44 protein-coding genes and 1 rRNA gene (1 of these 45 running past the window's edge) are annotated in these 57,671 nt (G+C 73.0%); 16 read left to right on the top strand and 29 right to left on the bottom strand.

What is annotated here, in order from left to right; all coding sequences use genetic code 11:
* The 4 genes in view from ACIQF6_RS32240 to ACIQF6_RS32225 are tightly spaced (at most 6 nt apart) and all read right to left on the bottom strand, a layout consistent with a single transcriptional unit that may run on beyond the window.
* Nucleotides 1–95, bottom strand: the beginning of a protein-coding gene (locus ACIQF6_RS32240; RefSeq protein WP_400901420.1) for an IucA/IucC family protein. It extends 1,681 nt beyond the left edge of the window; the window shows 95 of its 1,776 coding nt (coding positions 1–95); its start codon is at nt 93–95; its stop codon lies beyond the left edge, outside the window.
* Nucleotides 76–1,458, bottom strand: coding sequence for a lysine N(6)-hydroxylase/L-ornithine N(5)-oxygenase family protein (locus ACIQF6_RS32235; RefSeq protein WP_400901418.1), 1,383 nt, complete (start codon nt 1,456–1,458; stop codon nt 76–78). Before ACIQF6_RS32235 ends, ACIQF6_RS32240 begins: the two co-directional genes overlap by 20 nt.
* A 6-nt stretch (nt 1,459–1,464) precedes the next feature.
* Entirely contained in the window at nt 1,465–2,145 is a 681-nt protein-coding gene (locus ACIQF6_RS32230) for a GNAT family N-acetyltransferase (RefSeq protein WP_400901542.1), read from the bottom strand.
* Nucleotides 2,037–3,797, bottom strand: a complete 1,761-nt coding sequence (locus tag ACIQF6_RS32225) for an IucA/IucC family protein (RefSeq protein ID WP_400901416.1) — start codon at nt 3,795–3,797, stop codon at nt 2,037–2,039. Before ACIQF6_RS32225 ends, ACIQF6_RS32230 begins: the two co-directional genes overlap by 109 nt.
* A gap of 253 nt (nt 3,798–4,050) precedes the next feature.
* Here ACIQF6_RS32225 and ACIQF6_RS32220 point away from each other — a divergent pair, with 253 nt between their 5' ends.
* Entirely contained in the window at nt 4,051–5,190 is a 1,140-nt protein-coding gene (locus tag ACIQF6_RS32220) for a trypsin-like serine peptidase (RefSeq protein ID WP_400901414.1), read from the top strand.
* 58 nt (nt 5,191–5,248) lie between these two features.
* Nucleotides 5,249–6,397, top strand: coding sequence for a trypsin-like serine peptidase (locus tag ACIQF6_RS32215; RefSeq protein WP_400901412.1), 1,149 nt, complete (start codon nt 5,249–5,251; stop codon nt 6,395–6,397).
* Nucleotides 6,398–6,470: 73 nt separating this feature from the next.
* On the opposite strand, the gene hflX is transcribed toward ACIQF6_RS32215, so the two are convergent.
* The 5 genes from hflX to miaA all read right to left on the bottom strand — a co-directional run bounded on the left by hflX (nt 6,471) and on the right by miaA (nt 13,119).
* Nucleotides 6,471–7,970 carry a GTPase HflX gene (gene hflX, locus ACIQF6_RS32210; RefSeq protein ID WP_400901410.1) on the bottom strand — a complete coding sequence of 500 codons (1,500 nt, stop codon included), beginning with the start codon at nt 7,968–7,970 and terminating at the stop codon, nt 6,471–6,473.
* A gap of 1 nt (nt 7,971) precedes the next feature.
* Complete coding sequence (locus ACIQF6_RS32205; RefSeq protein ID WP_400901408.1) at nt 7,972–10,269, bottom strand: RelA/SpoT family protein; 2,298 nt, start codon at nt 10,267–10,269, stop codon at nt 7,972–7,974.
* 176 nt (nt 10,270–10,445) lie between these two features.
* Complete coding sequence (gene dapF / locus ACIQF6_RS32200; protein WP_400901406.1) at nt 10,446–11,324, bottom strand: diaminopimelate epimerase; 879 nt, start codon at nt 11,322–11,324, stop codon at nt 10,446–10,448.
* An 87-nt stretch (nt 11,325–11,411) separates the two neighbouring features.
* Nucleotides 11,412–11,897, bottom strand: coding sequence for a hypothetical protein (locus ACIQF6_RS32195; protein ID WP_400901404.1), 486 nt, complete (start codon nt 11,895–11,897; stop codon nt 11,412–11,414).
* Nucleotides 11,898–12,150: 253 nt separating this feature from the next.
* A complete protein-coding gene (gene miaA / locus ACIQF6_RS32190) occupies nt 12,151–13,119 on the bottom strand; it encodes a tRNA (adenosine(37)-N6)-dimethylallyltransferase MiaA (RefSeq protein WP_400901402.1) in 969 nt (322 codons plus the stop codon).
* A 108-nt stretch (nt 13,120–13,227) separates the two neighbouring features.
* On the opposite strand from miaA, the gene ACIQF6_RS32185 reads away from it, so the two are divergent.
* The gene (locus ACIQF6_RS32185) at nt 13,228–13,467 is read left to right on the top strand and encodes an antitoxin (RefSeq protein WP_400901400.1); all 240 of its coding nucleotides are present in this window, start codon (nt 13,228–13,230) and stop codon (nt 13,465–13,467) included.
* A 33-nt stretch (nt 13,468–13,500) separates the two neighbouring features.
* Here the strand turns inward: ACIQF6_RS32185 and ACIQF6_RS32180 are convergent, their stop codons facing one another.
* Complete coding sequence (locus ACIQF6_RS32180) at nt 13,501–14,193, bottom strand: hypothetical protein (protein WP_400901398.1); 693 nt, start codon at nt 14,191–14,193, stop codon at nt 13,501–13,503.
* A 199-nt stretch (nt 14,194–14,392) separates the two neighbouring features.
* Nucleotides 14,393–15,889 carry a tRNA (N6-isopentenyl adenosine(37)-C2)-methylthiotransferase MiaB gene (gene miaB, locus ACIQF6_RS32175; protein WP_400901396.1) on the bottom strand — a complete coding sequence of 499 codons (1,497 nt, stop codon included), beginning with the start codon at nt 15,887–15,889 and terminating at the stop codon, nt 14,393–14,395.
* A 74-nt stretch (nt 15,890–15,963) separates the two neighbouring features.
* On the opposite strand from miaB, the gene ACIQF6_RS32170 reads away from it, so the two are divergent.
* On the top strand, nt 15,964–16,989 hold the full coding sequence (locus ACIQF6_RS32170) for a TAXI family TRAP transporter solute-binding subunit (protein WP_400901394.1): 1,026 nt from the start codon (nt 15,964–15,966) through the stop codon (nt 16,987–16,989).
* A 7-nt stretch (nt 16,990–16,996) separates the two neighbouring features.
* Here ACIQF6_RS32170 and ACIQF6_RS32165 read toward each other — a convergent pair whose 3' ends face one another.
* Both ACIQF6_RS32165 and ACIQF6_RS32160 read right to left on the bottom strand, forming a co-directional pair.
* Nucleotides 16,997–18,427 carry a sensor histidine kinase gene (locus tag ACIQF6_RS32165; RefSeq protein ID WP_400901392.1) on the bottom strand — a complete coding sequence of 477 codons (1,431 nt, stop codon included), beginning with the start codon at nt 18,425–18,427 and terminating at the stop codon, nt 16,997–16,999.
* 6 nt (nt 18,428–18,433) lie between these two features.
* Complete coding sequence (locus ACIQF6_RS32160; RefSeq protein WP_400901390.1) at nt 18,434–19,165, bottom strand: response regulator transcription factor; 732 nt, start codon at nt 19,163–19,165, stop codon at nt 18,434–18,436.
* A 423-nt stretch (nt 19,166–19,588) separates the two neighbouring features.
* On the opposite strand from ACIQF6_RS32160, the gene ACIQF6_RS32155 reads away from it, so the two are divergent.
* The 5 genes from ACIQF6_RS32155 to ACIQF6_RS32135 all read left to right on the top strand — a co-directional run bounded on the left by ACIQF6_RS32155 (nt 19,589) and on the right by ACIQF6_RS32135 (nt 24,652).
* Nucleotides 19,589–20,317 (top strand): amino acid ABC transporter ATP-binding protein, encoded by a 729-nt coding sequence (locus ACIQF6_RS32155; protein ID WP_400901540.1) that lies wholly within the window; start codon nt 19,589–19,591, stop codon nt 20,315–20,317.
* A gap of 84 nt (nt 20,318–20,401) precedes the next feature.
* Nucleotides 20,402–21,316: a glutamate ABC transporter substrate-binding protein gene (locus ACIQF6_RS32150; RefSeq protein WP_400901388.1), complete on the top strand. Its 915-nt coding sequence runs from the start codon at nt 20,402–20,404 to the stop codon at nt 21,314–21,316.
* A gap of 41 nt (nt 21,317–21,357) precedes the next feature.
* Nucleotides 21,358–22,008 carry an amino acid ABC transporter permease gene (locus ACIQF6_RS32145; protein ID WP_400901386.1) on the top strand — a complete coding sequence of 217 codons (651 nt, stop codon included), beginning with the start codon at nt 21,358–21,360 and terminating at the stop codon, nt 22,006–22,008.
* Nucleotides 22,005–22,832 (top strand): amino acid ABC transporter permease, encoded by an 828-nt coding sequence (locus ACIQF6_RS32140; RefSeq protein ID WP_400901384.1) that lies wholly within the window; start codon nt 22,005–22,007, stop codon nt 22,830–22,832. The genes ACIQF6_RS32145 and ACIQF6_RS32140 overlap by 4 nt, the downstream gene beginning before the upstream one ends.
* A 107-nt stretch (nt 22,833–22,939) precedes the next feature.
* On the top strand, nt 22,940–24,652 hold the full coding sequence (locus tag ACIQF6_RS32135) for an FAD-dependent monooxygenase (protein ID WP_400901382.1): 1,713 nt from the start codon (nt 22,940–22,942) through the stop codon (nt 24,650–24,652).
* A gap of 48 nt (nt 24,653–24,700) precedes the next feature.
* On the opposite strand, the gene rny is transcribed toward ACIQF6_RS32135, so the two are convergent.
* The 6 genes from rny to ACIQF6_RS32105 form a co-directional block, all read right to left on the bottom strand.
* The gene (gene rny, locus ACIQF6_RS32130; RefSeq protein WP_400901380.1) at nt 24,701–26,104 is read right to left on the bottom strand and encodes a ribonuclease Y; all 1,404 of its coding nucleotides are present in this window, start codon (nt 26,102–26,104) and stop codon (nt 24,701–24,703) included.
* Between the two features lie 155 nt (nt 26,105–26,259).
* Nucleotides 26,260–27,222, bottom strand: coding sequence for a RecX family transcriptional regulator (locus tag ACIQF6_RS32125; RefSeq protein WP_400901379.1), 963 nt, complete (start codon nt 27,220–27,222; stop codon nt 26,260–26,262).
* 4 nt (nt 27,223–27,226) lie between these two features.
* Complete coding sequence (gene recA, locus ACIQF6_RS32120; protein WP_400901377.1) at nt 27,227–28,324, bottom strand: recombinase RecA; 1,098 nt, start codon at nt 28,322–28,324, stop codon at nt 27,227–27,229.
* Nucleotides 28,325–28,493: 169 nt separating this feature from the next.
* The gene (locus ACIQF6_RS32115; protein WP_400901375.1) at nt 28,494–29,789 is read right to left on the bottom strand and encodes an AI-2E family transporter; all 1,296 of its coding nucleotides are present in this window, start codon (nt 29,787–29,789) and stop codon (nt 28,494–28,496) included.
* Between the two features lie 34 nt (nt 29,790–29,823).
* Nucleotides 29,824–30,018: a DUF3046 domain-containing protein gene (locus ACIQF6_RS32110; RefSeq protein WP_400306668.1), complete on the bottom strand. Its 195-nt coding sequence runs from the start codon at nt 30,016–30,018 to the stop codon at nt 29,824–29,826.
* Nucleotides 30,019–30,043: 25 nt separating this feature from the next.
* The gene (locus ACIQF6_RS32105; protein ID WP_400901372.1) at nt 30,044–31,570 is read right to left on the bottom strand and encodes a S8 family peptidase; all 1,527 of its coding nucleotides are present in this window, start codon (nt 31,568–31,570) and stop codon (nt 30,044–30,046) included.
* Nucleotides 31,571–31,718: 148 nt separating this feature from the next.
* Between ACIQF6_RS32105 and ACIQF6_RS32100 the strand changes: the two genes are divergently transcribed.
* Nucleotides 31,719–36,398, top strand: coding sequence for an ATP-dependent helicase (locus tag ACIQF6_RS32100; RefSeq protein WP_400901370.1), 4,680 nt, complete (start codon nt 31,719–31,721; stop codon nt 36,396–36,398).
* Between the two features lie 290 nt (nt 36,399–36,688).
* Here ACIQF6_RS32100 and ACIQF6_RS32095 read toward each other — a convergent pair whose 3' ends face one another.
* The 8 genes from ACIQF6_RS32095 to ACIQF6_RS32060 form a co-directional block, all read right to left on the bottom strand.
* Nucleotides 36,689–37,057 carry a helix-turn-helix domain-containing protein gene (locus ACIQF6_RS32095; protein WP_030457965.1) on the bottom strand — a complete coding sequence of 123 codons (369 nt, stop codon included), beginning with the start codon at nt 37,055–37,057 and terminating at the stop codon, nt 36,689–36,691.
* 316 nt (nt 37,058–37,373) lie between these two features.
* The gene (locus tag ACIQF6_RS32090; RefSeq protein ID WP_400901368.1) at nt 37,374–37,859 is read right to left on the bottom strand and encodes a CinA family protein; all 486 of its coding nucleotides are present in this window, start codon (nt 37,857–37,859) and stop codon (nt 37,374–37,376) included.
* Nucleotides 37,852–38,484: a CDP-diacylglycerol--glycerol-3-phosphate 3-phosphatidyltransferase gene (pgsA, locus tag ACIQF6_RS32085; RefSeq protein ID WP_400901366.1), complete on the bottom strand. Its 633-nt coding sequence runs from the start codon at nt 38,482–38,484 to the stop codon at nt 37,852–37,854. Before pgsA ends, ACIQF6_RS32090 begins: the two co-directional genes overlap by 8 nt.
* Entirely contained in the window at nt 38,481–39,935 is a 1,455-nt protein-coding gene (gene rimO / locus ACIQF6_RS32080; RefSeq protein WP_400901364.1) for a 30S ribosomal protein S12 methylthiotransferase RimO, read from the bottom strand. The genes pgsA and rimO overlap by 4 nt, the downstream gene beginning before the upstream one ends.
* A gap of 72 nt (nt 39,936–40,007) precedes the next feature.
* Nucleotides 40,008–40,880 (bottom strand): helix-turn-helix domain-containing protein, encoded by an 873-nt coding sequence (locus tag ACIQF6_RS32075; protein WP_400901362.1) that lies wholly within the window; start codon nt 40,878–40,880, stop codon nt 40,008–40,010.
* A 157-nt stretch (nt 40,881–41,037) separates the two neighbouring features.
* Nucleotides 41,038–43,707: a DNA translocase FtsK gene (locus tag ACIQF6_RS32070; RefSeq protein ID WP_400901360.1), complete on the bottom strand. Its 2,670-nt coding sequence runs from the start codon at nt 43,705–43,707 to the stop codon at nt 41,038–41,040.
* Nucleotides 43,708–43,828: 121 nt separating this feature from the next.
* Complete coding sequence (locus tag ACIQF6_RS32065; protein ID WP_400901538.1) at nt 43,829–44,467, bottom strand: two-component system response regulator; 639 nt, start codon at nt 44,465–44,467, stop codon at nt 43,829–43,831.
* Between the two features lie 201 nt (nt 44,468–44,668).
* Nucleotides 44,669–49,144, bottom strand: coding sequence for a HAMP domain-containing protein (locus ACIQF6_RS32060; RefSeq protein WP_400901536.1), 4,476 nt, complete (start codon nt 49,142–49,144; stop codon nt 44,669–44,671).
* Between the two features lie 514 nt (nt 49,145–49,658).
* Between ACIQF6_RS32060 and ACIQF6_RS32055 the strand changes: the two genes are divergently transcribed.
* From ACIQF6_RS32055 to ACIQF6_RS32030, 6 genes are all read left to right on the top strand, one after another.
* Complete coding sequence (locus ACIQF6_RS32055) at nt 49,659–52,220, top strand: SpoIIE family protein phosphatase (protein ID WP_400901358.1); 2,562 nt, start codon at nt 49,659–49,661, stop codon at nt 52,218–52,220.
* A gap of 262 nt (nt 52,221–52,482) precedes the next feature.
* Complete coding sequence (locus ACIQF6_RS32050) at nt 52,483–53,037, top strand: acetate uptake transporter (RefSeq protein WP_400901356.1); 555 nt, start codon at nt 52,483–52,485, stop codon at nt 53,035–53,037.
* Nucleotides 53,038–53,199: 162 nt separating this feature from the next.
* Nucleotides 53,200–53,589: a GntR family transcriptional regulator gene (locus ACIQF6_RS32045; protein WP_400901354.1), complete on the top strand. Its 390-nt coding sequence runs from the start codon at nt 53,200–53,202 to the stop codon at nt 53,587–53,589.
* A complete protein-coding gene (locus ACIQF6_RS32040; RefSeq protein ID WP_400901352.1) occupies nt 53,586–54,476 on the top strand; it encodes an ABC transporter ATP-binding protein in 891 nt (296 codons plus the stop codon). Before ACIQF6_RS32045 ends, ACIQF6_RS32040 begins: the two co-directional genes overlap by 4 nt.
* Nucleotides 54,473–55,480, top strand: a complete 1,008-nt coding sequence (locus ACIQF6_RS32035) for an ABC transporter permease subunit (RefSeq protein ID WP_400901350.1) — start codon at nt 54,473–54,475, stop codon at nt 55,478–55,480. Before ACIQF6_RS32040 ends, ACIQF6_RS32035 begins: the two co-directional genes overlap by 4 nt.
* 225 nt (nt 55,481–55,705) lie before the next feature.
* Nucleotides 55,706–56,575: a transcriptional regulator gene (locus ACIQF6_RS32030; protein ID WP_400901348.1), complete on the top strand. Its 870-nt coding sequence runs from the start codon at nt 55,706–55,708 to the stop codon at nt 56,573–56,575.
* A 16-nt stretch (nt 56,576–56,591) separates the two neighbouring features.
* On the opposite strand, the gene ACIQF6_RS32025 is transcribed toward ACIQF6_RS32030, so the two are convergent.
* Together ACIQF6_RS32025 and rrf are read right to left on the bottom strand one after the other, a co-directional pair.
* Entirely contained in the window at nt 56,592–57,482 is an 891-nt protein-coding gene (locus ACIQF6_RS32025) for a phosphatase PAP2 family protein (RefSeq protein WP_400901346.1), read from the bottom strand.
* A gap of 106 nt (nt 57,483–57,588) precedes the next feature.
* A 5S ribosomal RNA gene (rrf, locus tag ACIQF6_RS32020) occupies nt 57,589–57,671 on the bottom strand; the annotation flags it as partial.

The raw sequence follows: 57,671 nt of genomic DNA, 5'->3' as shown, positions 1-57,671 counted from the left end.
AGCTTGGCCAGCATGGCGCGTGCGGCGGCCCGCCAGTGCCCGGTGGTGAGCTGGGGCGGCAGGTGGAGTGCGGAGTCAACGGCCGGCTGCGGCACGCTCGTTCCCTTCCTGGGGTCGCGGAAGCACCTGGGCCGGGGCGGGCTCGGGTGCGAAGGTGGTCCAGGCGGTGCGGTGGGGCAGCGGGTGCAGGGTCTTGCCCGCGACGGCGTTCAGGATCACGGCGGCGCGGTGCGCGCCGAGCCCGAGGTCCGGGGTGCCGACTCCGTGAGTGTGCAACTCGGCGTTCTGGACGTACAGCCCCCCGGTGAGTTCCGGCCGGGTGGCGACGCGGTGGTCGAGGTCGACCCGGTAGCGGCCCTGCGCGTCCCAGTCGATCAGCCCGGCGATCGGGTCGATCAGCGCGGGGCGGACCGCCCGGTAGCCGGTGGCCAGCACCACGGCGTCGGTGCGGACCAGGTGGCGGCGGCCGGAGTCGGTGTGCCGGCAGCGCAGTTCGAGCCCGCCCCGGGGGCCCGGTCCGGCTTCGGTGACGGCGGTGCCGGGGAGGATCTCGACCGGTTCGGCGTCGATCGGGCGGCCCACGGTGCGCTCGTACAGGTGGTCGTGGATCTCGGCGAGGGTCTCCGCGCTGGCCGCCTTGTGCAGTTGCCACTGGGCGGGCACCAGGGCGTCCCGGACCGGCTCGGGCAGGCCGTGGAAGTAGCGGGTGTAGTCGGGGGTGAACTGCTCCAGGCCGAGCTTGGAGTACTCCATCGGGGCGAGCGCCCTGGTCCGGGTGAGCCAGCGCACCCGGGTGCCGACGCCGGCGTGCCGGCGCAGCAGGTCGAGGAACACCTCGGCGCCGGACTGGCCGGAGCCGACCACGGTGATGTCCCGCGCCCCGCGCAGCCGTTGGCGTTCGGTCAGGTAGTCGGCGGAGTGCAGCACGGCGGGGTGGTGGCGCAGCGCCGCGAACGCCTCCGGGCGGACCGGTTCGGTGCCGACGCCGAGCACCAGGTTCCGGGCCAGGTGCACCCGGCCGGCCGCGTGCACCCGGTAGCACTGCCGAGCGGCGTCCCACTGGACGGCGTCGACGGGGCTGTCGAAGCGGCAGTTGGGGAGCCGGTCGGCGGCCCAGCGGCAGTAGTGCTCGTACTCGCGGCGCGGGAGCTGGAAGCGTTCGCTGAAGTAGAAGGGGAACAGCCGCTGCTGCTCGCGCAGGTAGTTCAGGAACGACCACGGGTTGGTGGGGTCGACCAGGGAGACCAGGTCGGCGAGGAACGGGACCTGCATCCGGGCGCCGTCCACGAGCATGCCGGGGTGCCAGCGGAACTCGGATCGGGCGTCGAGGAACAGCGCGCTGACGGTGTCGGCCCGGTCGGCGAGTGCGGCCAGCGAGAGGTTGAACGGGCCGATGCCGACGCCGATCAGGTCGTACGGCTCGGGCTGCCGGCCGGTCGTGTCGTCGTGGGAAGTCATGTCGTCCTAGGGCTCGGGCCGCGGTCGGATCATCAGGGCGGCGCGCTTGTCGGGGAGGTCGAGGTCGGCGGCGCGGGTGAATCCGGCGGCGGTGAACGCCCGGACGGAGGGCGTGTTGCGGACGTCGGGTTCGGCGAGCACCCGGGTGCAGCGGGGTTCGTCCCGCAGCAGCCGGGCGGCGATCGCGTCGAGCAGCAGGGTGCCCAGCCCCCGGCCGCGGGCGGCGGGGGCGAGCAGCAGGTGCACGCCGAGGTCGTGCGGGCGGGCGGGGTAGTGCGCGGCCAGCGGGTCGAGGTCGGCGCGGTACAGCTCGAAGTAGCCGGTGGGTTCGCCGTCGAGCAGGGCGAGGACGGGGCGGCTGCGGCCGTCGCCGTCGAGCTGCGCGGCGAGGTGCGCGGCGGTGGTCTCCGGCGGGCCCGCGAGGGCCCACCAGCGGTCGGTCTCCGGGTCGTTCATCCACTCGGTGAGCAGGCCCAGGTCGGTGCTCACCCGCACGGTACGCAGGACGAGTTCACCGGCCGGCGTGGGGATCCGCAGGTCGGGTTCACCGGCCGGTGCGGGGGTGCGGAGGTCGGGTGTCACGCCCCGGCCACCGGGTTGGCGATCTCCACGTACACCGACTGGGTCTCCACCGGGCCGACCAGTTCGTCCAGGCCGTGCAGCCGGGTCAGCAGGTTGGCCTTGCAGCGCAGGGTGGGGGCGTCCAGCAGGTGGGCGGCCAGCGCGGAGCCGGTGGCGGTGACGGCGGGGCCGGCCAGGAAGCGGCGCAGGGCGGCCAGCAGCAGCTGTTCGTCGGCGAGTTGCTGGGAGCCGAGGGCGCCGATCAGGCCGAGCACGTGGTTGATGCCGAGGTAGTAGGCGAAGCGTTCGTCGGCGACCGCGTCGGGGACGAAGGTGTCGCTGTGCGCGCCGAGTCCGGGCAGCAGGCGGTGCAGCCGGTCGGCGTGCGAGGTGCGGAAGTAGTAGCCCTGGTTGTCGCGGTAGCGGCCGCCGGTGGGCCAGCCCTGCGGGTCGAGCAGCACCAGGCTGTTCTGCTGGTGGGCCTCCAGCGCGATGCCGGCCTGCCCGTCCAGCCAGAGGATCGGCAGCACCACGGCGTCCAGGTAGCGCAGGAACCACTCGGTGGCGACGGTCGCCCCGGGGCGGCCGGTGCGGGCGGCGAGTTCGCCGATCAGCTGGGCGAGTTGCGAGCCGGCCCCGTCGACGGGCTGTTCGGCGACCAGGCCGGCCACGCACAGCGCCCGGTCGGCGGGGCCGAACGGCAGCTGCCGGAGCACGGTGTCCAGGCCGTTCGGGTCGCCCAGTTCGGGGTGGTCGACGCCGATCCAGGCCGGGTCGCGGACGATGTCGAAGCCGGGGTGGGCGGCCCGCCACTGCCGGGCCAGGCCGGCCTCCAGCAGGCGGTGCACCTCGACGCCGCGGTGGAGCTCCTTGCGCAGGTTCTCCCGGCGGGAGTTGGTGATCCGCAGGCCCAGCGACAGTTTGAGCATCCACGGGGTGCCGGGCCGGCAGACGGTGCGCACCGAGCTTGTGGGGTGCCAGGGCTCGCCGTGCTGGCCGAGGTCGGTGAGCAGGCCGCGCTCCAGCAGCTCGGCGACGGCCGGCCGGAGCGTCAACTCGCGGGCCTGCCAGGGGTGCAGCGGCAGCGCGGCGGCCCCGTCGGGCAGCGGGCGGCCGTACAGCTCGGCGGTGATCCGGTCGGCGGGGGTTCCGGTGGCGGAGTCCGCGCCGAGCAGGCTGCGGTCGACGGCCCACCAGTGCATCCGGAACGAGCCGTGCAGCTCGGGCGAGTAGGCGGCGGACTGGGCGGGACCGAGGCCGTCGCGGCTCTTCGGGGTGGGGTGCATCGGGTGGCCGAGCAGCAGCGACTGTTCGGCGCGCAGGAACGGGTCGGTGGGGGCGGCGGGGGTCCGGCGGCGGTGCGCGAGGATCTCCGCGGTCCGGCCGACCGAGTCGGCCACCCGGGAGGTGAGGTCGGCGAGTTGGCCGGGTTCGGGGCGGCCGGTGGCGCCGGCCACCAGGGCGGCGACGGTGACGGCGTCCACCGGGTGCTCGGCGGCGCCGGTGGAGACGGTGGCGGGGCCGAACCGGTGCCAGCCGCAGGCCGACCAGTGGCGGACCGGCGCGGACAGTTGGGCGGCGCCGCCGAGCACCGGGATGCGCAGCAGGTCGCCGGCCGGGCGTTCGGCGGCGGTCTCCCGGGCCCAGCACCGCAACAGGCTCTCGGTGGCGGCGTGTTCGGCGGCGACGGCCGGATCGGGGTGGAGCAGCGGGTCCGTGCTGTGGTGTCCGGCCGACGGCCGGGCGACCGGGAGAACGTCGGTGAGGATGGTGGCCAAATCCGCTCCTTGAGCCGCGCGATTGCCTTCGGGTAAGGGTTACCTATCCCCGTGGGTCGGACACAAGATCGGCTCACTCGTTCCGGTGAGCTTCCGTCGATCGCCCCCGCACCGAGTGCCCCGGTGGGACCCTGACGGACCGTCACCATCACGGTTCGATGTCCGGACGCCAACAGGAGCGCACCGCCCGTCGGCGGCCCGCGCCCGGATGAAAGACTGTCCCGGGGGAACGGACTGCTTCAGGGGGTTGAGAGTGAGGGCACGGGGGGTGCCGGCCGCGCTGGCTGCGGCCGCGCTGCTGCTGGGAGTGGCCGCCTGCGGCTCGGGCCGCGGGTCCGACGGGGGCGGCGGGGGCGGGAATCCGCGCAGCTTCGCCGAGTTGAAGCACTGGGGGTTCGCCGAGTGGGACCGCTGGGCGAAGCGGCACGAGTTCCACAACCCCGCGGTGGCGGGCGTGTGGAACCCCGAGACGATGGACCAGGCGCCACCGCAGCAGCCCGCGCCGGCTCCCGAGTCGCCGGCGCCGTCGTCACCGGCCGCACCGTCACCGGCCGCGCCGTCGTCGGCCGGGCCGTCCGCCCCGGCCGCGGGGGGCGAGCCGCCCGTCGGCAGCTCGCCGCCCGCGGTCGCCGCGCAGCCGGTGCCGCGGCCGTACACCAGCTATCCGGCGTCCGGGAAGGTCTTCCTGACCGCCCCGAACGGCGGTACCGGCCAGTGCTCGGCCACCGTGGTCGCCGATCCGGCGAACCCGGGCCACAGCAACCTGGTGTGGACGGCCGCGCACTGCGTCCACGAGGGCAAGGGCGGTGACTGGTACAAGAACCTGATCTTCGTGCCCGCGTACAACAGCTCGGGCGCGGCCGGCGACCACCACCGGGCGTCGCTCGCCGAGGTCGCCCCGCTCGGCCAGTGGTGGGCGGACCGGGTGATCACCTCGCCGCTGTGGACCACGGAGGGCACCAGGGGCGGCGACGCCGCCAACCAGTACGACTTCGCGGTGATCAAGGTGCGCGGCCCGGAGGGGGAGAGCCGCTCGCTGGAGGAGGTGATCGGCACCGCCGTGCCGGTGTGGTTCGACGCGCCGCGCGAGCAGCTGGCGATCCAGGCCTGGGGCTATCCGGCCGTCGCGCCGTTCGACGGGCAGGAGTTGGAGCGCTGCGACTCCGGCCGTCCGGGCTCCCGCAGCTTCGACGCGGCCCGCCCGGCGATGCTGGTGATCGGCTGCACCATGACGGCCGGCGCCTCCGGCGGCGGCTGGTTCGCGGACGGCCCGGACGGCCGGCAGCGGCTGGTCAGCAACACCTCCATCGGCACCTCCGCCCACACCGCCCTGAACGGGCCCTACCTGGAGGGCGTGGCCCGCCAGGCCCTCGACTACATCTCGCGGAAGTGACCGCCCGTCGCCTCCGCGCGACCTCGACGACCGAACGACGACTACGGGGGGAACACCCATGACCGATCAGCACCGTGCGATGCGCCGCGTCCGGAACGTGTCGGCGGCCGCCCTGGTGACGGTGCTCGCCGTCACCACCGCCGCCTGTCAGGGCAAGAGCACGAGCACGAGCGCGGCGCCGCCGGCCAGCACCAGTTCCGGGCAGCCGGGCATCGACGTGAAGGACATCCAGGGCGCCCTCGCCAAGGTCTCCAGCTGGAACGCCTCCGACTGGGCGGACTGGGCCTCCAAGAACGGCTTCAAGCCGGAGGACCTGGAGGCGATCAAGTCCTTCTGGGACAAGCAGAAGGTCTCCGGTGCGAAGGGCGTCACCACCGACCGGCCGAACATCCAGCAGTACCCGACCCTGCAGAACGTGACCTTCCCGAAGACCATCCCGGCCAAGGCGCAGCCGCACCCGTACACCGCGGACACCGCGGTGCTCGGCAAGATCTTCTTCCAGGCCCCGGAGGGCACCATGGTGTGCTCGGGCACCGTGGTGTCCGACCCGAGCCACCCCGGCAAGAGCAACCTGGTGTGGACGGCCGCGCACTGCGTGCACGGGGGCAAGGGCGGCGACTACTACAAGAAGCTGATGTTCGTCCCCTCCTACAACAAGACGGGCGCGACCAGCAACGGCAAGGCCGCGAACGCCACCCGCGAGCAGATGGCCCCGCTGGGCATCTGGGCGGCCCGCGCGATGTACGTGATGCCGCAGTGGACCCAGCGGGTGGGCCACTCCGGCGGCCCGGACAGCCAGTTCGACTTCGCGGTGATCCGGGTGGCCGCGGAGGACGGCTCCACCCGTTCGCTGGAGGAGACCGTGGGCGGCTCGATGCCGATCTGGTTCGGTGCTCAGCCGAACGAGATCGCCTCGCCGTCCTCCTACGGCTACCCGGCCGGGGAGCCCTTCGACGGCGAGGAGCTGGAGCACTGCGACTCCGCCCCGAAGCCGACCCCGTTCGTGTTCGACGCCTCCCGCCCGCCGATGCTCGCCATCGGCTGCAACATGACCGGCGGCTCCTCCGGCGGCGGCTGGTTCACCAAGCACGACGGCAGGACGATGCTGTTCTCCAACAACTCCATCGGTGACGACAGCTGGATGGCCGGCCCCAACCTCGGCCCGGACGCCAAGCGGATGTTCGACGCCTTCGTCCAGAACAAGTAGCGGGCAGCGGCCGGACATGCGGACGGCCCGGGGAGGGGTTCCTCCCCGGGCCGTCCGGCGTTCTGCGCGGGGCCTACGCGGCGACGACCGCGTACTGCTCCAGCTCGGCCGCCAGCATCGCCGCCACCTTGGCGTGCAGCAGCGTGCCCTCCGCAGTGTGCTCGGCGGAGATCAGCTCGCCCTCCGCGTGCACCCGGGAGACCAGGTCGCCGCGGGTGTAGGGCACCAGGGCCCGGACCTCCGCCGCGGGGCGGGGCAGCTCCTCGTCGATCAGGGCGAGCAGCTCCTCGATGCCCTGGCCGCTGCGGGCGGAGACCACGATGGCGTGCGGCTCGCGGCGCAGCAGCCGCTGGAGCACCGCCGGGTCGGCCGCGTCCGCCTTGTTGATCACCACGATCTCGGGCACGTTCTGCGCCTCGACCGAGACGATCACCTCGCGGACCGCGGCGAGCTGCGTCTCCGGCTCCGGGTGGGAGCCGTCCACCACGTGCAGGATGAGGTCGGCGTCGGCGACCTCCTCCATGGTGGAGCGGAACGCCTCGACCAGGTGGTGCGGCAGGTGCCGGACGAAGCCGACGGTGTCGGCCAGCGTGTACAGCCGGCCGCTCGGGGTCTGCGCCCGGCGGACCGTCGGGTCCAGGGTGGCGAACAGGGCGTTCTCCACCAGGACGCCGGCGCCGGTGAGCCGGTTGAGCAGCGAGGACTTGCCGGCGTTGGTGTACCCGGCGATGGCCACCGAGGGCACCTGGTGGCGCCGCCGCTCCTGCCGCTTGGTGTCGCGGCCCTTCTTCATCTCGGCGATCTCCTTGCGGAGCTTCGCCATCTTCTCGCGGATCCGCCGCCGGTCGGTCTCGATCTTGGTCTCACCGGGACCACGGGTGGCCATGCCGCCGCCCGAGGTGCCGGAGCCACCGCCACCCATCTGCCGGGACAGCGACTGACCCCAACCGCGCAGCCGGGGCAGCATGTACTGCATCTGCGCGAGCGAGACCTGCGCCTTGCCCTCCCGGGACTTGGCGTGCTGGGCGAAGATGTCCAGGATCAGCGCGGTGCGGTCGACGACCTTGACCTTCACCACGTCTTCCAGGTGGATCAGCTGACCGGGCGTCAGCTCACCGTCGCAGACCACGGTGTCGGCGCCGGAGGAGGCGACCAGGTCGCGCAGCTCCTTGGCCTTGCCGGAGCCGATGTAGGTGGCCGCGTCGGGCTTGTCTCGGCGCTGGATCACGCCGTCCAGGACCTCGGAGCCGGCCGTCTCGGCGAGCGCGGCGAGCTCGGCCATCGAGTTCTCCGCCTCCTCCAGCGTGCCGTCCGTCCACACGCCGACGAGCACCACGCGCTCCAGCCGGAGCTGGCGGTACTCGACTTCGGTGACGTCCTGGAGTTCGGTGGAGAGACCGGCCACGCGTCGGAGCGCGGCGCGCTCGGAGCGGTCGTACTGGTCTCCGTCGTAGTTGCCGAGGCCCTCGTCGATCGCCGCGAGGTCCTCGTCCATCAGGGCTTCCGCCTTGAGGTCGGCGAGGCGGCTGGCCGACTCGCTCGATCGGGTGCGGCTGTCGAACGTGGAGGTCATTTCATCCTTGGATTGATCGGGTGGTGCTCTCGGACAACACGGCGGAGCCGCCGTGAATTCCCCACGATGGTCGCACGCCCGCTGTGCCCGAGTCATCCCTTTTACCAGCCGCCGCGGCGGCCTCCGACACCGGCCCCGGCACGGCCGGCTCCGCCCCGGCCGGGGGCGTCGCGGGCCGGCCCGGCAACTCCTCGGGCCCGCCCGGCCGGTAGACGTCGTACACGCCGGAGACCCGGAGCATCGCCCGCATCACCGCGGGCAGCGCGGCGGCGTCGACGAGTTCCAGGGTGTAGCTGTGCCGCACCCGCAGTTGGCGGGGCGGCTCGACGTCGGCGGAGAAGATCGACACGCCCTCGCCGGAGATCGCCTCGGTCAGGTCGGCCAGCAGCCGGGGCCGGTTCAGCGCCTCGGCGTGCAGGGTGGCCCGGTAGCCCCACTGCGGGGTGCCGCCGGGCAGCCAGCGGACCGCGACCGCCCGGCGGCCGCCGTGCAGCATCCGGGCGCCGGTCGGACAGGCCGTCCGGTGCACCGCGACGGCCTCGCCGCGCAGCACGATGCCGATCACCCGGTCGGGCGGCACCGGCGTGCAGCAGCGGGCCAACCGGACGGCGGCGCCCGGCAGTTCGGGGGCGTCGGCGGGCGCGGCGGCGGGTGGCGCGGGCGGCGCGGCGGGCACCGGGGCGCCGACCGCGGGCGGCCGTTCGGCGGCGGGCGCGGGCAGCGGGCCGGCCGCCAGCCGGCGTTCGATGGCGAGCCGGGCGGCGGGGGTGCGGACGTACTCCAGCCACTCCGGGTCGGGGCCGCTGACCTCCCCGACGGGGGCGGTGAGCAGGCCGAGCACGTCGCCGTCGCGCAGTTCGGTGGAGAGTGCGGTGAGCCTGCCGTTGATCCGGGCGCCGATGCAGCGGTGGCCGGTCTCCTCGCCGATCAGGTAGGCGGCGTCCAGGCAGCCGGCCCCGGCGGGCAGGTGCAGGGTGGTGCCGTCCTCGGTGATGGCGGTGATCTCGCGGTCGTCGCGCAGGTCGGCGGTGAGCGCGGACCAGAAGGCGTCCGGGTCGGGGGTGTCCTGCTGCCACTCCAGCAGCCGGGCCAGCCAGCCGGGGCGGGCCGGGTCGGTGCGGTCCTCCGGGTCCTCGGCGGCGCCCTGCCGGTCGGTGCGCGGGTCGCCGAGCGCGACCACGCCGGTCTCGGCCACCTCGTGCATCCGCCGGGTGCGCACCAGGACCTCGATCACCTCGCCGCCCGGCAGCGCCACCGCGGTGTGCAGCGACTGGTACAGGTTGAACTTGGGGGCGGCCACGAAGTCCTTGAACTCGCCGGGCAGCGGCGTCCAGCAGGTGTGCAGTTCGCCCAGCACCGCGTAGCAGTCGGCGTTCTCCTCGACCACCACCAGCAGCCGGCCGAAGTCGGCGGGCCGCAGCCCCGCGCCGTCCGGGCCCGCCCCGCGCTTGATCATCACCCGGTGCAGCGAGACCAGGTGCCGGGGGCGGACGGTGACGGCGGAGGAGATCCCGGCCTCGGCGAGCTGGCGGCCGAGCTCGGCGGCGAACGGGGCGAGCACGCCGTCCGTCCGGCCGCCGGCCACCGCACCGGTGCGCTCGTACTCCTCGGGGTGCAGGGTGGCGAAGACGATGTCCTCCAGCTCCGCCTTCACCACCTGGATGCCGAGCCGTTCGGCGAGCGGGATCAGCACGTCCCGGGTGACGTTGGCGATCCGCACCTGGCTGGCCGGCTTCATGTGCCGGATGGTGCGCATGTTGTGCAGCCGGTCGGCGAGCTTGATCACCATCACCCGGACGTCGTCGCCGGTGGCGACCAGCATCTTCCGGAAGGTCTCGGGTTCGGCCGCCGCCCCGAAGTCGACCTTCTCCAGCTTGGTGACGCCGTCCACCAGGTACGCGACCTCCGGGCCGAAGTCCTCGGCGACCTGATCGAGCGTCACTTCGGTGTCCTCGACGGTGTCGTGCAGCAGCGAGGAGACCAGCGTGGTGGTGTCCGCGCCGAGCTGGGCGAGGATCATGGTGACCGCGAGCGGGTGGGTGATGTACGGCTCGCCGCTCTTGCGGGTCTGCCCGCGGTGGCTCTCCTCGGCGACCCGGTAGGCCCTGGCCAGCAGCGCCAGGTCGGCCTGCGGGTGATGCACCCGGTGCGCCTGCACGATCGGCTCGATGGCGTCGGGGACGGGCGTCCGCCCGGTGGCGAGCAGCGCCGCCCGGCCGGCCCGGCCGAGCGCCGCACGGCTGAAGCGGCTCGCCTGCTGCTTGGACGGCGAGCCCGCCAACTCGGAGCGGATGGTCATCTGCACCTCCGGCAGCAACACCGGAGCGACGGCCGACCCGGTGGTCCATGCTACCGAGCACAGCACGTTCGGCGAGCCCCCGCTTCGGCTCTGCCACCGCCATCACCCGAACGGGGGGATTAGCCGGACAGCGGCTTGGGAAGCGGGAGCTGACGATTCGTCGGGCTGACCAGCCGTTACACCAGCACGCCCTCGGCGACGATCACGGCGGGGCCGGTCATCTCGATCCGGCCGTCGGGGAACTCCTCGATCACCAGCCGCCCGCCGGGCAGGTCCACCGTCCAGCTGACGGCCCGTCCGGTCTGCGCCGGGTCCAGTCCGGCCCGCCGGATCGCGGCCACCGCGACCGCGCAGGCGCCCGTCCCGCACGAGCGGGTCTCGCCGGAGCCGCGCTCGTGCACCCGCATCGCCACCTGGCGCTCGCCCCGGTCCACCACGAACTCCACGTTGACGCCCTGCGGGTACGTGCCCGCCGGCGCGGTGGCCGGCGCGTCGTACAGGCGCCCGGCGTGCGCGAGGTCCTCGACGAACGCGACCGCGTGCGGGTTGCCCATGTTGACGTTCAGCGCGGGCCAGCTGCGGTCGTCGACGGTGACGGTGACGTCGTCCGGGCCGGGCAGCAGCGCGCGGCCCATGTCCACGGTGATCTCGCCCGGGGTGCCGTCGGCGGCGTCCTCGGCGATCCGCACCCGCTTCACCCCGGCCCGGGTGGCGACCGCCAGCTCGCCCGGCTTCACGTGCCCGGCGTGCACCAGGTAACGGGCGAACACCCGCACGCCGTTGCCGCACATCTCGGCGATCGAGCCGTCCGCGTTGCGGTAGTCCATGAACCACTCGGCCTGCTCGGCCATCCCCGCCGCCACCGGGTCGGCCGCCGAACGCACCACTCGCAGCACCCCGTCCGCGCCGATCCCGGCCCGTCGGTCGCACAGCGCGGCGACGGTGGCCGCCGACAGCTCCAGCCCACCGTCCGGGTCCGGGACGATCACGAAGTCGTTCTGGGTGCCGTGCCCCTTGAGGAAGGCCGTTCCGCTGATTCCGCTGCGCTCGCTCACACCGCCGATGGTAACGGCCGGGGAGAGCTGGCCGCGCAGGTGGACGACCCGCCGGACGGCCGGCGCCGGGGAGACGGCCGGGGAGAGCTAGCCGCGCAGGTGGACGACCCGCCAGACGGCCAGCGCCAGGGCGACGGCCACCAGCAGGGTGTAGATCACGATGGCCTTCCAGCCGGCCCGCTCGGAGCTGCCCCGGCGCGGCACGCCCGGCCACTTGTAGCCGGCCCGGCGGGCGGCCATCGCGCCCCAGCCGACCGAGGCGGCGGTGATCAGCAGGCCGAGCATCCCGATCATCGCGGTCGCGCCCTCGCTGCCGAAGGCCAGCGGGAAGGCGAACATCAGCGAGCCGAACATCACCGTTCCGGCGATCGGCAGGATCTGCCACCAGCGCAACCGGCGGCGCGGCCGGATGTCCCGCTCGTGCACCACGCCGGGTGCGGCGGCCAGATCGTCGATCGCGGGCAGGGCCACCGCGTACGAGGTGGTGGGGACGGCCAGTTCGGGCAGCGTCTCGGAACCGTCGGACGCGTTGCCCAGCAGCTCATCGGTTTCGGGGCCGGTACCCGTTGACACGCGGCCTCCCCTGATGGCTCGACGCGGGCTCGGGAGCTCGCGGGCGGTGAGGCCGGCCCGCGTGCCGGGCCTCGGTGCTACCGATGATGGCACGTGGCAAGACCCGGACAGGGCGTCCACCCGGTTGATCGGGTGATCCGATGCCAGGACGTGATCCGGCCGTGACCGCCGGTGCCTTCTGCACCTGCGTCTGCCTGTGCAGCTGCCCGGGCAGTTGGCCGGATCACGCCGCCCGGCAGCCGAAATCCGCCGGTCAGCCGTGGTCGCCGGGACGTTCCGGGCGATCGATCAGTTCCAGTGCGCGGCCCAGGAGTTCGACCGGATCGGCCCCCTCCGGACGGTCCAGCCAGTGGATCCGGTCGTCCCGCCGGAACCACGACTCCTGACGCCGGGCGAACCGCCGGGTGGCGCGCACGGTCTCCGCCCGCGCCTCGTCCTCGGTGCACTCGCCGGCGAAGAACGCCAGCACCTGCTGGTAGCCCAGCGCCCGGCTCGCGGTCAGCCCCTCGCGCAGCCCGACCCGCTCCAGCGCCCGGACCTCGTCCAGCAGGCCGGCCTCCCACATCCGGTCCACCCGCAGCTCGATCCGCCGGTCCAGCTCCGGGCGCGGCACCTGCACGCCGATCTGCACCGCCTCGTACACCGCGCGCTGCGTCGGCAGGTTCGCGGTGAACGGCTGCCCGGTGATCTCGATGACCTCCAGCGCGCGGACGATCCGCCGCCCGTTGCTGGTCAGGATCGCCTCCGCGGCCGCCGGGTCCAGCTCGGCCAGCCGCCGGTGCAGCGCACCCGGGCCGACCCGCTCCAGCTCCTCCTCCAGCCGGGCCCGCACCTCGGGGTCCGTGCCGGGGAACTCCATCTCGTCGATCGCCGCCCGCACGTACAGCCCCGAGCCGCCCACCAGCACCGGCACCCGGCCGGCCGCCAGCAGCCGGTCCATCTCGGCCCGGGCCAGCCGCTGGTACTCGGCCACCGAGGCGGTCTCCGTCACCTCCCAGATGTCCATCAGGTGGTGCGGGATGCCGCCGCGCTCGGCCTCGGTCAGTTTGGCGGTGCCGATGTCCATGCCCTTGTACAGCTGCATCGAGTCGGTGTTCACCACCTCCCCGCCGAGCTCACGGGCGATCGCCACCGCCAGATCGGACTTGCCGGCCGCCGTCGAACCGACCACCGACACCACCCGGTGCGGACGTGCAGAAGAAGAAGAGGAGGAACCGCTCACCCCACCAGTCTCGCAAAACCCGGGCACCTCTCGTGTCGCGGCCTCGTTGACCGGGGAAGATCAGCTATGTCTGGTACCGATCTGACTCGAAACGCGAGGAATGCACCCATGAGCCTGCTGGACAACCTCAAGGGCAAGGCCGAGGAACTCAAGGACAAGGCCAGCGAGCTGGCCGGAAAGCACGGCGACAAGATCGACAACCTGGTGGACAAGGCCGGCGAGACCATCGACAACGTCACCAAGCACAAGTACAGCGACAAGATCGAGAAGGGCACCTCGGCCGCCAAGCACGCCCGCGACGACTTCGCCGCGAAGCCGGAGGACGACACGAAGCCGCAGAACGACTGACCGCGGCTCCGGACCGGTGGCCTGCTGGGGCGCTCAGCGCCAGGAGGCCACCAGGTAGCCCACGCCGTACGGGGCGTCCTCGTACCGCAGCTCGCCGCCGAGGGTCGCGCCGTCCGCCGCACCCGCGAGCACCTGCCAGGGGGCGCGGCCGTCCGCCAGCAGTTCCGCCGAGAGGTCCGCGTCCAGCGCGGCCAGCACCGACGCGTCCGCGGCGGCCAGCGCCGCCGCCACCGCGCGGTCGTAGCCCTCGGCCCGCCCGTCCAGGTACCCGGGGGCCTTCACCGAGCGCCGGGCACTGCCGTCGCCCATCACCAACAGGCCCACCCGGTCCGCGAGTTCGGCCAGCCCCCGGCCCAGCCCCAGCAGCCGCTCAGCGGCCGTGTCCGGCCGCACCGCGACGGCATGCGTCGGGACCCGGACGCCCGCCTCCTCCAGCAGCCACGCCCCCACCGTCAGCGCCGGCGAGAGCTCCGGGCCGTCCACTCCGCCCAGCGGCAGCTTCACGGCCTTCGGCACCCCGTACCGGCGGAACGACCCCGCCCCGCCCTCCGTCCACACCCCGGCGCGTTCACCCGTCCCCACCACGACGACGAGATCCACGTCCGCGAGCCCGCGCACCGCGTCCAGGCACGCCCCCCGCAACGCCTCGGTCTCCCCCGCGGCCCCGGTCGCGACCTCGGGCACGAGCAACGGCGGACAGGGGCACACGGCGGCGGCAACAAGCATGTCGATCACTCTACGGTGCGCGGGCAGGTGGCAAACCGGGGGCGCGGGGAACTGCGCGACAAGCGCAAGTCACGTCCGCAAGGTCGCGATCGAGTGCAGGTCATTCTCCTGCGTCGCGATCTTGCGATTGGATGCCTTCCGCTGCGCGCAGTTCCCCGCGCCCCCGGTTGCGCTCTCCCAGGTTGTGCGCCCGCCCGCTTCAGCCGCAGCCGCCCCCGGTTTCGCACCCCGACGCCGCCACCGGCAGCGGGGCCGGAGCACCGATCGACGGGAGGCCGAGCATGACGCCGGCCGGCTTCGCGGGGGCGGCGTTGCGCTTCTCCCAGGCGTCGCCCGCCCGGGTGCGGCGGACGCCGAGGGCGGGGCCCTCCGCCAGGAGGTGGTGCGGGGCGGCGTAGGTGATCTCGACGGTCACCATGTCGCCGGGGCGCACACCGCCTTCCGGGCGGGTGAAGTGCACGAGGCGGTTGTCGGGGGCGCGGCCGGAGAGGCGGTCCGTGCGGTCGTCCTTCTTGCCTTCGCCCTCGGCGACCAGGATTTCCAGCTTGCGGCCGACCTGCTTCTTGTTCTCCTCCCAGGAGATCTCCTCCTGGAGGGCGATCAGCCGGTCGTAGCGCTCCTGCACCACGGCCTTGGGGATCTGGTTCTCCATCTCCGCGGCGGGCGTGCCGGGGCGCTTGGAGTACTGGAAGGTGAACGCGTTGGCGAACCGGGCCTCGCGGACGACGTGCAGGGTCTGCTCGAAGTCCTCGTCGGTCTCGCCGGGGAAGCCGACGATGATGTCGGTGGAGATGGCGGCGTCGGGCATCGCGGCGCGGACCTTCTCGATGATCCCGAGGAAGCGCTCCTGCCGGTAGGAGCGCCGCATCGCGCGCAGCACGGTGTCGGAGCCGGACTGCAGCGGCATGTGCAGCTGGTGCATCACGTTCGGCGTCTCGGCCATCGCGGCGATCACGTCGTCGGTGAAGTCCTTCGGGTGCGGCGAGGTGAAGCGGACCCGCTCCAGCCCGTCGATCTCGCCACAGGCGCGCAGCAGCTTGGAGAACGCCTGCCGGTCGCCGAGGTCGGAGCCGTAGGCGTTGACGTTCTGGCCGAGCAGGGTGACCTCGACGACGCCCTCGGCGACGAGTGCCTCGACCTCGGCGAGGATGTCGCCGGGGCGGCGGTCCTCCTCCTTGCCGCGCAGCGCCGGGACGATGCAGAAGGTGCAGGTGTTGTTGCAGCCGACCGAGATGGCGACCCAGGCCGCGTAGGCGGACTCCCGCCGAGTGGGCAGGGTGGAGGGGAAGGTCTCCAGCGAGTCCAGGATCTCGACCTGCGCGGAGCGCTCGATCGCCGCGCGCTCCAGCAGGGCGGGCAGGTGGCCGATGTTGTGGGTGCCGAAGACGACGTCGACCCAGGGGGCCTTGCGGACGATGGTCTCGCGGTCCTTCTGGGCGAGGCAGCCGCCGACGGCGATCTGCATGCCGCTGTTGGCCTGCTTGGCGGGGGCGAGCCGGCCGAGGTTGCCGTAAAGCTTGTTGTCGGCGTTCTCGCGGACCGCGCAGGTGTTGAAGACCACCAGGTCGGGATCGGCCTCGGCGGCGGCCTTGGTGTAGCCGGCCTCCTCCAGCAGCCCGGACAGGCGCTCGGAGTCGTGGACGTTCATCTGGCAGCCGTACGTGACGACCTTGTAAGTTCGCAAGCTCTCCTCCATACCCACAGAGCACAAGGGTACGGGCAGCGGCAGGGGCCTCCCGCCGGGCGGTCGGGGCTGGCAGTATCCCTGCCATGGCTGCTTCGACCGATCCGCCCCGTGCCGCTGCCGTACTGCGTTCCGCGGTGCGCAGTCCGCTGGTGCGGGTGGTGGCGGTACTGCTGCTGGTGGCGGGGGGCGCGGGCGGCTGGTGGGCGTCCTCGGCGCGGGCCGGGTCGGGGCTGCGCGCGGAGACCGCGTTCGCCACCGGGGTGTCGGGCGGGGTGTACGACCTGTACGGGGTGCTGCTGAAGGACTCGATGGGGTCGGCGATGCCCGGGGTGAAGGTCCGGCTGGACAACTCCGCGGGCTCGATGGACAACCTGGAGCGGGTGCTGTCGGGTCAGGACGACTTCGCCATCGCCACGGCCGACTCGGTGGCCAGCTTCCAGAACCCGCAGAAGTCGCAGCTGCGGGCGATCGCCCGGCTGTACGACGACTACATGCAGCTGGTGGTGCCGGCGGATTCGCCGGTGCACAAGGTGTCGGACCTGCGCGGCCTGCGGGTCGGGGTGGGGCTGGAGAAGTCCGGCGTGAACCTGGTGACCCGGCGGCTGCTGGAGGCGGCGGGCCTGGACCCGGACAAGGACGTCAAGCCGTCGCGGCTGGGGGTGCAGCAGGCGGCGGACGCGTTGCGCGACCGGAAGCTGGACGCGTTCTTCTGGTCCGGCGGGCTGCCGACGGCGGCGCTCACCGACCTGTCGGAGCACACCCCGATCCGGATCGTGCCGATGGGCGATCTCTCGGACCCGCTGCACGAGTTGGAGGGCGGCGGGCTGGACGCCTACCGGGCGGCGACCATCCCGGCGGACGCGTACCCGCTGGTGGAGCCGTTCCGGACGGCGGTGCCGACGGTGGCGGTGCCGAACCTGCTGGTGACCAGGGCGAACATGGACCCGGCGCTGGTGGAGGCGGTGACCCGGGTGGTGATCGACAGCCGGGACCGGATCGGCGGCCGGGTGCACGCGGCGCAGCTGGTGGACCTGCGCACCGCGGTGTACACCGACCCGCTGCCACTGCACGAGGGCGCGAAGCGCTACTACCAGTCCGTGAAGCCCTGACGGCCGGTCAGTTCCACTTCCGGCGCGGCACGGTGAGCAGCACGCACAGTCCGTGCGGTTCGGCGGGCGCGAAGTCGAGGCTGCCGCCGCCGGCCAGCAGCAGGGTGCGGGCGATGGACAGGCCGAGGCCGGAGCCGTCGACGTTCTGGTGCCGGGAGGAGCGCCAGAACCGGTCGCCGACCCGGGCGAGCTCCTCCTCGGTGAGGCCGGGGCCGGCGTCGCTGACGGCGGCGGTGACCTCGTCCTTGGTGATGGTCAGGCCGACCCGGACGGTGCTGTCGGGCGGGGAGAACTTGAGGGCGTTGTCGAGGACGGCGTCCAGCGCGCTGCCGAAGCCGATCGGGTCGGCCCAGGCGTGCGCCATCGGCGGTCCCTGCCACTGGATCCGGACCTGGCGCCGGTCGGCGAGCGGCTGCCAGGCGTCGGTCCGGGTGCGGACCAGTTCGGCCAGGTCGACGGGTTCGGGTTCGGGCCGGGAGCCTTCGGCGGTGGCGAGGCCGAGCAGGTCGTCCAGGACGCGGGCGAGCCGGGCGCCCTCCTCGCGGACGGCGGCGATCTCCTCCTCGCTGCCCTCGGGGAGGGCCATTCCGATCAGCTCGACCCGCAGCAGCAGCGCGGCCAGCGGGTTGCGCAGCTGGTGGGAGGCGTCGGCGACGAAGGCCCGCTGCTGGTCGATGGCCAGCACCACGTGGTCGGCCATGTCGTTGAACGAGCGGGCCAGGCGGCGCAGTTCGGGCGGTCCGCCGCTGGGGGCGACCCGGGCGTTGAGCCGGCCGGTGGCGATGTCGTGGGTGGCCCGGTCGAGGGTGCGGACGGGGCGCAGCACCCAGCCGGTGAGGCGGACGGCGAGCAGGATGGCGACCATCATGGCGAGCGCCTCGCCGCCGGCCAGCACCAGCCAGCGGTGCAGGATCCGGGCGCGCAGCGGCCCGGTGGGCGATTCGGTGAGCACCACGGCGACCACGTCGCCGTCGCGGACCACGGGCAGTGCGACGGTGAGGGTGCGGTCGGTGGTCCACGGCCACACCTGGGGCGGGTTGTGGCTGCGGCGGCCGGCCAGCGCCTCCCGGTAGGCCTGGCCGCCGGGGCCGTCGGTGGGGGCGCGCCAGTCGTCGGGGGCGACGGCGACGGAGCTGCCGTCGCGCTGGAACACGCCGATCCTCGCCCCGTACAGCTCGCGGTAGCGGGCGGCTTCGCTGGCCAGGGCGTGCAGTCGGCCGCTGTCGCCGGGGGCGGGTTCCGGTTCGCCCTTGACCGCGGTGGTGCCGGTGCCGGCCTGGGCGGGCAGGTCCTGGGCGAAGCGGGCGGCGTCGTCGATCCGGTCGACGACCACCTTGGACTGCTCGGCCGAGGCGATCAGGTAGGCCAGCGGCGCTCCGAGGGCGGCGAGCACGCAGGCCATCAGGGCGATCAGGATGCCGAGCAGGCGGTTGCGCACGGGTGGTCAGCGCTCCGCGGCGTCGTCGACGGACGGGGTGTCGGGGTTGTCGGGGATGAGCCGGTAGCCGACGCCGCGGACGGCCTCGACCAGGCCGGGCAGTCCGAGCTTGGTGCGCAGCGAGCCGATGTGGACTTCCAGGGTGCGGCCGTTGCCCTCCCAGCCGGAGCGCCAGACCTCGCTGAAGATCTGTTCGCGGCGGTAGACCACGCCGGGGCTCTGGGCGAGCAGCGCCAGCAGGTCGAACTCCTTGCGGGTGAGCGGCACATCGCGCCCGTGGACGCTGACCCGGCGCCGTTCGCGGTCGATCTCGACGCCGCGGGAGGCGAGCGGGCCGTCCGGCTCGGGGCTGCTGTCCTCGGCGCCCTTGGGGGTGCCGCGGCGGGCCACCGCGTGGATGCGGGCGAGGAGTTCGCCCATGTCGTACGGCTTGACCACGTAGTCGTCGGCGCCGAGGTTGAGGCCGTGGATGCGGGAGCGGATGTCGGCGCGGGCGGTCACCATGATGACCGGGACGCCGCTGCCGGCCCGGATCCGGCTGCACACCTCGAAGCCGTCGCGGTCGGGCAGTCCGAGGTCGAGCAGCACCACCCGGTAGGGCTCGCTGCCGTCCGGGACGAGCGCGTCCAGCGCTTCGTGGCCGCTGCGGGCGTGCCGGACCTGGAAGCCGTGCCGGCCCAGCACCGCGACCAGGGCGGCGGCGACGCGGTCGTCGTCCTCGACCAGGAGCAGGCGCATCGGGCTCCTTCCTGCGGTGTTCGTCGGGATGCGGTCGGGCCGAGGGCACGGTCGCCGTCGGCGGGTGGTCGGCATGGCGCCGGTCCGAGGTGGAACCGGGCCATCCTGGCATCCACTCCCATCCGACGGGTCCAGGTCAACCGCATCGGCCGGTCTGTTACCGCTCCGGTATCGCTACCCGGCGACTACCCGGCGTAGCCGAACCGTGATGCTCAAGTTCAGCTCAGATCGGCTGACGGGAAGTCGTGTACCTGCCTAAAGTCGCCCCAGTTCGGGGGCCGCGGGCTCCGCCGGCCCCGGCCCCCGAGCATGAGACGGACCATCACCGGCTCTGCGGACCAAGCGAGTTGGCCCCGGGCTCGGAGGACGAGGGAGCGGACGGCGATGACCGAGAACAGTCCCGAGCAGCGCGACACCGCGCCTCTGGTGGCCCTGCGCGGGGTGAACAAGCACTACGGCGCCCTGCACGTGCTGCAGGACATCGACCTGGAGATCGCCCAGGGCGAGGTCGTGGTGCTGATCGGCCCGTCCGGTTCCGGCAAGTCGACGCTGTGCCGCACCATCAACCGGCTGGAGACCATCGACTCCGGGACGATCGAGGTGGACGGCCGGCCGCTGCCGGCCGAGGGCCGCGAACTGGCCAAGCTGCGCGCCCAGGTGGGCATGGTGTTCCAGTCCTTCAACCTGTTCTCGCACAAGACCGTGCTGGAGAACGTGGTGCTCGCCCAGGTGAAGGTGGGCAAGGTCGCCAAGGCCGAGGCCGAGCGGATCGCCCGTGAGCTGCTGGACCGGGTCGGTGTCGGCGCCCAGGCCGACAAGTACCCGTCGCAGCTGTCCGGCGGCCAGCAGCAGCGCGTGGCGATCGCCCGGGCGCTGGCGATGGACCCGAAGGTGATGCTCTTCGACGAGCCCACTTCCGCCCTCGACCCGGAGATGGTCAACGAGGTGCTGGAGGTGATGCGTTCGCTCGCCGCGCGGGGCATGACCATGGTCGTGGTCACCCACGAGATGGGCTTCGCCCGCTCCGCCGCCAACCGCGTGCTGTTCATGGCGGACGGCCGGATCGTCGAGGAGAACACTCCGGACGCCTTCTTCACCGCGCCGCGCACCGACCGCGCCAAGGACTTCCTGTCGAAGATCCTGCAGCACTGACCCCACAGTCGATCAAGCGTCAGTAGCGTCAATTCGCAGTGGCCCGGAGCCTGCCGTGGCCCCTATCGAGGAGAGAACGACCGCATGAAGGCCCGTCGCACCATTGCCGCCGCCCTGTCCGTGCTCGCCCTGACGGCGGTCGCCGCCTGTGGCAAGGACGGTTCCCCGAGCGACACGGCCGCCGCCGGCGGCTCGGCCGCCCCGCAGCTGCCGACCTACACCGTCAAGACCGATGCCAACCTGGAGAGTTCGCCGGTCTGGGCCGCCGCCAAGAAGGCCGGCAAGCTGAAGATCGGCGCCAAGGCCGACCAGCCGTTCCTCGGCTTCGAGGACGTGCAGACCGGCAAGCGCAGCGGCTTCGACATCGAGATCGCCAAGATGATCGCCGCCGACCTGGGCTTCTCCGCCGACCAGATCGAGTGGCAGACCATCACCTCCAACAACCGTGAGACCGCGATCTCCGGCGGCCAGATCGACTACTACGTCGGCACCTACTCGATCACCGCGGGCCGCAAGGAGAAGATCGCGTTCGGCGGCCCGTACTACATCGCCGGCCAGTCGCTGCTGGTGAACAAGGACAACACCGACATCACCGGCGCCGACTCCGTCAAGGACAAGTCGGTCTGCACCGCCACCGGTTCGACCTCGATCGCCAACATCCAGAAGTACGGCGCCAAGGTCACCCAGTTCGACAGCTACTCGATGTGCGTGGAGAAGTTGCTGACCAAGGAGGTCGACGCGGTCACCACCGACGACTCGATCCTCAAGGGCTACGCCGCGAAGAACCAGGGCAAGCTCAAGGTCGTCGGCCAGCCCTTCTCCGAGGAGCGCTACGGCGTCGGCCTGAAGCAGGGCGACGCGGCGCTGCAGAAGGCGATCAACGACGCGCTGAAGGCCCACGAGGACAACGGCGACTGGAAGAAGGCGTACGACGCCACCCTCGGCCTGTCCGGCTCCGCCGCGCCGAGCGTCCCGGCCCTGGACCCGATCGCGGGCTGACGCCCGGTCGGATCAACTACTGAGAAAGGAGGGCCGCCGGCATGGGTCTGATATTCGAGCACGGCAACTTCTCGGCGTTCGCCGAAGGTTTCCTGCGGACGATCGAACTGAGTGCGCTCAGCGCCCTGTTCGCACTGCTCCTGGGCTTCGTGCTGGCGGCCTTCCGGGTCTCGCCCGTCCCCGTCCTCCGGTGGTTCGGCACCGCCTGGGTGACGGTCTTCCGCAACACCCCGCTGACCCTGCTGTTCTTCGCGGTGACCTTCATGCTGCCGCCGCTGGACGTGCACCTCGACAGCTTCACGCTCGCGGTGATGGCGCTCAGCGCCTACACCGGCAGCTTCGTCTGCGAGGTGCTGCGGGCCGGCATCAACACCGTGCCGCTCGGCCAGGCCGAGGCGGCCCGCTCGCTCGGCATGGGCTTCGGCCAGACCCTCGGGCTGGTGGTGCTGCCGCAGGCGGCCCGCTCGGTGATCTCCCCGATGGGCTCGGTGTTCATCGCCCTGCCCCGCAACTCGGCCATCGCAGGCGCCTTCAACGTGCCCGAGCTGTTCAGCGTCCAGAAGCACCTGACCGAGCAGAGCTACGGCATCTTCGAGATCTTCTTCTGGATCGCGCTCGCCTACCTGGCGATCAGCTTCAGCATCAACGCCGTGTTCTCCCTCCTTGAGCGTCGAGTGGCGGTGGCCCGATGAGCACCCAGAGCGCGTCCGTCCTGTACGACGTCCCCGGCCCCCGGGCCCGGACCCGCAATCGGATCCTCGGCCTGCTCGGCCTGGTCGGCATCGCCGGTCTGATCTGGCTCGTCGTCAGCAACCTCGCCGACGCCGGCCAGTTCGACTCCGCACTGTGGTCGCCGTTCGAATACACCGGCGTCCAGCAGCGGCTCCTCAACGGCGCACTGGCCACCCTGAAGGCCTTCGGCCTGGCCGCGGTCGGCTCGCTGGTGCTCGGCTCGCTGCTCGCCGTCGGCCGGCTCTCCGACCACTTCCCGGTGCGCGTCGCATCCACCGTGGTGGTCCAGTTCTTCCGGGCCATGCCGCTGGTGATCATGGTCTTCGCGCTGTACCGCGCGGCATTCGGCGCCCAGCCGATGTGGGCGCTGGTGATCGCCCTGACCCTCTACAACGGGGCCGTCCAGGCCGAGGTCATCCGGGCCGGCATCCACGCCGTCCCGCGCGGCCAGGCCGAGGCCGCCTACGCCCTGGGCCTGCGCAAGACCCAGGTGATGGGCATCGTGCTGGTGCCGCAGGCCGTCCGCTCGATGCTCCCGGCGATCATCGGCCAGCTGGTGACCACCCTCAAGGACACCTCGCTCGGCTACATCATCACCTTCCCCGAGCTGCTGTGGCAGATGAAGATCATCGCCTCCAACTCGGACGGCTACCCGTACATCCCGGTGTTCCTGATCGGCGCCCCGATCTACATCGGCCTGTGCGTCGCCCTCAGCGGCCTCGCCACTTGGCTGGAGTCCCGCAGCCGCCGCGGCGCGACCCGGCGCAGCACAACCGCTGCTTGACGGACACCCAGGTGATCTGTTGCATTGCTCTTCGTGACACCACCTGGGAACTCCCACCCGGCAGCTGACGCACCGGCGGCCGACACCGCCCGCCCGAAGGCCCCGACATGGATCCAGTGATCATCGTCGGGGCCGGACCGGTCGGCCTCGCCCTGGCCCTCGCCCTGGCCCGCAACGAAGTCCCCAGCGTGGTCCTGGACGAGGGCACCGGCGTCTGCCCGGAGAGCCCCCGCACCGTCGTCCTCGGCTCCGACACCGCCGCGTTCCTCGCCCGCATCGGCTACACCCGGGTCGGCTCCGACGCCGCCCGCTGGGACGCCTTCACCATCTGGCGCCGCCGCGCCGAGGTGCTGCGCCTGCCGCTGGCCGACGAGCCGGTCCTGCACCTCGCCCAGCACCGCCTCCAGCGCGGCCTGCGCGACGCCGTCACCGCGACCCCGCTGATCCGCCTCGCCCCGCGGCACCGGGTGGTCGAACTCACCCAGGACCACGACGGCGTGACGGTCCGCACCGCCTCCGCCGCCGCCGACGGCGAGACCCGCTGGCACGGCAGCCACCTGGTCGGCTGCGACGGCGCCCGTTCCACCGTCCGCAAACTGCTCAAGATCCGCTTCCCCGGCCGGCCCGCCGTCGACCGGCACGCCGTCGCCACCGTCCGCGTCGACCTGCCGTTCCCCGGCGAGGCCCGGCTGCACCGCGAACCCCCGTGGCGCGGCGACCGCGAAGCCTCCGCCCGCCCACTGCCCGACGGCCTGTGGCGGCTCGACTGGCGGCTGCCCCCCGGCCGTCCCCAGCCCACCGAGCCCGTCGACCCGCACGCCACCTGGCCCGGCATCGTCACCGGCGACACCCTGCTCACCCGGGTCGCCTCCGCGCTCACCGGCTGGTGCGGCGAACTGCCGCCCCACCAGCTGCTCGCCGCCGCCGACCACACCTACCAGCAGCGCCTGGCCGGCCGTTTCCGCACCGGCCGCTGCTTCCTGGCCGGCGACGCCGCCCACCTGCACGGCGCCCTCGGCATGCAGAACCTCGCCGACGGCCTGCGCGACGCCGACAACCTCGCCTGGCGCCTCGCCCTCGCCTGGCACCTGCCGCCCGACAGCGCCCCCGCCGAGAGCGCCCTGCTCGACGGCTACGAGAGCGAACGCCGCGGCGCGGTCGGCGCGCGGCTGCGCGCCGTCGACCAGACCATGCCGCTGCTGCGGCCGCTGCGCGGCTGGGCACAGACCCGGCGCGCGCTGATCTCCGGCTCCTTCCGCAAGCACGCCCCGCTGCTCGCCGACGGGCAGCTCGGCACCGGCCGCTTCGGCGGCGCCCCCGCCTACCCGGCGACGCCCTCCGGCGTCGTCCTCCGGGTCCCCGAGCAGCGCGGCGCCGGCCGCGGCACCTCGCTCACCGAACAGCTCTCCCCCGTCGCCCCCGGCGTCCTGGTCCCCGACCTCCCCGTGGTCACCGCCGACGGCGCCGCGGACACCCTCCGGGCCCGCCTCGGCACCGCGTTCCTGCTCGTCCTGGTCGCCCCCGGCACCACCGTCTGGTCCGCCGAACACTGGCTCGGCGCCGGTCTGATGCCCCGCCTCACCGAACTCGCCGACGCCCTGCCCGTCCCCACCGAGGTCCTGGTCACCGACGCCTACCCCGGCGCCGCCCCGCACACCGTCCTGCTCGTCCGCCCCGACGGCCACCTCCTCGGCACCACCCCCGGCCTCCAGCCGGAGGCGCTGCACACTCTCACGGCCCCCCTGACCACCGGCGCACGGGAGCGGGTGGGAAACCAGGGGCGCGGCGAACTGCGCGAAGCGGAAGGAACAGGCCGGTGAGGCCGCGGCACGGACAGCGGGCCGCACGTGGGTGCGACGGACGCGGGGCTACCGCGCGAACTCCGTCGCGCGCGACTCCCGCACCACGGTGATCCGTATCTGCCCCGGGTACGTCAGCTCCTCCCGGACCTGCCGGGCCACCTCCCGGGCGATCTCCTGGGCGCGCACGTCGTCGACCAGCTCCGGCTGCACCATCACCCGGACCTCGCGGCCGGCCTGCATCGCGTAGACCTTGGTGACCCCGTCGTGCGCCCGCGCGATCTCCTCCAGGCGCTCCAGCCGCCGGACGTACGCCTCCACGGACTCCTTCCGCGCGCCGGGCCGGCCGGCCGAGCAGGCGTCCGCGGCCTGGGTGAGCACCGCCTCGACGGTCTTCGCCTCGACCTCGCCGTGGTGGGCCGCTATCGCGTGGACGACCTCCGCCGACTCGCCGTGCCGGCGGGCGAACTCCGCGCCGATCAGGGCGTGGCTGCCTGCCACCTCGTGGCTGAGCGCCTTGCCGATGTCGTGCAGCAGCGCGGCGCGGCGCACCGGCTCCGGGTCGACGCCGAGTTCCGCGGCCATCATCCCGGCCAGGTGCGCGGACTCCACCAGGTGGCCGAGCACGTTCTGCCCGTAGGAGGTGCGGTAGCGCAGCGTGCCGAGGGTGCGGACCAGTTCGGGGGCCATCTCGTCGGCGGTGCCGATGCCGACGGTGAGCAGCGCGTCCTCCCCGGCCCGGAGGCAGAGCCGTTCGACCTCGCTGCGGCTGCGCTCGTGCGCCTCCTCGATCCGGGCGGGGTGGATCCGCCCGTCGGCGAGCAGGGATTCGAGGGTGAGTCGGGCGCTCTCCCGCCGGACCGGGTCGAAGCAGGAGAGCTGGACCAGCCCGGGGGTGTCGTCGACGATCAGGTTGACGCCGGTGACGGCCTCGAAGGCGCGGATGTTGCGGCCCTCCCGGCCGATCACCCGGCCCTTCATGTCCTCGCTGGGCAGCCGGAGCGTGGTGACCACGGTCTCGGCGGTCTGCTCGGCGGCCAGCCGCTGGATGGACGAGGCGATGATCTCGCGGGCCCGGCCCTCGCCCTCGACGACCGCGCGCCGTTCGATCTCCCGGACGGTCAGCGCCGCCTCCCGACGGGCCTCCGCCTCCGCGGCGCGCACCACCTCGTCCCGGGCCTGGGCGGGCGTCAGCCCGGCGGTGCGTTCCAGCAGCAGCCGGCTCTCCGCACTCCGCTCGGCGAGTTCGTCGCGCACCCGCTCGGACTCCGCGGCGCGGTCGGCGAGTTCGTCCTCGTGCAGGTGCAGGCGCTGGAGTTCGGCGGTCAACCGCTGCTCGCGGCGGTCGAGTTCGGCGCGGCGTTGCCGGAGCATCAGGAAGCCGGCGATCAGCACCAGCGCGAGGGCGCCGATCAGGATGCCGGCCGCCAGCAGCAGGGAGGAACTCGTTCCGGTGTTCTGAGCGATCCCCATCCGGCCACTCCCCGTCCTGCGCACGCTGCCGCTGAGGTGACCTCCGCGATCGTCCAGCCACTGAGTGTGAGGCTAGGCCGAGGTTACGAAACGGTCAAGATGCGATCGAGAAATGGCTCCGATGATCTGATCAACAGTCATCTCTGCCTGTCCTCCTACCAGTCGTCGCCCTCCGCCGGTTCCGCGTCCAACGCCTCCCGGACCACCCGGAACGCCAGGCCCTCCGCGTAGCCGCGCCGGGCCAGCACCCCCACCAGTCGGCGCATCCGCACGTCCCGGTCCAGCCCGGCGGTGGAGCGCAACTTCCGTTCCACCAGAGCCCGGGCGGCCTCCGACTCGTCCTCGGCGTCGACCTGCAGCAGCGCCCGCTCCGCGGTCTCCCCGGTGACACCCTTGGTGCGCAGCTCCTGGGCCAGCGCCCGCCGGGACAGTCCGCGCACCGCGTGCCGGGACTCCACCCACGCCTCGGCGAAGGCGGCGTCGTCGATCAGCCCGACCTCCTCCAGCCGGGACAGCACCTGCTCGGCGACCTCGTCCGGGATCTCCTTGCGGCGCAGCGCATCGGCCAGCTGCTTGCGGGACTTGGCGGCCCCGGTGAGCAGCCGCAGGCAGATGTCCCGGGCCCGCTCCGCCGGATCCCCCTGCTCGGCGGCCCCCCGCCCACGCCGCCCGGCCCCGGACGCCCCCTCCGAACGCCCGGCCTCCGCGCGCTCGGTCGTCGAGCGCCCGCCCTCCGAGCGCTGGGCCTCCGTACGCTCGGTCCTCGCCCGCCGCTTCGGCCGCGGCTTCTCCTCCACCGGCGCCGCGAACGGCAATTCACCGAGCTCGCTGCGCCGCCGGCGCCGGCCCGCGGCCAGTTCGGACGCCCGCATCAGCCCGGGCAGCTCCCCCACCGCAAGCTCCTGGGCCGGTTCCGCTGCCGGAAGCCGCGCGGGCGGCTCCTCGGCCACCGCCGCGAACCAGTCCGGCGGGCCCGAGGCGTCGTCGTTCTCCGCGACGGCCGCGAACCAGTCCGGCGGACCGGCGGCGTCGTTCTGTGCTTCTCCCCATACGCCCGCACCGGGTCCGTCCTCGGACGGACCCGGTGCCGGGTGGTCGGTGTCGTGCCGGTGCGTCAACGGTTCAGCCCTTGGCAGCGGCCGCCGTCTTCTTGGCGGCAGCCTTGGCGGGGGCGGCCGCGGCCGGGATCTCCACCGCGGGGGCGTCGCCCTCGGCCTCGGCCGGCTTCGGGCCGATGCCCAGCTTGCCCTTGATCTTGACCTCGATCTCGTCGGCCAGCTGCGGGTTGTCGCGCAGGAAGTTGCGGGCGTTCTCCTTGCCCTGGCCGAGCTGGTCGCCCTCGTAGGTGTACCAGGCGCCGGACTTGCGGATGAAGCCGTGCTCCACGCCCATGTCGATCAGGCCGCCTTCGCGGCTGATGCCCACGCCGTAGAGGATGTCGAACTCGGCCTGCTTGAACGGCGCGGCGACCTTGTTCTTGACCACCTTGACGCGGGTGCGGTTGCCGACCGCCTCGGTGCCGTCCTTCAGGGTCTCGATGCGCCGGATGTCGAGGCGGACCGAGGCGTAGAACTTCAGCGCCCGACCACCGGTGGTGGTCTCGGGGGAGCCGAACATCACACCGATCTTCTCGCGCAGCTGGTTGATGAAGATCGCGGTGGTGTTCGACTGGTTCAGCGCACCGGCGATCTTGCGCAGCGCCTGGCTCATCAGGCGGGCCTGCAGACCGACGTGCGAGTCGCCCATCTCACCCTCGATCTCGGCGCGCGGCACCAGCGCGGCCACCGAGTCGATGATCACCAGGTCGATCGCGCCGGAGCGGATCAGCATGTCGGTGATCTCCAGCGCCTGCTCACCGGTGTCCGGCTGGCTGACCAGCAGCTTGTCGGTGTCCACGCCGAGCTTCTTGGCGTACTCGGGGTCGAGCGCGTGCTCGGCGTCGACGAAGGCGACGGTGCCGCCGGCCTTCTGGGCGTTGGCGGCCAGGTGCAGGGTCAGGGTGGTCTTGCCGGAGGACTCCGGGCCGTAGATCTCGATCACGCGGCCACGCGGGATGCCGCCCACGCCGAGCGCCACGTCGAGGGCGGTGGACCCGGTGGAGATCACCTCGATCTGCTCGTTCGCCTTCTCGCCGAGGCGCATCACCGAGCCCTTGCCGAACTGCCGTTCGATCTGGGCGAGTGCGGCCTCCAGGGCCTTCTCGCGATCCGTTCCTGCCATGGCTTCCACCCTCGGGTTCTGTGCGTTGCGCTTCATCGTCATCGACGCTAGCGCGTCCCACCGACAATCGGCCCCGGACGGGCTCGGCCTGTGGAAAACTCTGCGCCGAAGCGTACAAAGAACATACGTTCGAATCCAGTCGAAGACCGCACGCCGCACGCCGCGACCGTCAGCCCTCGGAGCGCGGCGTCTCCTCCGGCTCCGTGCCCGTGCCGGACACCATCTGCCGCAGCCGCCGCACGGCCTCCCGCCGCCGCGACCGGCGCTCCTCGCCGCGGTCGATCCGCGGGTCGTCCTCGACCTCGTAGCGGCGCACGTAGGTGCCGACGAAGCCCTGCAGGGTGGCGGCGGCCGGGATGGCGATCAGCGCGCCGACCGCGCCGAGCAGCGCGGCGCCGGCGATCACCGCGCCGAAGGCGACGGCGGGGTGCACGTCGACGGTCTTGGCGGTGATCCGCGGGTGCAGCAGGTAGTTCTCGATCTGCTGGTAGACGATCACGAAGACGAGCACCCACACCGCGTCCACCGGCTGCCCGGTGAGCGCGACCAGGACGGGCAGCGCACCCGCCAGGTAGGTGCCGATGGTCGGGACGAATTGCGACATGACGCCGACCCAGACGCTGAGCGCGGCGGCGTACGGCAGTCCGATGATCTCGAAGAACGCCCAGTGCCCGAGGGTGGAGACCAGTGCGAGCACGGCCCGGGAGTACAGGTAGCCGCCGGTCTTGGCGAGCGCGATCTCCCAGGCGCGCAGCACCTCGGCCTGCTTGGAGGGCGGCAGCATCGAGCAGACGGTGCGCCGCACCCGGGGGCCCTCGGCGGTGAAGTAGAAGGTGAACAGGCCGACGGTGAAGGCCTGGAACAGCCCGCCGACGACGGTGCCGGTGACGCCCCAGACGTTGTCGGCGGCCTGCTGGGCGTACTTCTCGATGGTGCCGGAGTCCTTGAGCACCTGGTGCTGGAGCTGGTCGAGCGACAGCTCGGTGTGGAACGTGTGGTTGATCCAGTCGATCAGGTCGTGCAGCATCTGCGGCAGTTTCCCGGCGACCTGGGTGACCTGGTCGACCAGCAGGGTGCCGAGTGCGGTGAGGAAGCCGGCCACGGCCAGGCCGACGCCGATGAACACCAGGAAGGTGCCGAGGCCGCGCCGGACGCCGCGGGCGGCCATCCGGTCGACGGCGGGTTCCATCGCGAGCGACAGGAAGAACGCGACCAGCAGCATCACGAACAGGTCGATCAGCTGGTGGAAGGCCCAGTCGGCGAGCTGGAACAGGCCGACGCCGACCAGCGCGAGCAGCATCGCGCGGGGCAGCCAGCGCGGCATCGCGCCGCTGCCGGCGGCGCCGCGGCGCAGTCGGCGGGTGCCGGGGTCGGCGGTGTCGCCGCCGCTCTGCCGGCCCGGCTGCGGGCCGGTGGGGAGGTGTTCGTCGGAAAGCCGGTCGGGGGTCTCTGCACTGCTGGACACCGGCCAAGTCTCACTCACCGGCGGACGAATCGGGTCATCTCAGTCGATCTGACACTCCCTGGGTGACGCAGACCACGCGCCACACGTCCTTGGCCTCCCAGCCCGCGTCCAGGGCCTGGCGCACGGTGCGGCCGCCGAGCTCGGCCATCACGTGGTCCTGGGCGAAGGACTCCGCGTACGACTCGCCGAAGTGCAGGTACATCCGTCGCCAGAACTCGGTCAGCCTCATGCGCCAAGTATCGGGCACCGGCCGGTCAGCGCGGCAGTGCGAGGATGCCCGCGCCGTAGTAGTCGCGGTCCTGGCAGCCGACCGGGAGGGTCTGCACGCAGTTGCCGTCGGCGGCCTTGGCGAGGGCGGCGGAGATCCGGTCGGGGTCCCAGTCGGGGTGCTGGGCGGCGACCACGGCGACGGCGCCGGTGACGTGGGCGGCGGACATCGAGGTGCCGGCCAGCGCGGCGTACTTGCCGCCGGGCCAGTCCGAGATGATCGCGCCCTCGGTGCCGCCGTCGGGGTCGCCGCCGGGTGCGCTGAGGGAGATCCGGCCGCGGCCGTAGTTGCTGTAGGAGGCGGGCAGGCCGTTGCGGTCGACGGCGCCGACGGTGACCACGCCGGGCAGTTCGCCGGGCAGTCGGATGCATTCGGTGCCGAGTTCGCGCTCCTGCGGGGGCCCGCCGGTGCGGTCGTTGGGGCTGCGGTGGTCGGAGCGTTCGGCGGTGAGGTCCTGGGCGTCGTTGCCGGCCGAGGCGACCACCACGGCGCCCTTGCGCTGGGCGTAGGCGACGGCGCGGCCGACGGCGGCGATCAGGGCGGCCTGGTCGGCGTCCTCGGGGCAGTTGTACTTCCACGGGTCGGCGAAGTAGCTGTCGTTGATGGCCCGGGCGCCGTGGTCGGCGGCCCAGAGCATGCCGCAGACGATGTTCTCCGCGTAGTACTGGCCGAGCGGGCCGAGCAGCCGGACGGCGGCGATCCGCACGCCGGGGGCGACGCCCGTGACGCCGCGGCCGTCGCGGGCGGCGCCGATGATGCCGGCCACGTGGGTGCCGTGGCCGCTCTCGTTGATGGCGTCGTCGGGCCGCCAGGCGCCGCTGCGGGCGTCGGGCCGGCCGTCGGCGCAGGACACGGAGGCGGCGGGGTCGACGGCGGCGCGCAGGTCGGGATGGGTGTCGTCGACGCCGGAGTCGAGCACCGCGACGGTGACCCGGGACAGCTGCTCCGCGGTGGGGAGCGCGACGCTGCGGTCGGCGGAGCGGTCGGCCGGGCGGTCCAGCGGCGGGCGCAGCAGGGCGGCGTGGCCGGGCGGGCGTTCGACGGCGCCGATCATGGCGAGGTTCCAGTCGGCGCGCTCGCCGGGGTCGGGGACGGTGGCGGTGGTGTCGTCGGCGCCGTCGACCGCGGGGCCGCCGGATCCGAAGGCGGCGCCGGCCAGCGGCCGGGGCGGGGAGGGCACGGGGACGGTGCGGGTGGCGCCGACCGCGGCGGTGCCGGGCCGGCCGCGGAGCTTCTCGGCGAACCGGGCGCCGGCGTAGGCGAGCACGGCGCCGATCTGCGGGTAGCCCTGGACGACCTGCCCGCCGGCCGCCCGGACCTGGTCGGCGGCGTGGTCGGCGCCCTGGGCGTCGGCGCGCTCGTCGAGCACCAGGTAGCTGTAGTAGGTGCCGTCGGTGCCGGTGACGTAGGGCACGGCGCCGCCGAGCAGCAGCCCGCAGAGCAGGGTCGCGCCGAATACGCGGACGCTGCGGCGCCGGGGGGTGCTGTCGGGGGCCTGGCTCACCTGCTCCATCGCGTGTTCTCCGCTCGTCGGCCGGGCCGGAGTCCCGTGAGGTGGGTCCGATTCCTCACCATATGAGCGATTTGTACGATTGGCTGCACGGACTGCGACAGACGGTGACCGCCCGTGACCTGTCGGCCCGTCGGGGCACCATGGGTGCATGGCCACCTCCGACCCCGACGCGCCCGACGCCCCGAATCCGCTGGACGGCTTCGCCCCGGCCACCCGGTCCTGGTTCACCGGCGCGTTCGCCGCCCCCACCGAGGCCCAGTCCCGGGCCTGGTCGGCGATCCGGCTGGAGACCGACGTCCTGGTGGTCGCCCCGACCGGCTCCGGCAAGACCCTGGCGGCCTTCCTCTCCGCCCTGGACCGGCTGAGCTCCACCCCGCCCCCCGCCGACCCCAAGCGCCGCTGCCGGGTGCTCTACATCTCCCCGCTGAAGGCCCTCGCGGTGGACGTCGAACGCAACCTGCGCGCCCCGCTGGCGGGCCTGCGGCAGGCCAGCGTCCGGCTCGGCCTGCCCGAACCCGAGGTGCAGGTGGGCATCCGCTCCGGCGACACCCCCGCCGCCGAGCGCCGCAAGTTCGCCACCCACCCGCCGGACATCCTGATCACCACCCCCGAGTCGCTGTTCCTGCTGCTCACCTCCGCCTCCCGGGAGGCGCTGCGCGGCATCGACACGGTGATCCTGGACGAGGTGCACGCGGTGGCCGGCACCAAGCGCGGCGCCCACCTGGCGCTCAGCCTGGAACGGCTGGACGAGCTGCTGGACCGCCCGGCCCGCCGGATCGGCCTGTCCGCCACCGTCCGCCCGGTCGACGAGGTCGCCCGCTACCTCAGCCCGCAGCGCGGCGCGGCGATCGTCCAGCCCGGCAGCGACAAACGCTTCGACCTGTCCGTCGTGGTGCCCGTCCCCGACCTCGCCGACCTGCCCGCCACGCCCGCCGAGGAGAGCGACCCGCGTCAGCAGTCCTCGATCTGGCCGCACGTCGAGGAGCGGATCGTCGACCTGGTGCAGGCGCACCGCTCGACCATCGTGTTCGCCAACTCCCGCCGCCTCGCCGAGCGGCTGTGCAACCGGCTGAACGAGATCGCCTACGAGCGGGCCACCGGCGCCCCGCTGCCCGAGTCGCACGCCCCCGCCGAACTGATGGGCGGCTCCGGCGCGGCCGCCGGCGCCCCGCCGCTGCTGGCCCGGGCCCACCACGGCTCGGTCTCCAAGGAGCAGCGCGCCCTGGTCGAGGAGGAGCTGAAGGCCGGCCGGCTGCCCGCCGTGGTCGCCACCTCCAGCCTGGAACTGGGCATCGACATGGGCGCCGTCGACCTGGTGGTGCAGGTCGAGTCACCGCCGTCGGTGGCCTCCGGCCTGCAACGGGTCGGCCGGGCCGGGCACCAGGTCGGCGCGGTCTCCACCGGCGTGGTCTTCCCCAAGTACCGGGGCGACCTGGTGCAGTCCGCCGTGGTCACCGAACGGATGCGCTCCGGCGGCATCGAGGCCCTGCGCATCCCCCGCAACCCGCTGGACGTGCTCGCCCAGCAGCTGGTCGCGATGACCGCCCTGGACACCTGGGAGGTGGACGAGCTGCTCGCCGTCTGCCGCCGCGCCGCACCGTTCGCGACCCTGCCGCAGTCCGCGTTCGACGGCGTCCTCGACATGCTGGCCGGCCGCTACCCGTCCGACGCCTTCGCCGAGCTGCGGCCCCGCATCGTCTGGGACCGGGTGGCCGGCACCGTCACCGGCCGCCCCGGCGCCCAGCGCCTCGCCGTCACCTCCGGCGGCACCATCCCCGACCGCGGCCTGTTCGGCGTCTTCATCGCCGGCGCCGACCCGAAAAAGGGCGGCGGCCGGGTCGGAGAGCTCGACGAGGAGATGGTCTACGAGTCCCGGGTCGGCGACGTGTTCACCCTCGGCACCACCTCCTGGCGGATCGAGGAGATCACCCACGACAAGGTGCTCGTCACCCCCGCCCCCGGCATCCCCGGCCGACTGCCGTTCTGGAAGGGCGACTCGCTCGGCCGCCCGCTCGAACTCGGCCGCGCCGTCGGCGCGTTCGTCCGCGAGGTCGGCGCGATGGACCCCACCGCCGCCACCGCCCGGCTGCGCGCGGCCGGCCTGGACGACTGGGCCGCCGCCAACCTGCTGTCCTACCTCGCCGAACAGCGCGAGGCCTGCGGGCACCTGCCCGACGACCGCACCATCGTGGTCGAGCGCTTCCGCGACGAGCTCGGCGACTGGCGGATCATCGTCCACTCCCCCTTCGGCGCCCAGGTGCACGCCCCGTGGGCGCTGGCCATCGGCGCCCGGCTGCGCGAGAAGCACGGCCTGGACCCGCAGGTCATGCACGCCGACGACGGCATCGTGCTGCGCCTGCCCGACGCCGACCTGCTCGCCGACTTCCCCACCGCCACCACCTCATATGCCAGTACTTCTCCGCCCCCGGACGAGGCCCCGGTCGGCGCCGACGCCGCCGTCTTCGACTCCGGCGACATCGAACAGCTCGTCACCGACCAGGTCGGCGGCTCCGCCCTGTTCGCCGCCCGCTTCCGCGAATGCGCCGGCCGCGCCCTGCTGCTGCCCCGCCGCAACCCCGGCCGGCGCACCCCGCTCTGGCAGCAGCGCCAGCGCGCCTCCCAACTCCTCGAAGTGGCCGCCGAGTACGGCTCCTTCCCGATCGTGCTGGAAGCCGTCCGCGAATGCCTCCAGGACGTCTTCGACGTCCCCGGCCTGGTCGAGCTGATGCGCGACCTGGAGTCCCGCGCCGTCCGCCTGGTCGAGGTCACCACCCCCGAACCGTCCCCGTTCGCCCGCTCCCTGCTGTTCGGCTACGTCGCCCAGTTCCTGTACGAGGGCGACTCCCCGATCGCCGAACGCCGCGCCGCCGCCCTCTCCCTCGACTCCCGGCTGCTGTCCGAACTGCTCGGCCAGGCCGAACTGCGCGAACTGCTCGACCCGGCGGTGCTCGCCGACCTGGAGGCCGAACTCCAGCGCCTCACCCCCGAACGCCGGATCAAGGACGCCGAGGGCGTCGCCGACGCGCTGCGCCTGCTCGGCCCGCTCAGCGAGGCCGAACTCGCCGACCGCGGCGCCGAACCGCTGTGGGCGCTGGAACTCGAAGCGGCCCGCCGGGTCATCCAGGTCCGGATCGGCGGCGCCCTGCGCTGGTCCGCCGTCGAGGACGCCGGCCGCCTGCGCGACGCCCTCGGCACCCCGCTGCCGGTCGGCGTCCCCGAGGCCTTCACCGAACCCGTCAAGGACCCGCTGGGCGACCTGCTGGCCCGCTACGCCCGCTCCCACGGCCCGTTCACCGCCCACGACGCCGCCGAACGCTTCGGCCTCGGCAGCGCCGTCGTCACCGGCACCCTGCACCGCCTCACCGCCGCCGGCCGCCTGGTCCAGGGCGAGTTCCGCCCGCCCGTCGCCCACCACCACCCTTCTGACGAAGCGCTTCGCGCCCCCCTTTTTGCCACCGGCACCGCCCCCGAATGGTGCGACGCCGACGTGCTGCGCCGCCTGCGCCGCCGCTCGCTCGCCGCCCTGCGCCACGAGGTCGAAGCCGTCCCGCCGAAGGCCCTGGCCGCGTTCCTCCCCCAGTGGCAGCACCTCGCCGGCCACCGCCTGCGCGGCGCCGACGGCCTCTACCGGGTGGTCGAACAGCTCCAGGGCACCGCCCTGCCCGCCTCCGCCCTGGAGAAGCTCGTCCTGCCGGCCCGGCTGACCGACTACTCCCCCGGCCTGCTGGACGAACTGATGGCCGCCGGCGAGATCGGCTGGTCCGGCGCGGGCGCCCTGCCCGGCAAGGACGGCTGGATCAGCCTGCACCTGCCGGAGAACGCCCACCTGCTGCGCCCCGAACCGCTGCCGCTCACCCCCGGCCCGATCCACACCGCCCTGCTGGAGGCGCTCACCGGCGGCTACGGCGCGTTCTTCCGCCAGCTCGCCGAACGCGTCCCCGACACCCCGGACGCCGAGATCGTCGACGCCCTGTGGGACTTGGTCTGGGCCGGGTACGTCACCAACGACACCCTGGCCCCGCTGCGCAACCTGCTCGGCTCCGGCCGCACCGCGGGCGCGACCGCCCACCGGGCGCCACGCTCCACCCCGCGCGGCCGCTACGGCGGTGCGGGCCGCGGCCTGGCCCGCCCGAGCTCCCGCTCCGGCCCGCCGACCGCCGCCGGCCGCTGGTCGCTGCTGCCGTCCTTCGGCGGCGACCCGACCGTACGGGCCGCCGCCCAGGCCCAGGCCCTGCTGGACCGGCACGGCATCCTCACCCGCGGCACCGTCGCCGCCGAACGCGTCCCGGGCGGCTTCGCCGGCGTCTACCGGGTGCTGGCCGCCTTCGAGGAACGCGGCAAGGCGCGCCGCGGCTACTTCGTGGAAGGCCTCGGCGGCGCGCAGTTCGCCATGGAGGGCGCTGCGGACCGCCTGCGCTCCGTCAACTCCCGCCTGGAGCGCACCGGCAACGACTGGTCGACGCACACCCCCGCGGAGGCCCCGCAGGCCGTCGTACTGGCCGCCGCGGACCCCGCCAACGCGTACGGCGCGGCGCTGCCCTGGCCGGAACCCCCGGCCGACACCACCGCCGCACACCGTCCCGCCCGCAAGGCCGGCTCCCTGGTCGCGCTGGTCGACGGCGAGTTGGTCCTCTACCTCGAGCGTGGCGGGAAATCACTGCTCACCTGGTCCACCGAGGGCCCCGCCGTCACCGCCGCCCTCGCCGCCCTGGCCCAACCCCTCACCATCGAACGCATCAACGGCCACCCCGCCCTCACCAGCCCCCTGGGCCCCCACCTGGAAACGGCCGGATTCCACCCCACCCCGAAGGGCTACCGGATCAGGTAGCCGGTGGGGTGCCTTCCGCCTCGCGCAGTTCCCCGCGCCCCTGGTGGTGCTCTCCCTGGTGGTGCGCTCCCCGGCTTCTCGCGTGCACCGGAATGAGCCCCATCCCCCACCATCCGGCCGCGAGCATGCCGAGGGCGGCACCGCCGTCTCTCGCGGTGCCGCCCGTAAGCAGCAGTATCAAGCTCAGACCGACCAGTGCCGTCGCACCCAGCAACAGCGCACTGCGCAACGTGTGCATTGCGACCCTCCTTCACCCGGCGTTCCGCGGGAGCGGAACTGTCGAGGTCCGGTCAGGCCGCCACCACGTCCATCGCCGCCTTGGGCGAGATGGATCCGGACCGGTCGACACCGGGGGCCGGCAGCGGAACCGGTTCGAGCACCGGCCTCAGCAGATCACCCTCGGAGAGGGTGGCCATCGCCGCAAGTTCGGCGAGCGACAGTTCGTCGCTGACCTCGCGCATGACCTCCGACATCCGCACGTCGAGTGCGTCGCAGATGGCGGAGAGCAACTCGGAGGACGCCTCCTTCTGACCCCGCTCGACCTCGGAGAGGTACCCGAGCGAAACCCTGGCGGCTGCCGACACCTCGCGGAGTGTGCGGCCCTGGCGCTGGCGCTGCCGACGCAGCACATCGCCCAGCAGGCGACGGAGCAGAATCATCGGTGCCTCCCTCCTCGGACTGCGGATCGAGATGTCACGACCCCACCGTACCGCCTTGTCCGTGTCCCGTGCGGGGACCGGGGTCGTGTTCACTCTGGGCTGCAAGGCGTCCCCTCCCCTGTTCTTCCCCTTCCGGGCCGTCGAACCACCCGTGACGGGCAGATGTCCGGCTCCGGACATTCGGTCGACCGTCGGTCGACGCGGTGGCGGTCCGACCGGGTTCGGCCCGGCCGGAGCATCCGGTCTAACACGTTCCTCCATCAGGCGCGGCGGGTTCACTGGTTTCCGCCCGACCTGTCCGGCTTTTCGGTGATGCTCAGCGGTTGGCGTCCGGTCCGGTCAGCCGGCGCAGCAGCAGGTCGAGTGCGGCTTCCACCGAGCGGTGTCGGATCGCGTCGCGCCCACCGGACAACCGGAGCGGCAGCGCTTCTGTTCCCCGGGCGCCGGCGAGGCCGACGTACACGGTGCCGACGGGCTGCCCGTCCTGCGGGTCGGGCCCGGCGACGCCGGTGGTGGCCAGCGCCCAGTCGGCGCCGAGCAGTGCGCGCACGCCCTCGGCCATCTGCCGGGCCACCACGGGGTCGACCGGCCCGCGGACGTCCAGCAGGCCTTCGTCGACCCCGAGCACGGACGCCTTCAGGTCGGTGGCGTACGCGGTGACCGAGCCCCGGAACACCGCGGAGGCGCCGGGGACGTCGACCAGGGTGGCGGCCAGCAGGCCGCCGGTGAGCGACTCGGCGACGGCCAGCGTGGCGCCGTCCCGTCCGAGCGCCGCCAGCACGCGGGCGGCGAGGTCACTCACCGCGGCGCTCCCTGGCGATGCCCTCGCGGCGCAGCCGGACGGCCTGGACCAGGTAGTCGAGGCCGGTGCCGACGGTGAGGACCACGGCGATGGCCATCATCACGGCGCGGCCGGTGGCCAGCGGGCCGGTGAGCACCAGGACGTACATGCCGACCGCGATGCCCTGGGTGAGGGTCTTCAGCTTGCCGCCCCGGCTGGCCGGGATGACCGCGTAGCGGATCACCCAGAACCGCATCAGGGTGATGCCGAGTTCGCGGGCCAGGATCACCGCGGTGACCCACCAGGGCAGGTCGCCGAGGATCGACAGGCCGATCAGGCCGGCGCCCATGATCGCCTTGTCGGCGATCGGGTCGGCGATCCGGCCGAAGTCGGTGATCAGGCCCTTGCTGCGGGCCAGTGCCCCGTCGAACACGTCGGTGATCATGGCGACGGCGAACGCCGCCCACGCGAACGCCCGCCACTTGGGGTCGTGCCCGCCGTCGGCGAACAGCAGCGCGACGAAGACCGGGACCAGCAGCAGCCGGAACATGGTCAGCACGTTGGCGATGTTCCACAGGCCGGGCTGCGGCGGGACGGCGGCCGGGACCGGCCGGGTCTCGGCCGGCGCCCCCGGCCCCTTGGTCATACGTCGGCTCCGAGCAGCGTGATCGCCTCGGCGACCAGGTCGACGCCCTCGGTGCCGACCACGGTGGCCCGGTAGAACTGGCCGATCTCGGCGTCGTCGGCGCCGAGCAGGGTGGTCAGGCCGTCGGTCTCGGGGGCCTGGTGGGCACCGCGGCCCTCCACCACACCGTCCTCGATCGACTCGACGAGGACGGTGATCTCGCTGCCGACGCGCTGTTCGGCGCGCTGCGCGGTGAGCTCCTCGGCGAGCTTGGACAGCCGGGTGACGCGGTCGTCGACCACGTCCTGGTCGAGCTTGCCGTCGTAGCCGGCGGCCTCGGTGCCGTCCTCGTCGGAGTAGCCGAAGACGCCGATGGCGTCCAGTCCGGCGTGGGTGATGAACCGTTCCAGCTCCGCGAAGTCCTCCTCGGTCTCGCCGGGGAAGCCGACGATGAAGTTGGAGCGGGCGCCGGCCTCGGGGGCCTTGGCGCGGATCGACTCCAGCAGGCCGAGGAACTGCTCGGTGGAGCCGAAGCGGCGCATCCGGCGCAGCACGGCGGGCGCGGAGTGCTGGAAGGACAGGTCGAAGTACGGCATGACCTTGTCGGTCCCGGTCATCACGTCGATCAGGCCGGGGCGCATCTCGGCGGGCTGCAGGTAGCTGACCCGGACCCGCTCGATGCCGTCGACGGCGGCGATCTCGCTGAGCAGGGTCTCCAGCAGGCGGATGTCGCCGAGGTCCTTGCCGTAGGAGGTGTTGTTCTCGGAGACCAGCACGACCTCGCGCACGCCCTGGCCGGCCAGCCAGACGGCCTCGTTCAGCACGTCGCTGGGGCGACGGGAGATGAAGGAGCCGCGGAAGGCGGGGATGGCGCAGAACGAGCAGCGGCGGTCGCAGCCGGAGGCCAGCTTGATCGAGGCGACCGGGGCGTCGTCCAGGCGCTTGCGCAGGGTGCGCGGGCCGGAGGCGGGGGCGAGGCCGTCGGGGAGGTCCTCGGGGGCGCCGTGGCCGGGCAGCGCGACCTCGGCGGCGGCGGCCTGCCGCTCGACGGGGGTGAGCGGGAGCAGCTTGCGGCGGTCGCGGGGCGTGTGGGCCTCGACGTGACCGCCGGAGAGGATGGTGTTCAGGCGGGTGGAGATGTCGGCGTAGTCGTCGAAGCCGAGCACGCCGTCGGCCTCGGGGAGGGCGTCGGCGAGTTCCTTGCCGTAGCGCTCGGCCATGCAGCCGACCGCGACCACGGCCTGGGTGCGGCCGTGTCCCTTGAGGTCGTTGGCCTCCAGCAGGGCGTCGACGGAGTCCTTCTTGGCGGCCTCGACGAACCCGCAGGTGTTGACGACGGCGACGTCGGCCTCGCTGGCGTCGTCGACCAGTCGCCAGCCGTCGGCCTCCAGTCGCCCGGCGAGTTCCTCGGAGTCGACCTCGTTGCGGGCGCATCCGAGCGTGACCAGGGCGACAGTGCGGGTTTCAGGCATGACGCCAAGATTAACGCGCGCCCCCCGGTGGAGTTCCCCCCGGAGGGCGCGCGACTTGTCCGAACGGCCGGATCAGCCCGCCTGCGGGTCGCCCGGGGTGTAGGTGAGGTGCACGACCTGGCCGTCCTGACCGGCCGGGCCGAGGTCCTTGCCGTTGACGAACAGGTGCACGGCCCCGGCGTTGCCGATCACCAGGGTGATCTTCTTCGGGTCGGTGAAGGTCTGGTCCTGGCCGGCTTCCAGGTTGTTGGAGAACAGCGACTTGCCGCTGCCGTCCTTGGCGGTGACCCAGCTCTTGTCCTGCCCGGCGACCAGCTTGACGGTGACCTTGTCGGCGGGGACGGCGGCGACCGCGCCGTTGCCCGTCTCGGGGGCGGGCGGCTGCACGGAGGCGTCCACGGTGGCCGGGGCGGAGACGCCGGAGGGCAGCGGGGCGCTGGCCGCACCGGGGCCGTTGTCGCCGGAGGACGAGGAGCCGGCCAGGTTGTAGCCGATCAGCACGACCACCGCGACGATGGCGGCGACCATGGCGGCGGTCCAGTTCGGGCGGCGGTGGTCGGCGACCTTGATCGGCGCGGTCTCGAACAGCCGGGCGGCGGGCTCGCCCGCGGACCCGCCGTACTCGGCGTCGTAGCGGGCGACCAGCGCCTCGCCGTCCAGGCCGACCTCGCGGGCCAGCAGCCGCAGGTGGCCGCGGGCGTAGAAGGCGCCGCCGCAGCGGTCGAAGTCGTCGGACTCGACGGCGTGCACGATCGGCACCCGGATCCGGGTGCGGGTGCTGACCTGGTCGACCGTCAGGCCGGCGTCGATCCGGGCCCTGGCGAGCATCCGCCCGATGCTCGGCCCGTCGGCGGCGTGACTCGGCTCCGCGGGGTGCTCCGGGGTGGCGGAGGCGGGCGCGGAGGAGCCGGGGGCGGAGCGGCGGGGGGACTTGCCGATGGTCACTGGACACGCCTTTCGAGCGGAGGCCACCTGCTGAGGAACCAGTCTAGGGGTGGTGCCGTAACGTTTCTCAACCGGAGGGGGCCCGAACGTGCCACAGTTCCGCTACCGAAGTTGACGGGTGGTCACCTCTGTTTCCGGCCATCCGGAGCAGCCCCGTTCACCCGCGCAGGGTGATCAGCACGCCGTCCAGCTCGTCCGGCTTGACCAGCACGTCGCGGGCCTTGGAGCCCTCGCTGGGGCCGACGATGCCGCGCGACTCCATCAGGTCCATCAGCCGGCCGGCCTTGGCGAAGCCGACCCGGAGCTTGCGCTGGAGCATCGAGGTGGAGCCGAACTGGGTGGTGACGACCAGTTCGACGGCCTGCACCAGCAGGTCGAGGTCGTCGCCGATCTCCTCGTCGATCTCCTTCTTCGGGCCGGAGCCGACCACCACGTCGTCCCGGTAGCGGGCCGTCAGCTGGTCCTTGCAGTGCTGGACGATCTTGGCGATCTCCGCCTCGGTGACGAACGCACCCTGCATCCGGACCGGCTTGGAGGCGCCCATCGGCAGGAACAGCGCGTCGCCCTTGCCGATCAGCTTCTCCGCGCCGGGCTGGTCGAGGATGACCCGGGAGTCGGCCATCGCCGAGGTGGCGAAGGCCAGCCGGGACGGCACGTTGGCCTTGATCAGGCCGGTGACCACGTCCACCGAGGGCCGCTGGGTGGCCAGCACCAGGTGGATGCCGGCGGCGCGGGCGAGCTGGGTGATCCGGACCACCGAGTCCTCGACGTCGCGCGGGGCGACCATCATCAGGTCGGCCAGCTCGTCGACGATCACCAGCAGGTACGGGTAGGGCGTCAGCTCCCGTTCGCTGCCCAGCGGCGGCTGCACGGTGCCGGCCCGCACGGCGGCGTTGAAGTCGTCGACGTGCCGGAAGCCGTAGGCCGCCAGGTCGTCGTAGCGCATGTCCATCTCGCGCACCACCCACTGGAGGGCCTCGGCGGCCTTCTTCGGGTTGGTGATGATCGGCGTGATCAGGTGCGGGATGCCCTCGTAGGCGGTCAGCTCGACCCGCTTGGGGTCGACCAGGACCATCCGGACCTCGTCGGGGGTGGCGCGCACCAGCACCGAGGTGATCAGGCAGTTGATGCAGGACGACTTGCCCGCGCCGGTGGCGCCGGCCACCAGCACGTGCGGCATCTTCGCCAGGTTGGCCATCACGGTGTGGCCCTCGACGTCCTTGCCCATGCCGACCACCATCGGGTGGGTGTCCTCGGCGGCGCTGCGCGAGCGCAGCAGGTCGCCGAGGGTGACCATCTCGCGGTCCCGGTTGGGGATCTCCACGCCGACCGCGGACTTGCCGGGGATCGGCGAGATGATCCGCACGTCGGGGGTGGCGACCGCGTAGGCGATGTTCTTCGCCAGTGCGGTGATCCGCTCGACCTTCACGGCGGGGCCGAGCTCGACCTCGTAGCGGGTGACCGTCGGGCCGCGGCTGAAGCCGGTGACCTTGGCGTCCACCTTGAACTCGGCGAACACCCCGGTGAGCTGGGCGACGATGTCGTCGTTGATCTGCGAGCGGGCCTTGGCGGGGGCGCCGCGCTCCAGCAGGTCCAGGGACGGCAGGGCGTAGGTGACGTCGCCGGACAGCTGGAGCTGTTCCATCCGGGCCGGGGCCTCGCCGTGGCCCTCGGGGGCGGTGTCGGCGGCGCGCGCGGCGGGCACGTCGGGGCTCCAGGGCTCCTCGGGGGGAACCGTGTTGTCCTTGACCTGGCCGATCGCGCTGGCCAGGTCGGGCGAGCCGGCCACGCCGAACAGCAGCGCGCCGTCCACCAGGTCGGCGGCGGCCGCGGCGGCCAGGTCGCGGGTCTGGTACGGGTCCTTCTCGAAGGAGACCGGTACGGGCGCCTCCTCCTCGGCCTGCCTGCGGCGGCGGCGCCGGGGGCGCGGCGGTTCGTCGTCCTCGATGGTGATCGGCAGCGCGTCCGGGTCGGCGTCCTCCGGCGGGGCGGTGGAGTACTCGCGGTCCCCGTCGGCCGACTCGGCGTCGACGTCCTCGAACTCGCCGGGCAGCGGCTCGACCACGCCCAGGCGCACGCCCAGCAGGCGCAGCCGCTGCGGGATCCGGTTGACGGGGGTGGCGGTGACCACCAGCAGGCCGAAGAAGGCGAGCAGCAGCAGCAGCGGGACGGCCAGCGGCGGTCCGGCGGCGGCCATCATCGGGGTGGACGCGGCCCAGCCGAGCAGGCCGCCGGCCTGCCGGATCCGGGTGGCGCCGGCGCCCATGGCGGGCGCTCCGCAGCCGATGTGCACCAGGCCGAGCACGCCGATCACCAGGGTGGTCAGGCCGATCACGATCCGGCCGTTGGCCTCCGGCACCTCGGGGTGGCGCAGCAGCCGCACCGCGACGGCGCCGAGCAGCAGCGGCACCAGCACGTCGAGCCGGCCGAACAGGCCGGAGACGACGGCGGTGGCGATCTCGCCGAGCCAGCCCTGCGGGCCGGCCCAGGTGCCGACGGCGGTGACCAGGGTGAGCGCCAGCAGCAGCAGCCCCAGCCCGTCCTTGCGGTGTTCGGGGTGCAGGTTTCGGGCGCCGTGCCCGTAGCTGCGGAACACCGCGCCGACCGTGTTGGCCAGGCCCAGCCAGAGCCCGCGGACGGCCCGGAAGAGTATCGGCCGGGGCGGCGGCGGGGCCGCGGGCGCCGCTGCCGCCTTCTTGGCCGGGGCCCGCTTCGCCGGGGCCTTCTTGGCGGCGGGTTTGGCCGCGGCCTTCTTCGCCGGTGTCTTCTTGGCCGGCCCGGGCTTGCTGGTGCGTGCGGAGGCGCTTCCGGGCGTTCGTGTGGCCATGGAGGGCAGCCTACCGGCGCGAACCGGCCCCGGACATGCGCGGGCGCACTTCGGCGGGTTGCGCCGCCGACGCGCCGTCAGCGGCCGGTGAATCACCCGGACGAGCGACGCTGACGGCGGCTCAGTTCGCGCCGGGGCGCAGCGCGTCCAGGGCCCGGCGCAGGCCGACCAGTTTGCGCTCCAGGTGCGCGGCGGTCGCGGCGGCGCCGGCGCTGTCGGTGGAGGAGTCGAGCTGCTTGGTGAGCGCCTCGGCCTGCTCCTCGACGGCGGCCAGCCGGGCCGACAGCTCGCCGAGCAGCGCCCCGCCGATGGCCGGCTCCTCGCCCGTCTCCAGTTGCAGGCGCAGCAGCGCGGCCTGCTCCTTGAGCTGGGTGTTCTTCTGGTACAGGTCGACGAAGACGGAGACCTTGGCGCGCAGCACCCACGGGTCGAACGGCTTCGAGATGTAGTCGACCGCGCCGGCCGCGTAGCCGCGGAAGGTGTGGTGCGGACCGTGGTTGATCGCGGTCAGGAAGATGATCGGGATGTCCCTGGTCCGCTCGCGACGCTTGATGTGCGCGGCGGTCTCGAAGCCGTCCATGCCCGGCATCTGGACATCCAGCAGGATGACCGCGAAGTCGTCGGTGAGGAGTGCCTTGAGTGCCTCCTCCCCGGAGGAGGCGCGCACCAGTGTCTGGTCGAGCGCGGAGAGGATCGCCTCCAGGGCGAGCAGGTTCTCCGGACGGTCGTCGACCAGGAGGATCTTCGCCTTCTGCACCAGGACCCGCCCTCCTGCCGGTTGTTTCCCCAGGGCGGGCACCTTCGTCCCGCCCATCACTGCCCCGGTCATGCTAGCCGTACCCCCTTGCCCGCCACAGGCCCGGTGCCGGGCGTCACCGTCCGGTCACTGTTGGCAACGACGGGTGACCTTACCGGGTTCCCGGCCGGGGCCGCCAGCGCGGGCGGCCCCGTCGGGCGGCGGTTACCTGACGGGCAGGTGCTGGCGCATCACCGCCAGCAGGTGGTCGGTCTCCACCGGCTTGGTGATGTGGTCGGTGGCGCCGGCCTGGAGGCTCTTCTCGCGGTCGCCCTTCATCGCCTTGGCGGTCAGCGCGATGATCGGCAGGCCGGAGAACCGGGGCATCCGGCGGATCTGCTCGGTGGTCGCGTAGCCGTCCAGCTCCGGCATCATGATGTCCATCAGCACCAGGGCGACGTCCTCGTGCTGTTCGAGCATCTCGATGCCCTCACGGCCGTTCTCGGCGTACAGCACGGTCAGGCCGTACTGCTCCAGCACGCTGGTGAGGGCGAACACGTTGCGGATGTCGTCGTCGACGATCAGCACCCGCTCGCCGTCGAAGCGGACCGGGGTGCCGGCGTTGGTGCGGACCGGCTCGCCCTGGCGCGGGATGCTCTCCTCGGCCTGGCGCGGGGCCTCCTCGGGGCGGGCGGCGCGGCGGCGCTCCAGGGTGGAACGGCGGCGCTCCTCGACCAGTCCGCGGGCCTCCTGGGTCCACTGCTCGGCGGGCGTGCGGGAGGGCTCCAGGGCGCGCGGCGCGGCGCCGCGCTCCAGGGCGACCGGCTCGGGGCCCTCGCTGCGCAGCGGCAGGTAGAGGGTGAAGGTGGAGCCGCCGCCGATCTCGCTGGCCACGTGGATCTCGCCGCCCAGCAGCCGGGCGATCTCCCGGCTGATGGACAGTCCGAGGCCGGTGCCGCCGTACTTGCGGCTGGTGCCGCCGTCGGCCTGCTTGAACGCCTCGAAGATCTCCCGCAGCTTGTTGCCGGGGATGCCGATGCCGGTGTCGGAGACCGAGAAGGCGATCAGCTGCTCGTCGGGGTCGCCGATGGTGCCGGTCTCCAGCAGCTGCTCGCGCACGTGCTGGGGGGTGTCGGGGCCGGACACCGGGCGGATCATCAGCTCGACCGCGCCGGCGTCGGTGAACTTCACCGCGTTGGACAGCAGGTTGCGCAGCACCTGCTGGAGGCGCTGCTCGTCGGTGTGCAGGGTGATCGGCAGGTCCGGGGAGACCCGGACCGCGAAGTCCAGGTTCTTCTCGGCGGTGAGCGGCCGGAACGCGGCCTCCACGTAGTCGACCAGCTGGACCAGGGCGATCCGGGCCGGGCGGACGTCCATCTTGCCCGCCTCGACCTTCGACAGGTCGAGGATGTCGTTGATCAGCTGGAGCAGGTCACTGCCCGCGCCGTGGATGGTCTCGGCGAACTCGACCTGCTTGGCGGACAGGTTGCCCTCGTTGTTGTCGGAGAGCAGCTTGGCCAGGATCAGCAGCGAGTTGAGCGGGGTGCGCAGCTCGTGCGACATGTTGGCGAGGAACTCGCTCTTGTAGCGGGAGGCCAGCGCGAGCTGTTCGGCGCGTTCCTCGAGGATCTGCCGGGCCTCCTCGATCTCGCTGTTCTTGATCTCGATGTCGCGGTTCTGCTGGGCGAGTTGCTCGGCCTTCTCCTGCAACTCCTCGTTGGTGCGCTCCAGTTCCTCCTGACGGGCCTCCAGTTCGGCGGAGCGCATCGACAGTTCGGCGGTCAGCCGCTGGGACTCCAGCAGCAGGCCCTCGGTCTTGGTGTTGACCGAGATGGTGTTGACGGTGACGCCGATCTGGTCGGCGATCTGAATCAGGAAGTCCAGCGCGACGGTGGTGAAGCTGGAGAAGGTGGCGAGTTCGATCACGCCGAGCAGCCGGTCCTCGAACAGCACCGGCATCACCACGACGTGGGCCGGCGAGGACTCGCCGAGGCCGGAGGAGATCTTCAGGTACCCGGGCGGGGTCTCCTTCAGCACGATCGGCCGCTTCTCCACCGCGGCCTGCCCGATCAGGCCCTCGCCGAGCCGGAACGTGGTGGGCATGGTGCGCCGGTGGTAGCCGTAGGAGCCGATCAGCCGCAGCACGATGTCGTTCTCGTCGTCGTCCTCGGTGACGAGTTCGGCGGTGCGGCCGGCGGGCTGGGCGAGGAAGAACGCGCCGTGCTGGGCGGAGACCACCGGGGTGAGCTCGCTCATGATCAGCGAGGCGACGGCGGACAGGTCGCGGCGGCCCTGGAGCAGGCCGGACATCCGGGCCAGGTTGGACTTCAGCCAGTCCTGTTCCTTGTTGGTCCGGGTGGTCTCGCGCAGGTTGGCGATCATCTGGTTGATGTTGTCCTTGAGCTCGTCGAGCTCGCCGGACGCGTCCACGTTGATCCGCGGCGACAGGTCGCCCCTGGTCACGGCGGTGGCGACCTGGGCGATCGCGCGCACCTGCCGGGTCAGGTTGTTGGCGAGCTCGTTCACCGACTCGGTGAGGTCCTGCCAGGTGCCGGCCACGCCGGGGACCCGGGCCTGGCCGCCGAGGCGGCCGTCGGTGCCGACCTCGCGGGCCACCCGGGTGACCTCGTCGGCGAACGCGGACAGCTGGTCGACCATGGTGTTGATGCTGGTCTTGAGCTCCAGGATCTCGCCGCGGGCGTCCACGTCGATCTTCTGCGAGAGGTCGCCGCGGGCGACGGCGGTGATGACGAGTGCGATGTTGCGGACCTGGCCGGTGAGGTTGTTGGCCATCAGGTTGACGTTCTCGGTCAGGTCCTTCCAGATGCCGGCCACGCCCGGCACCCCGGCCTGGCCGCCCAGCATGCCGTCGGTGCCCACCTCGCGGGCCACCCGGGTCACTTCGAAGGCGAACGCCGACAGCTGGTCGACCATGGTGTTCAGGGTGTCGGCGAGCGCCGCGACCTCGCCGGCCGCGTCGACGGCGATCTTCTTGGACAGGTCGCCGCGGGCCACCGCGGACGCCACCTCGGCGATGTTCCGCACCTGGGAGGTGAGGTTGGACGCCATCAGGTTGACGTTGTCGGTCAGGTCGCGCCAGATGCCGGAGACGCCGGAGACCCGGGCCTGACCGCCCAGCATGCCGTCGGTGCCGACCTCGCGCGCCACCCGGGTCACCTCGTCGGCGAACGCGGACAGCTGCTCGACCATGGTGTTGACGGTGGTGACGAGCTCGCGGATCTCGCCCTTGGCGTCGACGGTGATCTTCTTGGAGACGTCGCCGCGGGCCACCGCGGTGGTCACCTCGGCGATCGAACGCACCTGGCTGGTCAGGTTATTGGCCATCAGGTTCACCGAGTTGGTGAGGTCCTTCCACGTCCCGGAGACCCCCGGCACGCTGGCCTGGCCGCCGAGGATGCCCTCGGTGCCGACGTCCCGGGCGACCCGGGTGACCTCGTCCGCGAACGCCGAGAGCTGGTCGACCATGGTGTTGATGGTGTTCTTCAGCTCCAGGATCTCGCCGCGCGCGTCCACCTGGATCTTCTGCGACAGGTCGCCCTTGGCGACCGCGGTGGTGACCTGCGCGATGCCGCGGACCTGCGAGGTGAGGTTGTTCGCCATCGAGTTGACGTTCTCGGTCAGGTCCTTCCAGACACCGGCCACGCCCGGCACCTGCGCCTGCCCGCCGAGGATGCCCTCGGTGCCCACCGCGCGCGCCACCCGGGTCACCTGCTCGGCGAAGCCGGACAGCTGGTCGACCATGGTGTTGATGGTGTTCTTCAGTTCGAGGATCTCGCCGCGCGCGTCGACCTCGATCTTGCGGGACAGGTCGCCCTTGGCGACCGCGGTGGTCACTTCCGCGATGTTGCGGACCTGCGCGGTCAGGTTGGCGGCCATGAAGTTGACCGAGTCGGTCAGGTCGCGCCACACGCCGGCCACGCCCGACACCTGCGCCTGCCCGCCCAGCCGGCCCTCGGTACCCACGTCGCGGGCCACCGTGGTGACCTGCGCGGCAAAGGAGTTGAGCTGGTCCACCATGGTGTTGACGGTGTTCTTCAGCTCCAGCATCTCGCCGTCGACGTCGACGGTGACCTTGCGCGACAGGTCGCCGCGGGCCACCGCGGTGGTCACCTCGGCGATGTTGCGGACCTGCGCGGTCAGTCGGCCCGCCATGGTGTTGACGGAGTCGGCGAGGTCCTTCCAGGAGCCGGAGACGCTGCGCACCCGGGCCTGCCCGCCGAGCTTGCCCTCGGTGCCGACCTCGATCGCCACCCGGGTCACCTGCTCGGTGAACTCGCTGAGCTGGTCGACCAGTCCGTTCACGGTCCGGCCGACCTTCAGGAACTCGCCGCGCAGCGGGTAGCTGGCGCCGGTGGTGTGCACCGAGCGCAGCTCCATGGTCTGCGTCAGGTCGCCCTCGGCGATCGACGACAGCACCCGGCCGACCTCCGCCATCGGCCGGGCCAGGTCGTCGATCAGCGCGTTGCAGTTGTCGACGGCCGCCATCCAGGCGCCCTCGCCGACACCGGTCTCCAGCCGCTCCGACAGCCGGCCCTCGCGGCCCACCGCGCGCCGCACCCGGGCCAGTTCACCGGTCAGGTGCTGGTTGCGCTCGGCGACCTCGTTGAACACCGCGGCGATCTCGGCCAGCAGGCCGTCGCCGGGGAAGGTCAGCCGGCGGCGGAAGTTGCCGTCGCGCATCGCGGTGAGCGCGGCCAGCAGCTTGCGCAGCTCCGCGGGCTCCGCGCCGCGCCCGGGGCTGCCCGGACGCCGGCCGCCGGCCCGCGCGGGCGGCGCCGACCGCGTACCGCGCGCAGCAGCCGTCGTGGTACCGGACACGTCCTTGGTCGCCGAACTCAACGGGGCCCTCCCAGGTCCTGACTGTCACCGCGGCGGCAGGGCCGGCGAACGGCCCGTCGATTTCCCCGCCGTCATCCCGACCGTACTGCGGTGGTGACGGCACACGGACCCCCCAGTGTGACAGCACTGGCACCCGGTGTCGGACCGGTTGCGGAGGGTTTCCCCGGGCGACCAGGGGAACGACCGGAGAAAGTCGTGAAGGAAATCACCCCCAGGGGCTTGTTTCAGCGCCCCGCCCCCGCGGGGTACCAACCGGAAAGTAGGGTGGAGGGCCGCACCGTGCCGAGGCGACCCCGCCCCGGCCCGCCGCAGGACCTCACCCACCCGCCGTACCAGCAGCAGAGGAGACGTGGCCGTGGTCACCGCGCGCGCAGCCGCCACCTTCGAACCGGTCGACCGGTCGGCCGCCGCGGCCCGCGGCTTCGTCCGGGACGCCCTGCTCGGGTGGGACCTGCCCGAGGTGGTGGACGACGCCGTGGTGCTGGTCAGCGAGCTGGTCACGAACGCCGTGGTGCACGCCGGGACGGCCGCCGAGGTGGCCTGCCTGCGCGAGGAGGACACCGTCCGGATCGAGGTCAGCGACCGGCACCCGGAGCGCGGCCAGGACTCGTTCGCCAATGTGACGCTCAACTCCGACCGGTACGCCGACCCGGACGGCGAGGGCGGCCGCGGCCTGCTCATGTGCTCGGCGCTGTCCAGCAGTTGGGGCGTCGAGTACGCGGCCGGCCGGAAGACCGTGTGGTTCCGGCTGGCCCTGCCCGAGCAGCAGCCCGGCACCCGGTACGCGCTGCCCAGCCTGCCCGGCGGCGAACTGCCCGCCGCGGACGGGCCGGTGCGGGTCGCCGTGGTCCAGCTCGACGACCACGGCCGGATCCGGCACTGGAACGCCGACGCCGAATCGCTCTTCCACCGCCCCGCCGACGCCGTGTTCGGCCGCCCATGGGCGGAGCTGGCGGTCTGGCCGCAGACCCCCGGCCTCGGGCTCGGCGACACTCTGCGCCTCGCCCGCTGGGAGGGCAGCTACACGGTGCGCGGCGGCGACGGCGCCGCCCGCGAGGTGTACGGCACCCACGTGCGGCTGCGCGACAGCGAGGGCGCGCCGATCGTGCTGTGCCTGCTGGTGCGCGAGTCCGACCGGGCGGTGCTCCGCACCCCCGGCACCGCCTCCTCCGCCTCCACCGAGGCCGCCACCACCGCCGTCGAGCCGCTCGACCTGCTGGTCGGCCCGGTCTCCCCCGACGACCTCTCCAGCCTGCTGCAGCGGATCGTCGAACGCGCCCGCGACCTGCTCGACGCGGACGCCGCCTACCTGATGCTCACCAGCGAGGACGAGACCGAGTTCGAACTGCGCGCCGCCACCGGCCTGGCCGGCCCGGCCCGCCGGTTCGCCCGGCTGCCGATCGACGGCGGCGCCGGCCGCTTCGACTCGGCCCGGCTGCCCGCCGTCCACGAGGACCTGGCGGTGCGCCCGGGCGCCGCGCCGCTGCTGGCCGGCACCGACCTGCGTTCGCTGATCACCGTCCCGCTGAAGGTCGAGGGTCGGCTGACCGGCTCGCTCGGGGTGGCCGCCGCCCCGCCCGGCCGCTACGACAACGAGGACGCGCTGCGCCTGCAGTTCGCCGCCGACCGGATCGCGCTGGCCCTGGAGAGCGCCCGGCTCGGCGAGTTGGAGCGGCTGCGGCGCGGCTCGCTGTCCTTCCTGGTGGAGGCCTCCGACCTGCTCGCGGGCACCCTGGAGCACGAGCAGACGCTCGCCCTGATGGCGCAGATGGCGATCCCCACGCTGGCGTCCTGGTGCGCCGTCTACACCACCGCGGACGCCGCCGCGGGCGCCGAACTCGCCTTCGTGCTGCACGAGGACGAGGACCGGATCGACGCGCTGCGCGCCCTGCTCGACAAGTCCCCCGCCCCGGAGGCCGAGTTCAGCCCCGGCGCCTGCCCGTGGACGGCGCCCGCCGACACCGCCCGCGCGCTGGGCCTGGCCGACAGCCCCGAACTGGCCGGCCTGCTGGGCGAGACGGTGGTGCTGCCGCTGTCCGCCCGCAACCGGGTGATCGGCCTGCTGGTGCTCGGCACCCGCCGCGGCGTCCGGTTCCGCCAGGAGATCCTGGAACTCGGCGAGGACCTGTCCCGCCGGGCCGCCCTGGCGCTCGACAACTCCCGCCTCTACTCGGAGCGCACCGCCACCTCGCAGGCCTTCCAGCGCGCCCTGCTGCCGCCGGAGCTGCCGAAGATCCCCGGCGTCGAGGTCGAGGTCTTCTACCAGGCCGCGGGCGAGGGCAACGAGGTCGGCGGCGACTTCTACGACCTGTTCCCGATCCGCGAGGGCACCTACGGCTTCGCCATCGGCGACGTCTGCGGCACCGGCCCCGAGGCCGCCTCGGTCACCGGCCTGGCCCGCAACTCGCTGCGCCTGCTGGCCCGCGAGGGCCTGAGCGCCCCGCAGGTCCTCACCCGGCTGAACGCGGCGATCCTCGACGAGGGCAGCCGGGCCCGCTTCCTCACCCTGCTGTACGGCGAGTTGACGCCCCGCGAGGACGGCTCGACCGTGCTGTCGCTGGTCTGCGCCGGCCACCCGCTGCCGCTGCGGCTGCGCACCGACGGGCAGGTCGACCAGGCCGCCTCGCCGCAGCCGCTGCTCGGCGTGATGGACGAACTCGACCTGACCGCCGAGGAGTTGGTGCTCTCCCCGGGCGAGGTGCTGCTGTGCGTGACGGACGGCGTCACCGAGCGCCGGGAGGGCCGCCGGATGCTCGGCGACGACGGCCTGATCGAGGTGCTGACCGGCTGCGCGGGCCTCACCGCGGGCGCGGTCGCCGCCCGGGTGCACCGCGCGGTGGAGCGCTTCGCGCCCGAGCCGCCGTCCGACGACATGGCGATCCTGACGCTCCGCATTCCGACGCAGCGTCAGAACTAGCCGCCCAGTCACGGTTTGCTCACGCTTGTTCGTTCTTGGGCATTCACAAGGGTACAAATCCCCGGAGCCGGGTAGACCGTAGGCGCCGGGGGATTCCACCCCGGAGGGCATCGACCAGCGGCTGAGCCGCCGGTTCTCATCTCGCCGCAGCCGCCGCACCCTTCTTCGGTGCGCCCACGACCCGGCACCCGGCACCACCTCGCACACCCCACCCTTCACCGCGATCTCGCCATGCCCTGGCGCAGAGTGAAAGGAGCCTCCGGTGAGCAATGACGCCTCCGGGGCGAACGCCCGATCCGCAGACGCGGGTCCGCTCGGTTACCTGGCCCTCGGTCTCACCCTGCTCGCGTACGGCCTGCTCGGCACCGGTGTCCTCAGCGGCACCTCGGTCGGCGGCGCCTCCTCGCTGGCCCATCTGGTCGGCGGGGTGACGCTGTTCGTCGCCGGCCTGTGGCAGTTCCGCGGCGGCGACCGCTTCAGCGGCACCGCGTTCACCGCCCTCGGCGCCTTCTGGGCGACCTGGGCGGCAGCCGGCCCGGCCGGCCGGCACACCGCGGGCCTGTTCCTGCTGCTGTGGGCGCTGCTGGCGCTCACCCTGACCGCCGCCGCCTGGGGCGCCGGCCAGCTCGTTCGTGCGGTGTACGGCCTGCTGACGCTCGCCCTGGTGCTCGACGCCATCGGCGCCTTCAGCGGCGCCGGCGGCTGGGGCAAGGTCGGCGGCTGGGTCGCCGCGCTGGCCGGCCTGGCCGCCTGGTACCTGGCCACCTCCGCCCTCACCGGCGGGCGCTGGGGCCGGGTGGCACTCCCGGTCAAGTAACCGCCGCAGTCCCCGAGGCCCGGACGCCACCCCCACGGCGCCCGGGCCTCGGCCTGTCCGCACGCCGTTTTCCCTGGTCAACCTGCCCTTATCGATTACGACTTGACGATCCGTCTGATCGTCAGTTCTATAGTGCTAGGAAGCTAGATAAATGAGGTTGTGGTGATCGAGTTCCACATCGAGCCCCGGTCCGGTGTCGCGCCCTACCTGCAACTGGTCCACCAGGTACGGCAGGCCCTCCGACTGGGCCTGCTGCACCAGGGCGACCGGCTGCCGAAGGTCAAGGACGTCGCGGCGAAGGTCGCGATCAACCCCAACACCGTGCTCAAGGCTTACCGCCAACTGGAGAACGAGGGCCTGGTCTCCCCCAAGCCCGGCGTCGGCACCTTCGTCACCGGCACCCTCGGCGACCCCGCCACGTCCGAACACGAGCCGCTGCGGCAGGAGTTGCGCCGCTGGCTGGCCTCGGCCCGGGCCGCCGGGCTGGACCAGGAGTCCATCGAGGCGCTCTTCCTCCAGACCTTCCGAACCACCGTCGAAGAGGAGCGATGACCGCGATCGTCGAAACCCGGGCGCTGACCAAGCGCTACGGCCGCCGCACCGCGCTGGCCGACTGCACCCTGACCGTCCCCGCCGGACGCGTCGTCGGACTGATCGGCCCCAACGGCGCCGGCAAGTCCACCCTGCTGCAGCTCACCTGCGGCCTGCTCACCCCCACCGGCGGCACCGTCGAGGTGTTCGGCCGGCCCCCGGCCACCGACGCCGCCCAGCTCGGCCGGGTCGGCTTCGTCGCCCAGGACACCCCGACCTACGCCGCACTGACCGTCGCCGACCACCTGCGTCTGGGCGCCAAGCTCAACCCCCGCTGGGACGCCGCACTCGCCGACCGCCGCATCCGGCAGCTCGGCCTCGACCCCGCCCAGCGGGCCGGCCGCCTCTCCGGCGGCCAGCGCGCCCAGCTCGCACTCACCCTCGCCGTCGCCAAACGGCCCGAACTGCTGCTGCTGGACGAACCGGTGGCCGCCCTCGACCCGCTCGCCCGGCGCACCTTCCTGCAGAGCCTGATGGAGTTCGTCGCCGAGGCCGAGTCCGAGGCCACCGTGGTGCTCTCCTCGCACCTGGTCTCCGACCTGGAACGGGTCTGCGACCACCTGATCGTGCTGGCCGACTCCCGGGTCCAGGCCGAAGGCGAGATCGACGACCTGCTCGCCACCCACTTCCGGCTCACCACCACCCGCCGCGCCGCCGACACCCTGCCGGCCGGCATGCAGGTGGTGCAGGCCGACCACACCGAACGGCAGAGCACCTTCGTGGTCCGCGCCGACGCCGCCGTCGACGACCCGTCCTGGGCGATGGAGCCGCTCGGCCTGGAGGACCTGGCCCTCAGCTACATGACCCCGACCTCCGACCCCCGACCCGTCCTGGAGCCGCAGCGATGATCTGGCTGACCTGGCGTCAGTTCCGCACCCAGCTGTTGGTGACCGCCGCCGCGCTGGCCGTCGCCACCGTCTACCTGGTGGTGGTCGGCCTGCAACTGCACAGCGGCTTCCGCGACCTCCCCGCCGACTGCGCCGGCGCCTGCCCGGAGGTGAACCGGCTGATCGGCCACTACCGCAACCCGTACTTCGTCGGCGGCGCCCTGGTCCTGCTGGCGCCCGCACTGATCGGGGCCTTCTGGGGCGCGCCGCTGATCGCCCGCGAACTGGAGGCCGGCACCCACCGGATGGTCTGGAACCAGAGCGTCGGCCGCGGCCGCTGGCTGGCCGTCAAACTGCTGGTGACCTGTGCCGCCGCCATGGCCACCGCCGGACTGCTCAGCCTGCTGGTGACCTGGTTCGTCGGTCCGATGGACCGCCTCAACCAGGACCGGTTCCACCCGCTGCTGTTCGACGTCCGGGGCCTGGTCCCGCTCGGCTACGCCGCCTTCGCGGTCGCCCTCGGCGTCTGCGCGGGCCTGTTCCTGCGGCGCACCGTCGCCGCGATGGCCGTCACCCTCGCCGTGTTCACCGCCGTGCAGGTCCTGATGCCGCAGTTCGTCCGCCCTCACCTGCAACCGGCCATCCACACCCAGGTCCCGCTGAACACCACCTCCCTCGGCACCGCCGGGATGTTCGGCTTCAGCGGCGGAGTCGGCGACGGCGACTCTCCGATGGTCGCCAGCCTCGACATCCCCAACGGCTGGGTCCTCACCGGCGTCGAACCGCAGCCCGTCCTCGACGCCTCCGGCCGCGCCCTGACCCTCCACACCCAGCCGTGCCCCTCGGCGGCAAACGCTCCCGCCGAACGCGACTGCCTCGCCAAGGCCGACCTGCACATCGCCGTCGACTACCAACCCGCCGACCGCTACTGGCCGTTCCAGTGGATCGAGACCGCGATCTACCTCGCCCTCGCCGCCGCCCTGGCCGCCCTCACCTCATGGGGCCTGCGCCGCCGCCTCGGCTGACCGCCACACGGCAGAGGGACGCGGCCGAAGCCAACGCAACTGGCTTCGGCCGCCCCCTCACCTTACGGCGCTCACCGCACCAGGATCAGCCCGCAGCCGTACGCCCGGCCGTTCTCCGCGGCCCTCGCACGCCGCTACCAGCCGATGGCCGCACACCCCGGGTGATCCCACAATCCCCTCCCGCCCCACCGGCCGATTGCTAGGGTCTCCGATCGGAGGGGACGCATGGGCCAGTGGCAGGTGGGCACGGAGACGCTCGGCGCGTGCCGTTTTGCGTTCTCGCCGCTGGTCGAGACCGTCGCCACGCTGGGCATCCTCGCCGAGATCCGGCCCGAACCCTGGCGCCGGGCCTGGCTCGCCGCCCACCAGCCCGCGTTCCGCCGGTACGTCGACGCCGCACCGCACCTCGCCGACTGGCTGGCCGCCCGCCGGGCCGCGCACTGGCCCACCGAGTTCCGGCTACCCCCGCCCGACCCGGACGCCGACCCGCACCGGCTCGACCTCGCCGCACTCGGCGCACTCGGCCTGCCGGCCGCGCTCGGCGAGCTCCTCGACTGGACCTGGCACCACGTGGTCCACCCCGAATGGCCGGCCAGGCTGCGCACCCTCCGCGCCGACGCCACCGCCCGCCGACGCCTCGCCGACCGGCACGGCTGGCCCGCCGCCCTCCCCGTCCTCGGCCCCCAGCACCGCTGGCTGTCCACCGGCCGGCTCCACCTCGCCGTCCCCGCCGACGTCCCCCCGAACGCCCAGCTGCTGTTCGTCCCCACCGGCGCCCGGCACGGCTGGATCTCCCAGGACGCCACCCGCGTCGCCGTGATCCACCCGATCTCCGCCGCGCCCGTCCCCACCCCGCACACCCCACCGGACAGCCTCGGCCGCCTGCTCGGCAGCGCCCGCGCCGAACTGCTCGCCGGCCTCGACCACCCGCGCGACACCGTCCAGCTCGCCGCCCTCACCGGCCTCGGCCCCGCCGCCGTCGACGACCACCTCACCGTCCTACTGGACGCCCGCCTGGTCGCCCGTGCCGGCGCCGCCGGACGCTACTACCGCACCGCGCTCGCCAACGCCCTGCTCTCCGCCCAGCCGCGCTGAGCCGCGCCACGCACCGTCAGCCCTGCACCGCGCTGCGCTCCCGCACTTCCTCCCGCTCCCCCGGACGCGCCGTCACGGCCTCCCCGTCCTCCGGCCGACGCCACCCCGACACCACCGCCTGCAACAGGTACACCGTCAGCAGTATCGCCAGCGCCACCAGGCCGTCCGCCCAGAAGTGGTTGGCCGTCACCACGACCACCCACACCGTCACCAGCGGATGCAGCACCATCAGCCACCGCCACGGCCCGCGCGCGACCGCGATCACCGCCACCGCCGTGATCACACACCACGCCACATGCACCGAGGGCATCGCCGACAGCTGGTCCGCCACCACCCCCGCGACCGCATTGCCGTACACCGACTGCCCGTACTGCGCCGCCAGATCCACGAACCCGTTCGCCGGCAGCATCCGCGGCGGCGCCACCGGAAGGAACTGGATCAGCAGGCACACCGCGGTGGTCGCCACCACCGTCGTCCGCACCCACGCGTACCGCCGGCGGTGCCGCAGGAACAGCCAGAGCAGCACCACCAGCATCACGCCGAAGTGCATCGTCGCGTAGTAGTAGTTCGCCGCCTGCACCAGCCACGGATGCCCCACCACGGCGTGCTGCCAGGACGCCTCGTCCGGGAACCCCAGATCCGCCTCCGTCCGGTGGATCCACGCCGCCCGATCCAGCGCATGATCCGTCCCGATCAGCGAAAGGTGCCCGACCACCTGCCACAGCGCGAACAGCGCCAGCAGCGTCCCCGCCTCCCGCAGCACATCCGCCGCGACCCGCCCCCGACCAGGCTCCCCGCCCCCGGCACCCGCCCGCCGCGCGGCAACCCGCCCGACGGCGAACGCCGCCCCGTACAGCGCTGCGGAGGCCGCAGCCGAGGTTTGCCAGGTCAAGGTCAGGTTCTGCATTGGCGAAGGGTATCCGGAAATTTCCGGTCCGGAAACGGTCCGAGAACGCCCCGGGAACGCAAAGAAGCCCCCTGACATCCCGTCAGGGGGCTTCTTCTGAAGAATTGTTCGGCGGCGTCCTACTCTCCCACAGGGTCCCCCCTGCAGTACCATCGGCGCTGTGAGGCTTAGCTTCCGGGTTCGGAATGT

Source organism: Kitasatospora sp. NPDC092948 (assembly GCF_044754805.1).
In the GTDB taxonomy this organism is placed as follows: Bacteria; Actinomycetota; Actinomycetes; order Streptomycetales; family Streptomycetaceae; genus Kitasatospora.
This window is presented reverse-complemented; position numbering and strand designations above follow the sequence as displayed.

What these genes read in the sequence shown, in the direction of transcription:
- ACIQF6_RS32235 (WP_400901418.1), bottom strand. Translation starts at nt 1,458, where the DNA reads ATGACTTCCCACGACGACACGACCGGCCGGCAGCCCGAGCCGTACGAC.
- ACIQF6_RS32215 (WP_400901412.1), top strand. Translation starts at nt 5,249, where the DNA reads ATGACCGATCAGCACCGTGCGATGCGCCGCGTCCGGAACGTGTCGGCG.
- hflX (WP_400901410.1), bottom strand. Translation starts at nt 7,970, where the DNA reads ATGACCTCCACGTTCGACAGCCGCACCCGATCGAGCGAGTCGGCCAGC.
- ACIQF6_RS32205 (WP_400901408.1), bottom strand. Translation starts at nt 10,269, where the DNA reads ATGACCATCCGCTCCGAGTTGGCGGGCTCGCCGTCCAAGCAGCAGGCG.
- ACIQF6_RS32185 (WP_400901400.1), top strand. Translation starts at nt 13,228, where the DNA reads ATGAGCCTGCTGGACAACCTCAAGGGCAAGGCCGAGGAACTCAAGGAC.
- ACIQF6_RS32180 (WP_400901398.1), bottom strand. Translation starts at nt 14,193, where the DNA reads ATGCTTGTTGCCGCCGCCGTGTGCCCCTGTCCGCCGTTGCTCGTGCCC.
- miaB (WP_400901396.1), bottom strand. Translation starts at nt 15,889, where the DNA reads ATGGAGGAGAGCTTGCGAACTTACAAGGTCGTCACGTACGGCTGCCAG.
- ACIQF6_RS32170 (WP_400901394.1), top strand. Translation starts at nt 15,964, where the DNA reads ATGGCTGCTTCGACCGATCCGCCCCGTGCCGCTGCCGTACTGCGTTCC.
- ACIQF6_RS32160 (WP_400901390.1), bottom strand. Translation starts at nt 19,165, where the DNA reads ATGCGCCTGCTCCTGGTCGAGGACGACGACCGCGTCGCCGCCGCCCTG.
- ACIQF6_RS32150 (WP_400901388.1), top strand. Translation starts at nt 20,402, where the DNA reads ATGAAGGCCCGTCGCACCATTGCCGCCGCCCTGTCCGTGCTCGCCCTG.
- ACIQF6_RS32145 (WP_400901386.1), top strand. Translation starts at nt 21,358, where the DNA reads ATGGGTCTGATATTCGAGCACGGCAACTTCTCGGCGTTCGCCGAAGGT.
- ACIQF6_RS32140 (WP_400901384.1), top strand. Translation starts at nt 22,005, where the DNA reads ATGAGCACCCAGAGCGCGTCCGTCCTGTACGACGTCCCCGGCCCCCGG.
- ACIQF6_RS32135 (WP_400901382.1), top strand. Translation starts at nt 22,940, where the DNA reads ATGGATCCAGTGATCATCGTCGGGGCCGGACCGGTCGGCCTCGCCCTG.
- rny (WP_400901380.1), bottom strand. Translation starts at nt 26,104, where the DNA reads ATGGGGATCGCTCAGAACACCGGAACGAGTTCCTCCCTGCTGCTGGCG.
- recA (WP_400901377.1), bottom strand. Translation starts at nt 28,324, where the DNA reads ATGGCAGGAACGGATCGCGAGAAGGCCCTGGAGGCCGCACTCGCCCAG.
- ACIQF6_RS32110 (WP_400306668.1), bottom strand. Translation starts at nt 30,018, where the DNA reads ATGAGGCTGACCGAGTTCTGGCGACGGATGTACCTGCACTTCGGCGAG.
- ACIQF6_RS32105 (WP_400901372.1), bottom strand. Translation starts at nt 31,570, where the DNA reads ATGGAGCAGGTGAGCCAGGCCCCCGACAGCACCCCCCGGCGCCGCAGC.
- ACIQF6_RS32100 (WP_400901370.1), top strand. Translation starts at nt 31,719, where the DNA reads ATGGCCACCTCCGACCCCGACGCGCCCGACGCCCCGAATCCGCTGGAC.
- ACIQF6_RS32095 (WP_030457965.1), bottom strand. Translation starts at nt 37,057, where the DNA reads ATGATTCTGCTCCGTCGCCTGCTGGGCGATGTGCTGCGTCGGCAGCGC.
- pgsA (WP_400901366.1), bottom strand. Translation starts at nt 38,484, where the DNA reads ATGACCAAGGGGCCGGGGGCGCCGGCCGAGACCCGGCCGGTCCCGGCC.
- rimO (WP_400901364.1), bottom strand. Translation starts at nt 39,935, where the DNA reads ATGCCTGAAACCCGCACTGTCGCCCTGGTCACGCTCGGATGCGCCCGC.
- ACIQF6_RS32070 (WP_400901360.1), bottom strand. Translation starts at nt 43,707, where the DNA reads ATGGCCACACGAACGCCCGGAAGCGCCTCCGCACGCACCAGCAAGCCC.
- ACIQF6_RS32060 (WP_400901536.1), bottom strand. Translation starts at nt 49,144, where the DNA reads ATGCGCGACGGCAACTTCCGCCGCCGGCTGACCTTCCCCGGCGACGGC.
- ACIQF6_RS32040 (WP_400901352.1), top strand. Translation starts at nt 53,586, where the DNA reads ATGACCGCGATCGTCGAAACCCGGGCGCTGACCAAGCGCTACGGCCGC.
- ACIQF6_RS32035 (WP_400901350.1), top strand. Translation starts at nt 54,473, where the DNA reads ATGATCTGGCTGACCTGGCGTCAGTTCCGCACCCAGCTGTTGGTGACC.
- ACIQF6_RS32030 (WP_400901348.1), top strand. Translation starts at nt 55,706, where the DNA reads ATGGGCCAGTGGCAGGTGGGCACGGAGACGCTCGGCGCGTGCCGTTTT.
- ACIQF6_RS32025 (WP_400901346.1), bottom strand. Translation starts at nt 57,482, where the DNA reads ATGCAGAACCTGACCTTGACCTGGCAAACCTCGGCTGCGGCCTCCGCA.